The sequence below is a fragment of the Streptomyces sp. NPDC003635 genome (assembly GCF_053587635.1).
On record NZ_JBSFOK010000054.1, the window covers coordinates 1 to 54106 of the forward strand.

Genomic DNA, 54106 nt, shown 5'->3' on the forward strand with positions numbered 1-54106 from the left:
ATGGCGGGGGAGTCGACCCTCGCGGAGTGGGCGGGCAAGTCGGCGGAGGTGTTCAAGGAGGACTTCGCCGATGTCCCGAAGAACCTCAGGAAGCTGAAGAAGTCGTACGAGTTGTGCGGTGACGCTCTGGCCGATTACTGGCCGAAGCTGGAGCGTGCGCAGGCTCTCGCCGACCGTGCGTTGGCGAAGGGGCGTGAGGCGCAGTCGGACCTGTCCTCCGCCAAGTCCCGCTTGGCCAAAGCCGATTCGTGGGTGACGCGGGCCGGCAAGGAAGCCGACAAGTACAAGGACGACCCGACGGGGAGCAAGTCGGCTGAGAAGCCGGATGAGGCGAAGGTCCGGGCGGCGACGCGGGACGTCCAGAACGCCGAGTCCGCGCAGTCGAACGCCCGGGGCGATGTCGCGGACGCGCAAGGTGCGCTGGACGCGGCGAAGAAGATGGCCGAGGACGCGCGGAAGATGCGCGAGGAGGCCGCCCGGACAGCGAAGTCGAAGATCGACGAAGCCTCCGACGCGGGGATCCAGAACCGGTCGTGGTGGGAGGACGTCGGCGACTGGTTCGTCGACAACTGGGACACCATCGTCGCGGTCTGCAAGGTCGTCGTGGCGGTGCTCGGGATTGTCGCGATGATCATCGGTGGGCCGATCCTGGGTGTGATCGTGCTGGTGGCGGCGCTGGTCGTCCTCGCGGACACGCTCTACAAGTACTCACAGGGCCGGGCGTCCCTGTGGGACGTGGCGTTCGCCGCGCTGGACTGCATACCCGGCATGAAGGGCCTGACCACGCTCGGCGGCCTGGCCAAGGGCCTCAAGGCCTTCGGCAAGACCGGACTCAAGGGCATGGCCCTTGGGGTGAAGGGCCTCGGCAAGACCAGCCGCGCGTTCGGTCGGCAGATGAAACAGCTGTTCAAGCGGGGCGATCCGGTCGACATGGCTACCGGCGAGATGGTCATGTCCGCCACCGACGTCTCATTGGACGGCATGCTCCCGCTCCTCTTCGAACGGCACTACCGCACGGGCTCCCAAGGAGGAAGCCTCCTGGGGCATCGCTGGACGTGCACGCTCGACCAGCGGCTTGTGCTGGACGCGACCGGCGTGAGGTTCATGGTCGACGACGGCATGATTCTGGTCTATCCGGTGCCGGAAAGGGACGTACCCGTGCTGCCGGTGGACGGGCCGCAGTGGCCCATGAGCTGGGACGGCACACCCGACGGCGAGGTCACGGTGCACCGGCCCGGAACCGGTCGGACGCTCGCCTTCCGGCCGGTGCCGGGCCGCCGTTCCACCGAGCTCGCCCTGGTCGCCGTCAGGGACCGCAACCGCAACGAGATCACGGTCGCCTACGGGGCCGACGGCTTCCCGACGGGGATGCTCCACCACGGTGGCTATGAGATAGGTGTGACCTGCGAGAACGGCAGGATCAGCACCCTGGCCCTGCACAGTGCTCCGGAACGCCCCGTCCTCATGCGCTACGGCTACGGCGCGGACGGTGAACTCGCCGAGGTCATCAACTCCTCCGGTCTGCCACTCCGCTACTTCTACGACGAGCGTCGGCGCATGACCGGCTGGGAGGACCGCAACGGCGTCTGGTACCGCTTCGAGTACGACGAGGCCGGACGCTGCACGGCCGGGCGGGGCCGCGACGGACTCCTGGACTACACCTTCGAGTACGACGACGAAGCGCTGCGGACCACCGCCACGGACTCGCTCGGCAGCGCCACGGTCTACCAGTTCAACAACGCCCTCCAGCTGATCGCCGAGACCGATCCCCTGGGTCATGTCGTCCGGCAGGAATGGAACGAGCGGGACCAACTCATCGCGCGCACCGACCCCTTGGGTCGCACGAGCCGCCTGGAGTGGGACCCGGCCGGCAACCTCACCGCTGTGCACCTGCCGGACGGCTCGTCGTCGTCGGCCCGCTACAACGAACTCAACCTGCCTGTGGAGCTGACGGGGTACGACGGGAAGGTGACGCGGCAGGAGTGGGACGAGCGGGGCAACTGCACAGCCGTCACGACCCCCGACGGCGGCACCACGCGGTTCACCCGGGACGGCACCGGTGCCCTCGTCTCCCTCACCGACCCGCTGGGTTCCGTACAGCTCTTCACCAACAACGCGGCCGGACAGCCGCTCGCCGAGACGGACCCGCTCGGCGCCGTCTGGCACTACACCTACGACCCCTTCGGGCGGCACGCCACGGTCACCGATCCCATCGGCGCGACGACGGAGACGACCTGGACCGTAGAAGGGCACCAGGCGACCCGCCGAGACCCGGACGGCACAGGCGAAGCCTGGACGTACGACCCGGAGGGCAACTGCGTCTCCCACACGGACGCGCTCGGTCAGGTCACCCGGTTCACCTACGGCGGTTTCGATCTGCTCACCTCACGGACGACAGCCGACGGAGTCCGGTACGCCTTCTCGCACGACACCGAGCTGCGCCTCACCCAGGTCACCAACCCGCATGGCCTGACCTGGGACTACACCTATGACGAGGTCGGTCGTACGGTCGCGGAGACGGACTTCGAGGGCCGGACCGTGACCTACAGCTACGATGCCGCCGGACAGCTCACGGGCCGTACCAATCCCCTGGGACAGTCCACGGCCTTCCGGTACGACAGTGTCGGCAACCAGGTGGAGAAGACCGTCGACGGCCACGCCACCACGGTCTTCGCCCATGACGCGGTGGGCCGTCTGCTGAGCGCCACGGGCCACGACGCCACCCTCACCTACACCTATGACGCCGCGGGCCGCATCACGGGCGAGACGATCGACGGGCGTACGGTGACGACGACGTACGACGCGCTGAACCGCCCCACCCGCCGTACGACACCGAGCGGTATCACCACCGACTACGCCTACGACGTGGCGGGCAACCGCGCTGTACTCACCGCGGCCGGACGGGCCCTCGCCTCCACCCACGACGCGGTGGGCCGGGAGACCACCCGCCGGCTGGGCGCCACCGGGCTTGTCCTCACCCAGAGCTGGGACAGCGAGGACCGACTCGCCGCCCAGGCCCTCCTGGCACCGCACTCCGCAAGCCCGCTGAAGCAGCAGACGTACACCTACCGGGCCGACGGCTGCGTGACGGCACTGGACGACCGGCGCACGGGGCGCCGCACCTACGACGTCGACCCGGCGGGACGGATCACCGCGGTCCGGGCGGCGGACTGGAGCGAGTCCTACGCGTACGACGCGACCGGAAACCAGACCTGGGCCTCCTGGCCGGAACGGCACGCCGTTCCGGAGGGGCGCGGCGCGCGGACGTACGAAGGCAACCGGGTCTCACGCGCCGGTTCCGTGCACTACGAGTACGACGCCGCGGGCCGTGTGATCGTGCGTCGCAGGACCCGGCTCTCCCGCAAGGCGGAGGTCTGGCGGTACACCTGGGACGGCGAGGACCGCCTCACCGCGGTGACCACGCCCGACGGGACGGCCTGGCACTACCGCTACGATCCCCTCGGCCGCCGGGTGGCCAAGCAGCGGCTGGGAGCGGACAGCACGACGGTGGTCGAGGAGACCCGGTTCAGCTGGGACGGGCCGCACCTGGTCGAACAGACCACACGCACCGCTGACGGCCCGCAGGAGCACACCCTCACCTGGGACCGCGAGGGAACGACCCCGGTCACCCAGACAGAGCGCACCGTTCTGGCCGACGCCCCCCAGGACGTGATCGACGAACGCTTCTACGCCATCGTCACCGACTCCGTCGGCACCCCCACCGAACTCGTCGCCGAGGACGGCTCCTTCGCCTGGCGCGCGGACGCCACTCTCTGGGGCCTGCCAGGACCCGCGCCGGACGCGACCGCGCACACCCCGCTCCGCTTCCCCGGCCAGTACTACGACGAGGAGACAGGGCTCCACTACAACTACTTCCGCCACTACGACCCGGTCACGGCGGCCTACGTCAGCCCCGACCCGCTGGGTATGGACGCGGGTCCCAACCCTCGGCGCTACAGTCTCAACCCGCTCCTGTGGATCGACTACCTGGGCCTCCTCACCTGTCGCCAGAACGCCAGGCGGCTGAAGAGGAATATGAAGCGTGAGGGGCGAAGGGTGCCACGCGGCCATGCCGCCGCTCATCTCGTTCCGTCGGGCGGGACCATGGGTCACTGGGCCCCGGGAGCCCGCAGCCGTGCTCTGCTGGAAAGGTATGGAGTCGATGTCAACGACGCAGCCAACGGAATCCCGCTGGGTCATCCGAGCCCGCACAACTTCACCCACCGCGAGCCCTTCCTGCGCCGCGTCAACGAACACCTCGAGCAGGTCGTGCGCGACGGCGTCGACCAGGGCATGGGTGCTCGCGCCCTGCGGTCCCAGATCCGTCAGGAACTCCGCAACATCGGTCGACAGGTCGAAGGGGAGCTCGCCGGCGGCCAGCCGGGGCCCGGTGCGTACTGGACGGCGCCATGATGTCTGAGCCCTCCCACGAGCCCCTCGCCGTGTACCGGCTGATGCCGAGCATGAAGGAGTTCCGGACCCTTTCCCTGGAGGAGTTCGCTCACCGCAGGCTGATCCGCTGGCTGCGCACCGGGGCCACCGAGGATCTGCCGGAGTCGCTGCGCGCCGAATGGGTCGGCAATCCTCGGCTGCGCCGGACCGAGTTCCCCTGCGGATATCCCGGCGCACCGGTGTTCAGCCGCCGGGTCGCCGGTCTGCTGGGCGACGACATCAGGGCGGCGGGTCGTCAGCTCCCGGTGTACCCCGAAGACGCGGACCCCGACGCGGAACCGCCCTATCTGCTCCAGCTCGCCGAGCGGATCGTCGACTGCGTCGATCCACGCAGGTCCTCGAAGCCCAAGAAGGGCACGGGCCAAATGAAGATCACCGTCTTCCGCCCCGACGCCCTCCCGGCACACCTTCCCGCCTTCCGCGTGCCGGAGTTCCCGGGCGGCGTCCACTGGAACGGCTGGGCGGTGGGACGCCTGACCGCCATCCTCGGCGACGACCTGGAGGCCCGCCTGATCTGGTCGGAGGACAGGGCACGGACGCCTCATCCGGCGCCCTGGGGATTCTGAGGAGTCGAGGAGTCCCGCGAGGCAGGGACTGGGCGTGGCAGCCGCCATGATCCTCGGCAGTGCTCGCGCCGGGATGTGCAGGACCGCGGACCCAGGCCCATCGTGCGACGGGGATCAGCAGCCCTTTGTTTGACCTGCGTCACTCCCGGGGTATTCTCTCCGGCTCGATTGGCCAGGCCCCTGCCCCATATGGCAGACTGTCGGAGTTGCTCGGTCGAGTGTTGATGCTGCGCGCCTCCCGCCGGGAGGACCGAAAGCGAGTCCCACAGTACTCGTCGCCCTAACTGCCACACGGCAGCGCTGGGGCGGACGTACGGGAATCTTTCGGGAAGTGTCAGTGCGGCACCGGCCAGGCACCCGGTGGGCCTCCTAGCCCCCGGCTCGCGGTTCCGGAAGGGCCGTGCTCCCAAGCAGGGGATGTTCGAACAAGGGGCATCTGTGTCAGCGGGAGTGCGACACGCCCGACCGCGTGGGTCGGAGGGGCGGGAGTCAGGAACACCGGGTACCGGAGCGTTACGAGACAAAGGACTACTGAGTAGCCATGGCGGGACAGAAGATCCGCATCCGGCTCAAGGCCTACGACCACGAGGTCATCGACTCCTCGGCGAAGAAGATCGTCGAGACGGTGACCCGCACTGGTGCGTCGGTCGCGGGCCCGGTGCCGCTGCCCACTGAGAAGAACGTGTACTGCGTCATCAAGTCGCCGCACAAGTACAAGGACTCGCGCGAGCACTTCGAGATGCGCACGCACAAGCGCCTGATCGACATCCTCGACCCCACCCCCAAGACCGTTGACTCTCTGATGCGACTCGACCTCCCGGCCGGTGTCGACATCGAGATCAAGCTCTGAGGGTCGGTGATCTGAGAATGGCTAAGCAGATCAAGGGCATCCTGGGCGAGAAGCTCGGCATGACGCAGGTGTGGGACGAGAACAACCGTGTTGTTCCGGTCACCGTCGTCAAGGCCGGCCCCAACGTCGTCACCCAGGTCCGTACGAACGACATCGACGGCTACGAGTCGGTCCAGATCGCCTTCGGCGAGATCGACCCGCGCAAGGTGAACAAGCCCCTCAAGGGCCACTTCGCCAAGGCCGACGTCACCCCCCGCCGCCACCTCGTCGAGATCCGTACCGCTGACGCCAGCGAGTACACCCTCGGCCAGGAGATCACCGCCGAGGTGTTCGAGGCGGGCGTCAAGGTCGACGTCACCGGCAAGAGCAAGGGCAAGGGCTTCGCCGGTGTCATGAAGCGCCACAACTTCGGTGGCCTCGGCGCCGGTCACGGCACCCAGCGCAAGCACCGCTCTCCCGGTTCCATCGGTGGCTGCGCCACCCCGGGCCGTGTGTTCAAGGGCCTCCGCATGGCGGGTCGTATGGGCAACGAGCGGGTCACCACCCAGAACCTGACCGTCCACGCCGTTGACGCGGAGAAGGGTCTGCTGCTCATCAAGGGCGCGGTTCCCGGTCCGAACGGCGGCCTCGTCCTGGTCCGCACCGCGGCCAAGGGGGCCTGAGGTAACCGATGAGCACTGTTGACATCCTTTCGCCGGCGGGCGACAAGGCCGGTACCGTCGAGCTCCCCGCGGAGATCTTCGGCGTAGAGAAGATCAGCGTTCCGCTGCTTCACCAGGTCGTCGTCGCGCAGCTGGCCGCTGCCCGTCAGGGCACGCACAAGACCAAGACCCGTGGCGAAGTCCGTGGTGGTGGCAAGAAGCCTTACCGCCAGAAGGGCACCGGCCGCGCCCGTCAGGGTTCGACCCGCGCGCCGCAGTTCGCCGGTGGTGGCGTCGTGCACGGTCCCGTGCCGCGTGACTACTCGCAGCGGACCCCGAAGAAGATGAAGGCCGCGGCCCTGCGCCACGCCCTCACCGACCGGGCCCGCAACAACCGCATCCACGTCGTCTCCGGCGTGATCGAGGGCGAGACCCCCAGCACCAAGGCCGCCAAGAGCCTGTTCGGCAAGATCTCGGAGCGCAAGAACCTGCTCCTGATCGTCGAGCGCGCCGACGAGGCCGCGTGGCTGTCCGCCCGCAACCTGCCCCAGGTCCACATCCTGGAGCCGGGCCAGCTGAACACGTACGACGTTCTCGTCTCGGACGACGTGGTCTTCACCCAGGCCGCGTTCGAGTCCTTCGTGTCGGGCCCGAAGGCCAATGACACCGAAGGGAGCGAGGCCTGATGGCTATCCGTCACCCCGCTATTGCCTCCAAGGCCGCCAAGGCCGCCAAGGCCGCGCGCGTCGCCAAGGCGCGTCGCCACGCCGCGGAGGGCAAGAACACCGTCGAGACCCCGCTGAGCAAGTCGTTCACGGACCCCCGTGACATCCTGCTCAAGCCGGTCGTCTCCGAGAAGAGCTACGCGCTTCTCGACGAGGGCAAGTACACGTTCATCGTGGACCCGAGCGCCAACAAGACCCAGATCAAGCAGGCCGTCCAGGCGGTCTTCCAGGTCAAGGTCACCGGGGTCAACACGATCAACCGCCAGGGCAAGCGCAAGCGGACCCGCACCGGCTTCGGCAAGCGTGCCGACAGCAAGCGCGCGATCGTGACCCTTGCCGAGGGCGACCGTATCGACATCTTCGGCGGTCCGACCGCGTAAGCGGGTCGGATCGTCCGATATCGGACGAGGACTGAGAAATGGGAATCCGCAAGTACAAGCCGACTACGCCGGGCCGTCGTGGCTCCAGCGTCGCCGACTTCGTCGAGGTCACGCGGTCCACGCCGGAGAAGTCGCTGGTCCGCCCCCTGCACAGCAAGGGCGGCCGTAACAACGCCGGTCGTGTGACCGTTCGCCACCAGGGTGGCGGACACAAGCGCGCCTACCGCGTGATCGACTTCCGTCGTCACGACAAGGACGGCGTGCCGGCGAAGGTCGCGCACATCGAGTACGACCCCAACCGCACCGCGCGCATCGCGCTGCTGCACTACGCCGACGGCGAGAAGCGCTACATCCTCGCCCCGCGCAACCTGCAGCAGGGTGACCGCGTCGAGAACGGTCCCGGGGCCGACATCAAGCCGGGCAACAACCTGGCCCTCCGCAACATCCCGGTCGGTACCACGATCCACGCGATCGAGCTCCGTCCCGGTGGCGGTGCCAAGTTCGCCCGCTCCGCCGGTGCCTCCGTGCAGCTGCTCGCGAAGGAGGGCCAGATGGCTCACCTCCGCATGCCCTCCGGTGAGATCCGCCTGGTCGACGTGCGCTGCCGCGCCACGGTCGGCGAGGTCGGCAACGCCGAGCAGAGCAACATCAACTGGGGCAAGGCCGGCCGCAAGCGCTGGCTGGGCGTCCGCCCGACCGTCCGCGGTGTGGCGATGAACCCGGTTGACCACCCGCACGGTGGTGGTGAGGGCAAGACCTCCGGTGGTCGCCACCCGGTCTCCCCGTGGGGTCAGAAGGAGGGTCGTACTCGTTCGCCCAAGAAGGCGTCGAACAAGTACATCGTCCGCCGCCGCAAGACGAACAAGAAGCGCTAGGAGCGGGTTTAGATGCCGCGCAGTCTCAAGAAGGGGCCCTTCGTCGACGACCACCTGATCAAGAAGGTGGACGCCCAGAACGAAGCCGGCACCAAGAACGTCATCAAGACCTGGTCCCGTCGCTCGATGATCGTCCCGGCCATGCTCGGCCACACGATCGCGGTGCACAACGGCAAGACCCACATCCCGGTGTTCGTCACCGAGTCGATGGTCGGCCACAAGCTCGGCGAGTTCTCGCCGACGCGCACCTTCCGGGGTCACGTCAAGGACGACCGGAAGTCGAAGCGCCGCTAGTAGCGGATCGCATTCAGACACGTAAGTAACTGAGAGGGACAACCATGGAAGCCAGGGCCCAGGCGCGGTACATCCGCGTCACGCCCATGAAGGCCCGCCGCGTGGTGGACCTGATCCGTGGCATGGACGCCACGGAGGCTCAGGCTGTTCTGCGATTCGCTCCGCAGGCAGCCTCCGTGCCGGTCGGCAAGGTGCTCGACAGCGCCATTGCCAACGCCGCGCACAACTACGACCACACCGACGCCGACAGCCTCTACATCTCCGAGGCGTACGTCGACGAGGGCCCGACCCTGAAGCGGTTCCGGCCGCGCGCCCAGGGCCGTGCCTACCGGATCCGCAAGCGGACCAGCCACATCACCGTGGTCGTCAGCAGCAAGGAAGGAACCCGGTAATGGGCCAGAAGGTAAACCCGCACGGGTTCCGGCTCGGCGTCACGACCGACTTCAAGTCGCGTTGGTACGCCGACAAGCTGTACAAGGACTACGTCAAGGAAGACGTCGCCATCCGTCGGATGATGACGTCCGGCATGGAGCGCGCCGGCATCTCGAAGGTTGAGATCGAGCGCACCCGTGACCGCGTGCGGGTGGACATCCACACCGCTCGCCCGGGCATCGTCATCGGCCGCCGCGGCGCCGAGGCCGACCGCATCCGCGGTGACCTGGAGAAGCTGACCGGCAAGCAGGTCCAGCTGAACATCCTCGAGGTCAAGAACCCGGAGACCGACGCTCAGCTGGTGGCCCAGGCCGTCGCCGAGCAGCTCTCCTCCCGCGTCTCCTTCCGTCGGGCCATGCGCAAGAGCATGCAGTCCGCCATGAAGGCCGGCGCCAAGGGCATCAAGATCCAGTGCGGTGGCCGCCTCGGTGGCGCCGAGATGTCCCGCTCGGAGTTCTACCGCGAGGGCCGCGTGCCCCTGCACACGCTCCGCGCGAACGTGGACTACGGCTTCTTCGAGGCCAAGACGACCTTCGGCCGCATCGGTGTGAAGGTCTGGATCTACAAGGGCGATGTCAAGAACATCGCCGAGGTCCGCGCCGAGAACGCTGCGGCCCGTGCGGGTAACCGCCCGGCGCGCGGTGGCGGCTCCGACCGCCCGGCCCGTGGTGGCCGTGGTGGCGAGCGGCGCGGTCGCAAGCCGCAGCAGGCTGCCGGTTCCGAGGCCCCCAAGGCCGAGGCTCCCGCCGCCGCTCCGGCTGAGAGCACCGGAACGGAGGCCTGACCGACATGCTGATCCCCCGTAGGGTCAAGCACCGCAAGCAGCACCACCCGAAGCGCTCCGGCGCTGCCAAGGGCGGCACGCAGGTTGCGTTCGGCGAGTACGGCATCCAGGCGCTCACCCCGGCGTATGTGACGAACCGCCAGATCGAGGCCGCTCGTATCGCCATGACGCGTCACATCAAGCGTGGTGGCAAGGTCTGGATCAACATCTACCCGGACCGTCCCCTCACCAAGAAGCCTGCCGAGACCCGCATGGGTTCCGGTAAGGGTTCTCCGGAGTGGTGGATCGCCAACGTCAAGCCCGGACGCGTGATGTTCGAGCTGTCGTACCCCAACGAGAAGATCGCCCGTGAGGCGCTGACTCGTGCGGCCCACAAGCTGCCGATGAAGTGCCGGATCGTCAAGCGCGAGGCAGGTGAAGCGTGATGTCGGCCGGTACCAAGGCGTCCGAGCTGCGCGAGCTGGGCAACGAGGAGCTGCTGAACAAGCTCCGCGAGGCCAAGGAAGAGCTGTTCAACCTCCGCTTCCAGGCGGCCACGGGTCAGCTCGAAAACCACGGTCGGCTGAAGGCCGTCCGTAAGGACATCGCGCGGATCTACACCCTGATGCGCGAGCGTGAGCTGGGCATCGAAACGGTGGAGAACGCATGAGCGAGAGCAACGTGACTGAGAACGCAGAGGCCCGCGGCTTCCGCAAGACCCGTGAGGGTCTCGTCGTCAGCGACAAGATGGACAAGACCGTCGTCGTCGCCGTCGAGGACCGCGTGAAGCACGCGCTGTACGGCAAGGTCATCCGCCGTACGAACAAGCTCAAGGCGCACGACGAGCAGAACGCCGCGGGTGTCGGCGACCGTGTCCTCCTCATGGAGACCCGGCCGCTGTCCGCGACGAAGCGCTGGCGCGTCGTCGAGATCCTCGAGAAGGCCAAGTAATTTCCTGCGGGGGTCATCCCGCAGGTCAGTTCCGCCAGGCTCGGCAGGGGCTCTCCTCGTAACGAGGCGGCCCCTGCCGGGAACCGGCAGACAAACAGGAGATAGACGTGATCCAGCAGGAGTCGCGACTGCGCGTCGCCGACAACACTGGTGCGAAGGAAATCCTTTGCATCCGTGTGCTCGGTGGCTCCGGTCGCCGCTACGCGGGCATCGGTGACGTCATCGTCGCCACCGTCAAGGACGCGATCCCCGGTGGCAACGTGAAGAAGGGTGACGTCGTCAAGGCGGTCATCGTTCGCACCGTCAAGGAGCGCCGCCGTCCGGACGGCTCGTACATCCGCTTCGACGAGAACGCCGCCGTCATTCTGAAGAACGACGGCGACCCTCGCGGCACCCGCATCTTCGGCCCGGTCGGCCGTGAGCTGCGCGAGAAGAAGTTCATGAAGATCATCTCGCTCGCGCCGGAGGTGCTGTAAGCATGAAGATCAAGAAGGGCGACCTGGTCCAGGTCATCACCGGTAAGGACAAGGGCAAGCAGGGCAAGGTCATTGCCGCTTACCCGCGCGACGAGCGTGTCCTGGTCGAGGGTGTCAACCGGGTCAAGAAGCACACCAAGGCCGGTCCGACCGCTCGCGGTTCCCAGGCCGGCGGCATCGTGACCACCGAGGCCCCGATCCACGTGTCCAACGTTCAGCTGGTCGTGGAGAAGGACGGCAACAAGGTCGTCACGCGTGTCGGTTACCGCTTCGACGAAGAGGGCAACAAGATCCGCGTTGCCAAGCGGACGGGTGAGGACATCTGATGGCTACCACCACCACTCCGCGTCTGAAGACGAAGTACCGCGAGGAGATCGCGGGCAAGCTGCGTGACGAGTTCAAGTACGAGAACGTCATGCAGATCCCCGGCCTCGTCAAGATCGTGGTCAACATGGGTGTGGGCGACGCCGCCCGCGACTCCAAGCTGATCGAGGGCGCCATCCGCGACCTCACCACGATCACCGGCCAGAAGCCGCAGGTCACCAAGGCCCGCAAGTCCATCGCGCAGTTCAAGCTGCGTGAGGGTCAGCCGATCGGTGCCCACGTCACGCTCCGTGGCGACCGCATGTGGGAGTTCCTGGACCGCACCCTGTCGCTCGCGCTCCCGCGCATCCGCGACTTCCGTGGTCTGTCCCCCAAGCAGTTCGACGGCCGTGGCAACTACACCTTCGGTCTCACGGAGCAGGTCATGTTCCACGAGATCGACCAGGACAAGATCGACCGTACCCGGGGTATGGACATCACCGTGGTGACCACGGCGACCAACGACGCTGAGGGCCGCGCGCTCCTTCGTCACCTCGGCTTCCCGTTCAAGGAGGCGTGAGCGAGATGGCGAAGAAGGCTCTGATTGCCAAGGCTGCTCGCAAGCCCAAGTTCGGTGTGCGTGGCTACACCCGCTGCCAGCGCTGCGGCCGTCCGCACTCCGTGTACCGCAAGTTCGGCCTGTGCCGCGTGTGCCTTCGTGAGATGGCTCACCGTGGCGAGCTGCCGGGCGTGACCAAGAGCTCCTGGTAATCCCCGCTTTTTAGGGATTCCTGAAGCTCTCGGTAAGCATCTGGGTGGACAGGGGCCCACCCCCGCATGGCTTAGGCTTGTGGGGTTGGGCGCCTGTCACGCCCGTACGACTTACTACGCCGTAGGTCCACCGCGCCGCACCCGTCCCGTCTCGGATCGGGGAGAGGGATGGCGCACCAGGAAACCCCGGCGAGAGAGGCCGAAGGCCAATTCATGACCATGACTGATCCGATCGCAGACATGCTTACGCGTCTGCGGAACGCGAACTCGGCGTACCACGACACCGTGGCGATGCCGCACTCGAAGATCAAGTCGCACATCGCGGAGATCCTCCAGCAGGAGGGCTTCATCACGGGCTGGAAGGTCGAGGACGCCGAGGTCGGCAAGAACCTCGTCCTGGAGCTGAAGTTCGGCCCCAACCGTGAGCGCTCCATCGCGGGCATCAAGCGGATCTCCAAGCCCGGTCTCCGGGTTTACGCGAAGTCCACCAACCTGCCCAAGGTCCTCGGTGGCCTCGGCGTGGCGATCATCTCCACGTCGCACGGTCTTCTGACCGACAAGCAGGCCAGCAAGAAGGGCGTGGGTGGGGAAGTCCTCGCCTACGTCTGGTAGCGGAAGGGAACGGAGGAAACAGCTATGTCGCGTATTGGCAAGCTCCCCATCACGGTTCCCGCCGGCGTGGACGTCACCATCGACGGCCGTACGGTCTCGGTCAAGGGCCCCAAGGGCACGCTGACCCACACCGTCGCTGCGCCGATCGACATCGCCAAGGGTGAGGACGGCGTTCTCAACGTCACCCGCCCCAACGACGAGCGTCAGAACAAGGCCCTGCACGGCCTGTCCCGCACGCTGGTGGCGAACATGATCACCGGCGTGACCCAGGGTTACGTGAAGAAGCTCGAGATCAGCGGTGTCGGTTACCGCGTGACGGCCAAGGGCTCGAACCTCGAGTTCGCGCTCGGCTACAGCCACCCGATCACCGTCGAGGCGCCCGAGGGCATCACCTTCAAGGTGGAGACCCCGACCCGCTTCCAGGTCGAGGGCATCGACAAGCAGAAGGTCGGCGAGGTTGCGGCCAACATCCGCAAGCTGCGCAAGCCCGACCCGTACAAGGCCAAGGGCGTCAAGTACGAGGGCGAAGTCATCCGCCGCAAGGTCGGAAAGGCGGGTAAGTAAGCCATGGCATACGGACAGAAGATCCTGAAGGGCGACGCCTACAAGCGCGCCGCGATCAAGCGCCGTCACATCCGGATCCGCAAGCGGATCTCCGGTACGGCGGAGCGTCCCCGTCTGGTCGTTACCCGCTCGAACCGCCACATCGTGGCCCAGGTGATCGACGACATCAAGGGTCACACCCTGGCGTCGGCGTCCACCCTGGACACCTCGGTCCGCGGTGGCGAGGGCGACAAGTCCGCGCAGGCCAAGCAGGTCGGCGCCCTGGTCGCCGAGCGCGCCAAGGCCGCCGGTGTCGAGGCCGTCGTATTCGACCGTGGTGGCAACCAGTACGCCGGGCGCATCGCCGCCCTGGCGGACGCCGCCCGCGAAGCCGGCTTGAAGTTCTGAGCCGTTCGTAGCTAGCGGAAAAGAGAGAGGTAAATCCAATGGCTGGACCCCAGCGCCGCGGTGGCGGTGCCGGTGGCGGCGAGCGGCGGGACCGGAAGGGCCGTGACGGCGGCGCAGCTGCCGCCGAGAAGACCGCGTACGTTGAGCGCGTTGTCGCGATCAACCGCGTCGCCAAGGTTGTGAAGGGTGGTCGTCGCTTCAGCTTCACCGCGCTGGTCGTGGTGGGCGACGGTGACGGCACCGTGGGTGTCGGTTACGGCAAGGCCAAGGAGGTGCCGGCCGCCATCGCCAAGGGCGTTGAGGAGGCCAAGAAGCACTTCTTCAAGGTCCCCCGTATCCAGGGCACCATCCCGCACCCCATCCAGGGTGAGAAGGCTGCCGGCGTCGTGCTCCTGAAGCCCGCGTCGCCCGGTACCGGTGTTATCGCCGGTGGCCCGGTGCGTGCCGTGCTCGAGTGCGCCGGTATCCACGACGTGCTGTCGAAGTCGCTCGGCTCCGACAACGCGATCAACATCGTGCACGCGACCGTGGAGGCCCTGAAGGGTCTGCAGCGTCCCGAGGAGATCGCGGCCCGCCGTGGTCTGCCGCTCGAGGACGTCGCTCCCGCGGCTCTTCTCCGTGCGCGTGCCGGGGCGGGTGCGTAATCATGGCGCAGCTCAAGATTACGCAGGTCAAGTCCTACATCGGCAGCAAGCAGAACCACCGTGACACCCTGCGCTCCCTTGGTCTCAAGGGCATCAACACGCAGGTCGTCAAGGAGGACCGCCCCGAGTTCCGCGGCATGGTGCACACCGTCCGCCACCTCGTGACGGTCGAGGAGGTCGACTGATCATGGCGGAGCAGAACCCGCTCAAGATCCACAACCTCCGTCCCGCCCCCGGCGCCAAGACCGCCAAGACCCGTGTCGGTCGTGGTGAGGCGTCGAAGGGTAAGACGGCCGGTCGTGGTACCAAGGGCACGAAGGCCCGTTACCAGGTTCCGGAGCGCTTCGAGGGTGGCCAGATGCCCCTCCACATGCGTCTCCCGAAGCTGAAGGGCTTCAAGAACCCGTTCAAGACCGAGTACCAGGTCGTGAACCTCGACAAGCTGGCCGCGCTGTACCCCGAGGGTGGCGAGGTCACCGTCGAGGGCCTCGTGGCCAAGGGTGCCGTTCGCAAGAACAGCCTCGTCAAGGTCCTGGGCCAGGGCGAGATCTCCGTGGCGCTGCAGGTGACGGTCGACGCCGTCTCCGGCTCCGCCAAGGAGAAGATCACCGCCGCCGGCGGTACCGTCACCGAGCTCGTCTGAACACATCAGGCGTCTCGATGACTTGAGCGATCCCGACCGGGGATACCCCACAAATGGGGTATCCCCGGTTGGTCGTTCCTAGGGTGGCAGTCTCGCGGGTAAGGTGGCCTGCACTGCCAACTTTTAACGAGTGCCTCACAAGCGGCACTCGAAGCGGCAGTTGACCGTTACCTAATCGTCGAACCTCAAGACCGTCACCCTTGACGCAGTAGCGCGGGGGTCGCAGGAGGCACCGTGCTCACCGCGTTCGCCCGGGCGTTCAAGACGCCCGACCTGCGCAAGAAGCTGCTCTTCACGCTCGGGATCATCGTGGTGTACCGCGTCGGTACGCACGTCCCGATCCCTGGCGTCGATTACACGTCCGTCCAGCAGTGCGTGGACGAGGCGTCCGGCAACCAGGGCCTCTTCGGTCTGGTCAACATGTTCAGCGGCGGCGCGCTGCTCCAGATCACGGTCTTCGCGCTGGGCATCATGCCGTACATCACGGCGAGCATCATCCTCCAGTTGCTGACCGTGGTGATCCCGCGTCTGGAAGCCCTCAAGAAGGAGGGCCAGGCCGGTACGGCGAAGATCACGCAGTACACGCGTTATCTGACAGTGGCGCTCGCCATCCTGCAGGGCACCGGCCTCGTCGCCACCGCCCGCAGCGGCGCCCTCTTCTCCGGCTGCACGGTCGCCGGCCAGATCGTCCCGGACCGCTCGATCTTCGTGACCGTCACCATGGTCATCACCATGACCGCCGGTACGGCCACGGTCATGTGGCTCGGCGAGCTGATCACCGACCGCGGTGTCGGCAACGGCATGTCGATCCTGATGTTCATCTCGATCGCCGCGACGTTCCCGTCCGCTCTGTGGGCCATCAAGACGCAGGGCACCCTCGCCGACGGCTGGATCGAGTTCGGCACCGTCATGCTTGTCGGCCTGGTCATGGTCGGCCTGGTGGTCTTCGTCGAGCAGGCCCAGCGACGGGTCCCGGTGCAGTACGCGAAGCGCATGATCGGCCGCCGTTCCTACGGTGGAACGTCCACGTACATCCCGCTCAAGGTGAACCAGGCGGGTGTGATTCCCGTCATCTTCGCCTCGTCGCTGCTCTACATTCCGGCCCTGATCGCGCAGTTCTCGAACAGCACCTCGGGCTGGAAATCCTGGATCGAAGCGAATCTCGTCACAGGCGACCACCCGATTTACATCACTCTGTACTTCTTGCTCATTGTTTTCTTCGCGTTCTTCTACGTGGCGATCTCCTTCAACCCCGAGGAAGTCGCCGACAACATGAAGAAGTATGGTGGCTTCATCCCGGGCATCCGGGCTGGCCGACCGACCGCTGAGTACCTGTCGTACGTACTCAACCGGATCACCTGGCCGGGTTCGCTGTATCTGGGTCTGATCGCTCTCGTCCCGACGATTGCGTTGGCCGGTTTCGGCGCCAACCAGAACTTCCCGTTCGGTGGTACCAGCATCCTGATCATCGTGGGTGTCGGACTCGAGACCGTGAAGCAGATCGAGAGCCAGCTCCAGCAGCGCAATTACGAAGGGTTCCTCCGCTGATGCGAATCGTCCTCGTCGGGCCGCCGGGCGCCGGTAAGGGAACGCAAGCCACGCGCCTTGCCGAGAAGCTGAACATCCCGCACATCTCCACGGGCGACCTGTTCCGCGCCAACATCAGCCAGCAGACGGAGCTCGGGAAGCTCGCGAAGTCCTACATGGACGCGGGCAACCTGGTTCCGGACGAGGTCACCATCGCGATGGCCAAGGACCGCATGGAGCAGCCGGACGCCGAGGGCGGCTTCCTGCTCGACGGCTTCCCGCGCAACGTGTCGCAGGCCGAGGCGCTCGACGAGCTGCTGTCGACCGAGGGCATGCACCTCGACGCGGTGCTGGACCTCGAGGCCCCCGAGGAGGAGGTCGTCAAGCGGATCGCCGGTCGGCGCACCTGCCGCAACGACTCCGCGCACGTCTTCCACGTCACCTACAGCCCGCCGAAGAAGGAAGGCGTCTGCGACGTCTGCGGCGGCGAGCTGTACCTGCGGGGCGACGACTCCGAGGAGACGGTCCGCACCCGGCTGGAGGTCTACCACACGCAGACCGAGCCGATCATCGACTACTACAAGACGCAGGGCCTGGTCGTGACGATCGAGGCCATGGGCCCGGTGGACGAGGTCACCGGCCGTGCGCTGGCCGCCCTGAAGCGTGAGGGCGCCGAGAAGTAGGTCCTGGTACGTCGCCGCGGCCGCGGTCCCTTTTATGGGGGCCGCGGCCGCGCCGTATGGTTGACGTAGTCCCTCTTACCGGTCCGAGAAAGGCCCTCGTCCCCATGGTGCAGATCAAGAGCCCCGAGCAGATCGCCAAGATGCGTGAGGCGGGGCTGGTCGTCGCCGCCATTCACGCGGCCACGCGCGAGGCGGCGGTCCCGGGGGCCAGCACCAAGGATCTGGACGAGGTCGCGCGGAAGGTCATCGCCGAGCACGGGGCCAAGTCGAACTTTCTCGGCTACGGCGGCTTCCCGGCCACCATCTGCACGTCCGTGAACGAGGTCGTCGTCCACGGCATCCCCTCCGACGAGGTCGTCCTCAAGGACGGGGACATCATCTCCATCGACGCCGGTGCCATCGTGGACGGCTGGCACGGAGACGCCGCCTTCACCGCGTTCGTGGGGTCGGGTCACGCTCCGGAGCTGATCGAGCTCTCCCGGGTGACCGAGGAGTCGATGTGGGCCGGCATCGCGGCGATGAAGCAGGGCAACCGGCTCGTGGACGTCTCCAAGGCCATCGAGACCTACATCCGCCGCCAGCCCAAGGTCGGCGGCGGTCGCTACGGGATCATCGAGGACTACGGCGGCCACGGCATCGGCACCGAGATGCACATGGACCCGCACCTGCTGAACTACGTCGAGCGCCGACGCGGCAAGGGCCCGAAGCTGGTGCCCGGGTTCTGCCTGGCCATCGAGCCGATGGTCTCGCTGGGCACCCCCAAGACCGAGGTCCTCTCCGACGACTGGACGGTCATCACCACCGACGGCACCTGGTCCTCGCACTGGGAGCACTCCGTCGCGCTCACCGAACAGGGCCCGCTGGTCCTGACCGCCCCGGACTGCGGCAGGGCCAAGCTCGCCGAGTACGGGGTCACCGCGGCCCCGGACCCGCTTGCGTAAGGATCTCCCTTGTGGGGCAGACTTCCTCGATTCGTCTTTCCGGGTGCGCTGACGTAGACTGACTCGTCGGCTCTTGTGTACCCGCATGTCTGCATGCGCTCACACTGAGTCGATCAAGGTAGTCGATTCGAAGGGCGAAGCGTGGCCAAGAAGCAAGGTGCCATCGAGATCGAGGGCACTGTCGTCGAGTCTCTGCCGAACGCCATGTTCAAGGTCGAGCTCCAGAACGGCCACCAGGTCCTGGCACACATCAGCGGCAAGATGCGTATGCACTACATCCGCATCCTCCCTGACGACCGGGTCGTGGTGGAGCTGTCTCCGTACGACCTGACGCGTGGCCGGATCGTCTACCGGTACAAGTAGATCTTGCCCGCGCCCCGGGACTCCCGTGGCGATGGCACTGACCCGGAGAACCTCACCCAATGAAGGTCAAGCCGAGCGTCAAGAAGATCTGCGACAAGTGCAGGGTGATCCGCCGTCACGGCCGGGTCATGGTCATCTGCGAGAACCCGCGCCACAAGCAGCGCCAGGGCTGATCGCAGGCCAATCCCTCTGCACCGCTATCGCAGAGACTTCGCGCGACGCGAGCTGAATATGTTCATACGCAGGACCCAGACCGTGTGTCTGATACCCCCGGCTCGGAGGCCGGGGACCCGGTTCGTACCTGGTACGGCGGTCGGGAACCGGTTCTGCGGAAGACCTCCGAAGATCACCAGGAGCCATTGAATGGCACGCGTTTCCGGTGTTGACATCCCGCGCGACAAGCGCGTGGAGGTCGCCCTCACCTACGTGTTCGGCATCGGCCGGACCCTGTCGCAGGCCACGCTGGCCGCGACCGGCATCGACCCCAACACCCGCGTTCGCGACCTCTCCGAGGAGCAGCTCGTCGCGATTCGTGAGTACGTCGACAACAACATCAAGACCGAGGGTGACCTCCGTCGCGAGATCCAGGCCGACATCCGCCGCAAGGTCGAGATCGGCTGTTACCAGGGTCTCCGTCACCGTCGCGGTCTGCCCGTTCGCGGTCAGCGCACCAGCACGAACGCCCGCACCCGCAAGGGCCCGCGTCGCGCCATCGCCGGCAAGAAGAAGCCGGGCAAGAAGTAGTCCACAGCGGACTTCGCCGTCCAGCGGTCTTCGCTGTAGGACCGACCACCTCCCGTAGGAGTACAGATGCCCCCCAAGGGTCGTCAGGGCGCTGCCAAGAAGGTGCGCCGCAAGGAAAAGAAGAACGTCGCTCACGGCCACGCGCACATCAAGAGCACGTTCAACAACACGATCGTCTCCATCACGGACCCGTCCGGCAACGTGATCTCCTGGGCCTCCGCCGGCCACGTCGGCTTCAAGGGCTCCCGGAAGTCCACGCCGTTCGCCGCGCAGATGGCCGCCGAGTCGGCTGCCCGCCGCGCCCAGGAGCACGGCATGCGCAAGGTCGACGTGTTCGTCAAGGGCCCGGGTTCCGGTCGTGAGACCGCCATCCGTTCGCTCCAGGCGACGGGTCTCGAGGTGGGCTCCATCCAGGACGTCACCCCGACCCCCCACAACGGCTGCCGTCCGCCGAAGCGTCGTCGCGTCTGACGCACGCTGCTTCGAGCAGGCTTCGGGTTCGGGCGGTACGGCTCTGTTGGGCCGTATCGCCCGTACCCTTGTAGTACCCGTGCCTCTCATGGGCGCGGTCTCCGTCGGGCGTCAAATAGCGGGCGTCCACGAAAGAAGGATCTGATCCACACATGCTGATCGCTCAGCGTCCCTCGTTGACCGAAGAGGTCGTCGACGAGTTCCGCTCCCGGTTCGTGATCGAGCCGCTGGAGCCGGGCTTCGGTTACACCCTCGGCAACTCCCTCCGCCGTACCCTCCTCTCCTCGATCCCCGGCGCTGCTGTCACCAGCATCCGGATCGACGGCGTGCTGCACGAGTTCACCACCGTGCCGGGCGTCAAGGAGGACGTCACCGACCTGATCCTCAACATCAAGCAGCTGGTCGTCTCCTCGGAGCACGACGAGCCGGTCGTGATGTACCTGCGCAAGCAGGGCCCGGGTCTGGTCACCGCCGCCGACATCGCGCCCCCGGCCGGTGTCGAGGTGCACAACCCCGACCTCGTCCTCGCCACGCTCAACGGCAAGGGCAAGCTGGAGATGGAGCTCACGGTCGAGCGTGGCCGTGGTTACGTCTCCGCCGTGCAGAACAAGCAGGTGGGCCAGGAGATCGGCCGTATCCCGGTCGACTCGATCTACTCGCCGGTTCTCAAGGTCACGTACAAGGTCGAGGCCACGCGTGTCGAGCAGCGCACCGACTTCGACAAGCTGATCGTCGACGTCGAGACCAAGCAGGCGATGCGTCCGCGTGACGCCATGGCCTCCGCCGGTAAGACCCTGGTCGAGCTGTTCGGTCTCGCGCGGGAGCTGAACATCGACGCCGAGGGCATCGACATGGGTCCGTCGCCGACGGACGCCGCGCTGGCGGCCGACCTCGCGCTCCCGATCGAGGAGCTCGAGCTGACCGTCCGCTCCTACAACTGCCTCAAGCGTGAGGGCATCCACTCCGTGGGTGAGCTCGTCGCGCGCTCCGAGGCCGACCTCCTGGACATCCGCAACTTCGGTGCGAAGTCCATCGACGAGGTCAAGGCGAAGCTGGCCGGCATGGGCCTGGCCCTGAAGGACAGCCCGCCCGGATTCGACCCCACGGCCGCCGCGGATGCCTTTGGCGCCGACGACGACGCGGACGCGGGTTTCGTGGAGACCGAGCAGTACTGATCGGTCGTTGCCGGTGAGCATCCGCTCATCGGGTTCCTGACCCCGGTACCTGACACGGCCGGGGCAGACACACAGGAGAAAGAACATGCCGAAGCCCACCAAGGGTGCCCGTCTGGGCGGCAGCGCCGCGCACGAGAAGCTGCTCCTCGCGAACCTCGCGAAGTCGCTGTTCGAGCACGGCCGTATCACCACCACCGAGGCGAAGGCCCGCCGCCTGCGGCCGTACGCCGAGCGTCTGATCACCAAGGCGAAGAAGGGTGACCTTCACAACCGCCGTCAGGTGCTGCAGGTCATCACGGACAAGGGCATCGTCCACACGCTCTTCACCGAGATCGGCCCGCGCTACGAGAACCGTCCGGGTGGCTACACCCGCATCACCAAGATCGGTAACCGCCGTGGCGACAACGCGCCCATGGCTGTCATCGAGCTGGTCGAGGCGCTGACGGTGGCTCAGGAGGCGACCGGCGAGGCCGAGGCCGCGACGAAGCGCGCGGTCAAGGAAGACGCTCTCAAGAAGGACGAGGCCGTCGAGGCCAAGTCCGACGAGGCCGTCGAGGCCCCCGCCGAGGAGTCCAAGGACGCCTGAGGCTGAGCCTTGCTGAGAACGGGTCCACCCTTCGGGGTGGGCCCGTTCCGCATTGCCGAGAGGATCTCTGTGTGAACGACGACGTACAGAACGGGTTTGTGCGGGTTCGTCTTGATCTGTCGTACGACGGCACCCTGTTCTCCGGATGGGCCAAGCAGGCCGGGGGGCAGCGGACCGTGCAGGCCGAGGTCGAGGACGCGCTGCGGACCGTGACGCGGTCCAAGGAGTCGTACGACCTGACCGTGGCCGGTCGGACCGACGCCGGTGTGCATGCCCGGGGGCAGGTCGCGCATGTCGATCTGCCGGTCGAACTGTGGGAGGAGCACCGGGAGAAGCTGCTGAAGCGGCTTGCCGGGCGGCTGCCCAAGGACGTGCGGGTGTGGGCGCTCAGCGAGGCGCCGGAGGGGTTCAACGCGCGGTTCGCCGCGCTGTGGCGGCGTTACATCTACCGCGTCGGCGATCGGCCCGGGGGTGTGGATCCGCTGCTGCGCAGTCATGTGCTCTGGCACGACTGGGAGTTGGACGTGGACGTCATGGACGCCGCCGCCAAGTCCCTTGTCGGAGAGCATGACTTCGCCGCCTACGCCAAGAAGCGTGAGGGCGCGTCCACCGTCCGGGAGATCTTCGACTTCGATGTGCGCCGGACCGCCGACGGTGTCGTCGAGATCGAGGTCCGGGCCGACGCCTTCTGCCACAACCAAGTGCGGTCCATGGTGGGCGCGTTGCTCTTCGTCGGCGACGGCCACCGGGGCGTGGAGTGGCCGCGGAAGGTCCTCGACGCCCGGGTGCGGGACAGTGCCGTGCATGTCGTACGGCCGCACGGGCTGACCCTGGAAGAGGTCGCCTACCCGGCGCCGGACCAGTTGGCCGAGCGCCAGCGGCAGGCCCGGCGGGTGCGGGGGCAGGTGCACTGAAGGGGGGCCCTGAGTCTCAGGGCCCCCCTCCGGTCCGCGTCAGTCCTGCGTGCGGGTGCGCTTGCGCAGACGGGTCGCGGCCCAGCCGAGGCCGACCAGGGCCGCGGCCGCACCGGCCAGCGTGCCGATGCCCGCGGCGCCGGTCAGGGCCAGGCTGCCCGAGTCGCCCTGGGTGTCGGTGCCGTCCGTGCCGTTCGAACCGCCGGTCGTGGTGTCCGAACCGCCGGACGGACTCGGCGACGGGGACAGGGTCGCGTCCTCCTCGACCACCTCGAGACTGAAGCGGGTCGTGGCCTCGCCGACCGTCGCCACGACGCTGTACGTGCCCGGCTCCTGACCCGCGATCAGCTCCGGGGCCGAGGCCTCTCCGTAGGCGTCGGTGGACACGCTGACGCTGTCCTCGTCGCCGTCGAAGGCCGGGGCGCCCTCGGCCTCGCCCTCCACGGCGAACTCCACCCGGGTGTCCGCGGCCGGGTCACCGCCCTTGGTCACCTTGACGGTGAGCGGCTCGGCGAAGGCCTCGCCGGTCTTGGCCTGCTGCTCGTCGCCGCCGGTGATCTCCAGAACGTGGGACGTCTGGCCGACACGGGCGGTGAACCTGGTCGTGGCCGTACCGGACGTGGCCAGGACCGTGAAACCGCCCTCCTTGGTGTGGGTGACGAGGTCGGGGGTCCGGGCGCGGCCCTGGGCGTCCGTCCACACCTCGACGGTGGGCTTCTCCTCGTCCTGCCACTCCACCCCGAGGTCGTTCGGGTCCTCCAGGGTGAAGGTCACCTTCTGGTCGGGGAGCGGTTCGCCGTCCTTGTTCCGAGCCACGACGACCATGGGGTCGGCGTGGAAGTTCGGCGGGATCGTCTGGTCGTCGCCGGACTCCCGGGACAGCTCGGTCACCACGGGGGCGCCCTTGGGGTCCTTCCACTGGAAGACGACGCGGCCGTCGCCGCCGCGCTCGTTCCAGCCGCCCTGGCCGACGCCGGCGATGTCCGGCTGGAGCTCGTCGAGCGGATCGTGCACCCAGAACGGGTCGTCCTTCGCCGCCGGGTACGGCGTGGTGCTGCTCACCAGGCGTACGTCCGAGGTGCGCTCGGGGTCGACGTAGCTGGAACCGCCGCCGCCGCTGCCACCGTCGGTCTCCACCGCCCGGCCGCCGCCGCCACCGCCTCCCGCGTAGCCCGCGCCGCCACCGCCGGCCCGGGCGCCGCCGTCTCCGCCCGCGCCGCCCTGGGCCTGGTCGGCGCCGGGCTTGCCGCCCTCGCCACCGGCCCCGCCGCCCTGGCCGCCCTTGGCGCCCTTGCCACCGAAGTCCTCGGCCGCGTCGAAGCCCTCGGGAGCACCGCCGCTGCCCGCGGGGCCCAGGCCGCTGTTGCCGTATCCGCCGCCCCCGCCGCCGGCGGCGATGAACAGCGGCGAGCCGTCGGCCGCGCGGACCGCGGTGCTCGCGCCGCCGCTCCCACTGTGGTTGCCCTGACCGGCCTTGCCGCCCAGCGCGTCACCGAAGAGCTTGCCTCGCCCGGCGCGCCAGCCGCCGACGTTCACCGTCAGATGCTCACCGGGGGTGACCTCCAGTGAGCCCCCCACGTACGCGCCGTTCCCACCGGTGGCGAAGCCGTTGCCGTCGCCGCCCATGCCCCAGGCGCGGAAGTCCAACTCCGCGATGCCCGCGGGGACTTGGAAGTCCACGGCGGCGCCGGAGTGATCGAAGATCTTGCAGTGCGTGAAGCCTTCCGTGGGCTGGCACGGCGCCTTGGCGGCAGCCGCGGCCGGGAAGGAACCCCCCAGTCCCAGACCCCCCACGAGCAGTGCGGCCGCGCCGATCGCGCGCAGGCCGACAGAACCCCTCTTCATGTATTCCCCTGTCTCGTCCCACCCCTTGAAAAAACAGGTCAAGACCGAAAACATCAACCTCACCTGTTCTACGGTGAGTTTACTGTCACCGCAGTCACATGGCACACGTGAAATATCAACGTTTTTGACGAACGAGGATGCTTTGAGTAGAGGGAAACGGAATTCCGCTTCGATGGGGCGGCGTTCCGCGTTGCGGGCCATGGGGTTCGGCGGGCTGGTCACGGTCGGTGGGATCGGTGCCCTGGCCACGGCGGACGCGGCCCCGGCCGAGGGTCTCGCGGTGCCGCCGTACGCGCCGACCGGGCGGCGGCCGCGCTACCGGCGGGCGACCTGGAGCCAGCAGTTCCAGTCGGGGCACGGCTGGACCGCGGGCGGGGCGGGCACCGCCTCGTCGAACCCGGCCGACACGGCGGTCTTCACCCGCGGCACGTCCTCGGTCCGGGTGACCACGGCGGGCAGCGGCGTCCAGTCGTACGTCCGCAAGACCGGCATGACCGCGATGAACCTCAGCGGGAAGATGATCCGGCTCATCTTCCGGGTCACCGACACCGCCCACCTCGGCCGCGTCGTCTTCTACCTCGGCGCCAACGGGCTGAAGGACGCCTTCAGCTGGCGGGTGCACAACCACTCGGCGACCGGCGCCAACTACGTGCAGTCGGGGGAGTGGGTCACGGTCCATCTGCAGTGGGCCGACGTCACCGGCGCGTCCGGGGCGTACACGCTCTCCGCGCAGGGCGAGCCGTCCACCAAGACCGGCTTCACCGACATGTCCTTCGCGGTGTACGACGACGCGGCGGCCCCGGTGACGTACCACCTCCAGGCGGTCGAGCTGGTGCCCGACACCGCGGACGTCTTCCCCAAGGGCGTGGTGTCGGTGACCTTCGACGACTCGCACAAGTCGGTACACGACCTGGCGCGCCCGGTCATGGACCCCTTCGGCATACCCGGCACGCTGTACAACATCGCCGACGCGATCGGCACCGGTTCCTTCGTGAGCCTCGCGCAGATGCGCTCGCTGCAGGACTCCTCGGGCTGGGAGATGGCCGGGCACGCCTACGCCAACGCCACGCACACGGCGAGTTATCCCAAACTCACCGCCCAGCAGGTCGACCAGGATTTCGCGCGGCTGAGGGAATGGCTCGTGGGTAATGGATTCACCAGCGAGCACTTCGCCTATCCGCACGGCGCATTTCAGAAGACCACCGACGGAGTTCCCGTCGACGAGCTCGCCACCCGCCACTTCACGACGGCCCGCTCGATCATTTCAGAGACCATCGAGAGCTATGCGCCGGCCATGCCCTACCGGCTGAAGGCACTGACCGGGATCACCGACGCATCGGGCATCGGCGGTACCGCGCTCAGCAAGGTGACCGGCGCGGGCGGGGCACTCGACCGGTGCGCCCGCAGCGGCAGCTGGCTGATCCTCTGCCTCCACAAGGTCGTCGCCGGTACGCCGACGGCGAGCACCGAGATCAGCCAGGCCGGTCTCCGCACGCTGATGACGGAGATCCAGAAGCGCGGCATCGAGGTGCTCACCGTCCAGGAGGCGATGGCGTACTACAGCTGACGGTCTAGCGACGGTCGCCGAACCAGCCGTCGTCCTCGGGAGCCCAGTGCTGCTGGTGCTGTTGAGGCTGCGGCTGGTGCGGCTGCTGCTGTTGCTGGTGCTGCTGCGGGTACTGCTGCTGGGGGTACGGGCCCTGGGGCTGCTGCGGGATGTGCGGGATGTACGGCTGCTGGCCCTGGCCCTGCGGCTGGTGGGTCTGGGGAGCCTGGTGGCCCTGATGGCCCTGCCACTGGTCGTACGTCTGCGCGTGCTGCTGCTGGTAGGGGTCCTGCACCTGGCCGTTGTACGTCGGCTGCTGCTGGTGCTGCTGGTGCTGCTGAGGCTGTTGGTGGTACTGCGGGACGCCGTAGCCCTGCGGGGGGACGGGCTGCTGCTGCGCCGGATAGCCCTGCTGGGGGAGAGGCTGCGGGTCCGTCACGCCGTTCCACGCCACCTGCTGCTGGGGCGCGTTGCGGCCCATGTCCCGCAGCTCGCCCTGGGTGTGGGTGGTGTAGTTCTGCGGCACGCCGCCCGGGTTGCGCGGGGAGGCGTGCGGGGACGTACGGGCGAGGGCGATGCCCTCGAGCCGCATCATCTCGATGGTGGAGGAGACCTGCTGGGAGGAGTACTCGTCCTCTTCCTCGTACACCGCCGAGACGTCCTGCTCGTGGTCGCCGGCGACCGAGACCTCGACACCGCCCTGCCGGGTGCCCCAGCTGCCCTTGTGCAGGGTGAGCAGGGCGTAGAAGCGCAGCGGGGTCAGCAGGACGAGCTGGATGACGCCGTACAGCGGCGCCAGCAGGAACATGCCGAACCGCTTGATGAAGCCCATGCCACGGCGCGGGAAGTCGAGGTACCGGACGTTGCGCAGGTACCCCATGAGGACCATGAAGAGCAGGTAGTCGCCGATGTGGTTGACGAACCGTTCCGGCTGCATGATCGGCAGGATGACCATGGAGTAGAACATCGCCGAGCCGAAGATCAGCCACAGCGCGAGTTCCATGCAGGTCAGCCAGAAGGCGGGCCGGAACTTCTTCTGGTTCTTGAAGGCCCACAGGGACTCGCGGAAGAAGGACTTGTTCCAGCGCACCTGCTGGCGCAGGAAGTGCGGCAGCTTCTCGGGGACGGCGGTGTAGCCGACGGCCGTCTCCTGGAAGACGACCTGGCCCTCCATGAGGCAGTAGTTGGTCATGCGCCGGTCGTCGCCGAAGACGGCCGGCTTGCCCAGGAACTGCTGGTTGAGGAAGTCCGGCAGGTACTTGCGCACCAGCGAGCCGCGGTAGACCGACAGCGCGCCGCAGCAGCACAGCACCGACTTCAGCCGGGAGTACGCGGCCCGCTCGAACAGGAACGAGTTGCCGTACCGCAGGTCCTGGAGCCGGGTGAAGATGTTGCTGTCGTGGTTGAGCGCCAGCACCATGCCCGTGGAGGCCATGATCTTCGGGTCCGCCATGGGCAGCAGCAGCTCACGGACCGTGTCCCGGGACAGGATCGTGTCGGAGTCCACGCACAGGAACAGATCGGTGTACGGCGCCGCCTCGAAGCCGAGGGCGAGGGCCTCGCGCTTGCCCTTGTTCTCGGGCTGGACGCTGACCGTGTACTTGACGCCCTTGGCCTCGAACTCGCGGCGCAGCTTCTTCGCCGCCTTGATGCCGGAGGAGTCGGCGCTGCAGTCGTCGATGATGTGGATCTCGTTGGGGAGCCGGCTCTGCGCGAGCAGGCTGCGCATGCCCTGCTCGAACATCACCGGGTCCTCGTTGTAGATCGGGATGACCGCGGTGACCCAGGAGTTGTCCAGGAGCAGCAGCTCCTCGCGGTCCGCCTTCGCGGGCCGGTAGAAGAGCGCGCCGAACATCTTCAGGGCGAGCAGCCCGAGCGCCCCGAACGAGTACAGGTGGAGCGAGTCCGGGTCGAGCTTGGTGACGATGACGGCGGCGATGGCGAGGAAGAAGAAGTACGAGACCTTCAGATGCCGTCGCCGCTTGTGCCTGCGGCGGCCGTCGGAGTCGACGGCCGAGGGTATGTAGGTGTCGGTCACAGCTTGACCACCTGGGGATGGTCGGCCGACTTCCCGCGGGTGTCGAAGAGCAGGCGGGAGCGGTCGGCCAGTTCGTCCAGGTCGAGTTCGCTGTGCTGTTGGAGAAGGATGGTCAGGTCGGCCTCGGCCGCGCCGGCGAGGTAGTCCTCGACGCGGGGCACCTCGGTGCCCTCGACGGTCCAGTTCGCCACGCGGGGGTCGTAGTAGGCGAGGTCGGCGCCGCGCTCGAGCAGCAGCTCGGCCACGTCCACCGCGGGGCTCTCCCGCTGGTCGGAGATGTCGGGCTTGTAGGTGACGCCGAGCAGGAGCACGCGCGAGCCGCGTATCGGCTTGCCCTGCTCGTTGAGCAGATCGGCGGCGCGTGAGACGACATGGGCGGGCATCCGCTGGTTGATCTCCTGGGCCAGTTCCACGAACCGGAACGGTATCCCGAGCGAACGCACCTTGTAAGAGAGGTAGTTGGGGTCGATCGGGATGCAGTGACCGCCCACACCGGGGCCCGGGTAGAAGGGCGCGAAGCCGAAGGGCTTGCTGGAGGCGCAGCGGATGGAGTCCCAGAGGTCGACGCCGATCTCACGGCAGAACATCGCCATCTCGTTGACGAGCGCGATGTTCACGTGCCGGTAGGTGTTCTCCAGCAGTTTGGCCATCTCGGCCTCGCGGGTGCCCTTGGCCTCCACCACGCTGCCGACGAAGCGCTCGTAGAGCGTGCGGGCCGCCTTGGTGCAATCCGGGGTGGTGCCGCCGACGACCTTGGGTGTGTTCTCCAGGCCGTAGGTCGGGTTCCCCGGGTCGATGCGCTCGGGGGAGAAGGCGAGGTAGAAGTCGACGCCCGCGGTCAGGCCGCCGGCCTCCAGACGCGGGCGGACGACCTCTTCCGTGGTGCCCGGGTACGTCGTGGACTCCAGGACGACGAGGGTGCCCGGCTTCAGATGGGCGGCGATGTCCTCGACCGCGGAGTCGACCGCGCCGAGGTTGGGTGCGCCGTGTTCGTTGAGCGGGGTCGGCACACAGATCACGACGGCCGCCGCGTCCGCGATGACCTCGGGCGTGGTGACCGCCCGGAAGCCCTGGTCGAGCATGGCGCGCACATCGGCGTCGCTGATGTCGTCGACGTGCGAGGAACCCGAGGTCAGCCCCTGGACCACCGACGGGCTGCGGTCGAGGCCGACGACCTTGAGACCGGAAGCGCTTGCCGCCCGGGCAAGCGGCAACCCGACGTAGCCGAGCCCGATGATCACGAGATCGACAGTGGAGTTTCGGTTCACGGCAATTCTTCCCACCCCGGCGCCACCCAAGCCCCCAGCCCAGGCGCACAGTCACATCGAAGACACAGAGCGAGAAGGCTAACAGTGTCCATACACATGTTCACATGTCGATCACAGTCACGATTGTCACTCCAAGCCCGTACAACCCTTCCTCATGGTCATGAGTCGGGCCCTTAGTCGTCGGATTCCGCTTAAAAACGACCCCTGGCGCGGGACACGGCGACGGGTACCCTCTTGCCGATTCCATCCGCCGGGCGCAGGCCCCGCGCCCCCGAAGGAGATCTCCGTGGCGTCCCGACGTCAACCCCGCCGCCGCAGCGGCATAGCCCGCGCCTTCAAGGTGCTGCTCGTGGTCGCCGTCCTCGCCGGAGGGGTCCTGGCCGCCAAGCCGGTCTGGAACCACTTCAACCCGGAGGAGCCCGAGCTCACCGTCCGGTACCGGACCGAGACCTCGGCGGAGGCCGACGCCGTCCGGCCGTGGCTTGAGGTCTTCAACACCTCCGAGCAGCCGGTGCCGTTGAGCGAGGTCGCGCTGCGCTACTACTTCACGGCGGACGGGGACGCGTCGTACGGCTTCAACTGCGTGGAGGCGGCCGTCGGTTGCTCGAATCTGACGGGCACCGTGGTCGCGATGGACACGCCCGGCGAGGACGCCGACCACTACCTGGAGCTCGGGTTCACCGAGAAGGCGGGGGTGCTGGAGCCCGGCGCGAACAGCCGGGGTCTGGAGATCCAGCTCTACCGCACCGACCACAAGCCGGTGCAGCAGGACGGTGACTGGTCCTACGACGCCTCGAAGGAGACGTACCAGGACTCCGAGCGGGTCCCCGCCTACAAGCGCGGCGCCCTGGTGTGGGGCGAGGAGCCCGGCGGAGAGGGCGCGAAGGCCTCGGCGAAGCCCGTGTCCAGGGCCGTGCCCGAGCTGCCCGAGGGCGGTTTCTTCGACGACTTCAACTACCGGGGCCCGAAGGACACCGCGCTGTTCAAGCACGGCTGGCTGGTGCGGACCAGCGAGGGCGGCCCCGGCATCGAGGACACCTGGACGGCGAAGGGCGTCTCCTTCCCCGGCGACGACGAGGCGCTCGGCGGACAGGTGCTGAACCTGCGCGCCGCCACCGACGGCACGGCGGCCGGCACCGAACAGTCGGCCCTCGGCACCAAGGAGGCGAAGTTCCGGGTCGGCACCTACGCGGCGCGCGTCCACTTCACCGACAAGCCGACGAGCGGCGAGAACGGCGACCACGTCAACCAGACGTTCTTCACCATCGGCGGCTCGGGCAGCAAGTACGCCGAACTCGACAACGAGTACATGCCCAACGGCGGCTGGGGTGCGCCCGGTCCGAAGCTGGACACCACCACCTGGCGGAACGCCGACGAGGGCGACCGGGTCACCCGCAAGACCGAGCAGAGCCTGGCCGGCTGGCACACCATGGTGATCACGGTCGAGAAGGACGCCGTCACCTACAGCCTCGACGGCAGGACGCTCTACCGCAGCGGCGCGGAGTACGCCCCGCGCGCAGACATGGCGATCAACTTCAACACCTGGTTCGTGGACCTGCCGTTCACCGGCGACCGGGCCTGGGACATGAAGGTCGACTGGGTCTACCACCAGGCCGGCGAGAAGCTCACCGCCCAGGAGGCCGAGGCGGCCGCCAAGAAGTTCCAGGGCGAGGGCGTCGGCTTCTTCGACACCCTGCCTTCCTCCTGAGCGACCGGCGCGGCCCCGGCCCGGCGGGCGTCAGCCCGCCTGGGCCGCCGCCGACGCCTGGGCCTCGCCCCGGCGCCGGAGCTGCCGGGTGGTGAACTCCTGCAGGTCGTCGCCGGCCGCGAAGACCGCAGCGTCCTTGGTCGTGACGTCCTTGCCGTTGAGGAAGCCGGCGACGGTGAAGTACGCGTACCGGCCGTAGGAGATGCGCGTGGAGCGGCAGACGGCGGCGTTGCAGAAGGACTCCACGCCCTTGCCGGTCAGCGCCTTGATGATGCTCCTGTCGTCGGTCTGGGTGCGCGCCTTCGCCGCCTCGGCCTCGGTGTCGAAGACGGCCACGCCGACCGTGACCGCGATGCCGTCCTTGACGTAGGTGACCCGCATCAGACGGGTGCAGTCGTTGTTCTCGAGGATCTTCGGCAGGGTCTTGAGGGCGGCCGCCGCGCAGTCCTCGGTGTCGGCCGTCGGACCCTTCTTGTACAGGGTCTCGCCCATGGTCAGCTGCGTACCCGGGAAAAGGGTCTCGGGGCTGAGCGGGGCGGTGTCCTTCTTCGCGCTCGCGATGAAGTCGTCCGGGTCCAGCGGGGGCGGCGCGCTCGTCGGTTCGAAGGACGGGGCCGGTCCGGTGGACCCGCTCGGTATGCCCGCGGTCGCGGGCAGCTGGGCGGCCGGCTTGTTGGGGTCCTCGTCGCCGCCGTTGGCCGACACCACGGCCACGGCGACCGCGGCGGCCACACCGACGGTGGCCAGCGCGCCACCGCCGATGAACAGCAGCCGGCGCCGCTTGTTACGGGACTCGGACGCCTCGGCGAGCGCGGCCCAGTCCGGGGTCTGGCTGTCGCCGCCGCTGGTCCACGGCTGCTGGGAATGCGGTTTCCAGGGATCCCACTGGGACTGGGGTCCCCCCTGCTGCCCGAAGCTCATGGGGCGCATCTTAGACGGGTACCGGGGTGTGCCGTTCCGCCTCAAGAGGCCCTGGGGCGCCTAGCGTTGCGCCGGTGAGCGAGCGCAAAAGCGACATCTCCGGGTGGTTGGTGCGACCCGCGTCCTGGCATCTGTGGGTGATGCTCACCGCCGTGCTCGGGGCCACGGCGGCCCGCACGGCCCGCGTGACCTCGGACGGCGGCATGGACAACGCCATCGTGGTGCGGGCCGCGCGCGGCTGGCTGGCCGGCGGCTCCCCCTACGACGATCCGCACTTCCTCTATCTCCCGGGCGCCGTCCTCGCCGCCGCCCCCCAGGCCCTGCTCTCCCCGGCCGCGCTCCGCGTCCTGGTGCCGCTGACGGTGACCGTCTGCCTGGCCGCCGGCTGGGCCTGCGCCCTGCGGCTGCACGGGGTGCCGCTGCGCAGCCGCTTCGCCGCCCTCGGTCTGACGGGTCTCGCCGCCGGCTTCGCCCCCTTCGCCCACCTGGTCCTGCTGGCGAACTGGACGGCGACGGCGGCCCTCGCCCTGCCGCTGGGACTGCTGCTGATGCGCCGGGGCCGCTGGACGGCGGCGGCCGTGGTGATCGGTACGGCGATCGCGCTGAAGCCGGTCCTGGTCCCGCTGGCGTTGCTGTTCGCCTTCGCCGCACGGTGGCGGGCCCTGGCCGTGCTGGCCGCCGTCCCCGTCACCGCCTCGGTGGCCTCGGCCCTGTTCCTCCCCGACCCGACGGGCTTCGTCACGCGCACCCTGCCCTTCCTGCTGAAGGGCGACGACGATTTCGTACGGCTCTACGAGGCATCCCCGGCCGCGGTGCTGCCCCGGCTCGGGGTGCCGGAGGGGGTGGCCGGGGCGCTCGCCCTGCTGGCGGCGGGCGCCGGGGTCCTGTGCGCCTACCGGCGCTGGCGGCTCGCCGACCCCGGCCCGCGGCGGCTGACGGAGACGGCGGCGACCCTGATGCTCTCGGCGTTCCTCGTGTCCAGACCGTCGTACGACCACTATCTGGTGATCGTCGTGCCGCTGCTGCTCGCCTCGCTGCCGTCCGCGGGCTCGGTGGCCCGCTCGCCCTGGTTCTGGCTGGCGCTGGTGCCGCAGATCCCCGGGGTGACGTGGCCGTACCTGGAACCGGTGCAGCGGCGGGCCTTCAAGGACGCGCTCACGCTGTGTGCGCTGGCGTTCACGGTGATGCGGCAGGGGTGGGCGGGGGAGCGTCGGGTGCCCGTAAAATCGGCTCCCGCGACGGCCGTGACCTCGTTTTGACCCGTCCGGGGCAGCGCGGGTACTCTTGCGGTTTGTTATGCGTATTGGCTTGCTCGTTCTCACGCGAGAAGCCACTACGAAGGTTCCCTGGAGCAGTTACCAGTGGGCGGCATACGGGCAGCGTCCCCGGCACTGTCGTCCCCAGCTGCACGATCGCTTCAGTGATGCCATGTGTCAGCACCCATCCACTGAAGAAGAAGGCTGCGAAGTGCGTACGTACAGCCCCAAGCCCGGTGATGTGACTCGCCAGTGGCACGTTATTGACGCTCAGGACGTCGTCCTCGGCCGTCTCGCCACCACTGCCGCGACCCTCCTCCGAGGCAAGCACAAGCCGATCTACGCCCCCCACGTCGACGCTGGTGACTTCGTCATCATCATCAACGCGGACAAGGTGCACCTGTCCGGCAACAAGCGGACCCAGAAGATGGCGTACCGCCACTCCGGTTACCCGGGTGGTCTGCGCTCGGTCCGTTACGACGAGCTGCTCGACAAGAACCCCGAGAAGGCCATCGAGAAGGCCGTCAAGGGCATGCTCCCCAAGAACTCCCTGGGCCGTCAGATGCTCTCGAAGCTGAAGGTCTACAAGGGTGACCAGCACCCGCACGGCGCGCAGCAGCCGCAGCCGTACGAGATCACCCAGGTCGCGCAGTAAGTCCGGCCACCCCCTAAGACTGAACAGAATCTGAGGAGAATCGTGGCCGAGACCACTGCCGAGCAGCCGCTCGAAGAGCTTGACATCGACAGCTACACCACCGAGTCCGAGGTTCCGGTGGAGGGTGAGTACACCTCCGAGTCCCTCGCCTCGCGCTTCGGTGAGCCCCAGCCCGCCGCGGGCCTGGGTCGCCGCAAGAACGCCATCGCCCGCGTCCGGATCGTCCCGGGCACCGGCAAGTGGAAGATCAACGGTCGCACCCTCGAGGACTACTTCCCGAACAAGGTGCACCAGCAGGAAGTCAACGAGCCCTTCAAGGTGCTCGAGCTCGAGGGCCGCTACGACGTCATCGCCCGCATCGCGGGTGGCGGTGTCTCCGGTCAGGCCGGTGCGCTCCGTCTCGGTGTCGCCCGTGCGCTGAACGAGGCCGACGTCGACAACAACCGCGGCCCGCTCAAGAAGGCCGGCTTCCTCCGTCGCGACGACCGTGCGGTCGAGCGCAAGAAGGCCGGTCTCAAGAAGGCCCGCAAGGCTCCGCAGTACAGCAAGCGTTAAGCTTCGCTGCCTGCAGCGCGTACTCGCGGTTCAGCAGTACGTCCGAACGCCCCGGCGGCACGCCACTGTGCCGTCGGGGCGTTCGTTTATCACAGTCTTGGGCGTATAACGGCACAAGGCGCTCAAAGGCTGATGTGATCGGATGATCGTGGGCGCGACCATCCGAAAGTGACGCTTCATCAGGAGGACAAGTGGGACGACTCTTCGGCACGGACGGCGTGCGCGGTGTCGCCAACGCGGATCTGACCGCCGAGATGGCGCTCGGTCTGTCGGTCGCGGCGGCCCACGTGCTCGCCGAGGCGGGCACCTTCGAGGGCCACCGGCCGAAAGCGGTGGTCGGACGGGACCCGCGCGCGTCCGGGGAGTTCCTGGAGGCCGCCGTCGTCGCCGGTCTGGCGAGCGCCGGCGTCGACGTGCTGCGCGTCGGTGTGCTGCCGACGCCCGCCGTGGCCCATCTCACCGGCGCGCTCGGCGCCGACCTCGGCGTGATGCTCTCCGCGAGCCACAACGCCATGCCGGACAACGGCATCAAGTTCTTCGCCCGCGGGGGGCACAAGCTCGCCGACGAGCTCGAGGACCGCATCGAGTCCGTCTACGAGTCGCACCGGCACGGTGAGCCGTGGGAGCGGCCCACCGGCGCGGGCGTCGGCCGGGTGAGCGACTACGACGAGGGCTTCGACCAGTACGTCGCCCATCTGATCGCCGTGCTGCCGAACCGGCTCGACGGGCTGAAGATCGTCCTCGACGAGGCGCACGGCGCTGCCGCGCGGGTCTCGCCGGAGGCCTTCGCCCGGGCCGGCGCCGAGGTGATCACCATCGGGGCCGCGCCGGACGGGCTCAACATCAACGACGGCTGCGGCTCCACCCACCTGGACCTGCTGAAGGCCGCCGTCCTCGAGCACGGCGCCGCGCTCGGCATCGCGCACGACGGCGACGCGGACCGCTGCCTCGCCGTGGACCACACCGGCGACGAGGTGGACGGCGACCAGATCCTGGCCGTGCTCGCGCTGGCGATGCGGGAGCGTTCCGCACTGCGCTCCGGCACCGTCGTCGCGACCGTGATGTCCAACCTCGGCTTCAAGCTGGCGCTGGAGCGGGAGGGTCTTCAGCTCGTCCAGACCGCCGTCGGCGACCGGTACGTGCTGGAGGAGATGAAGGAGCACGGGTACGCGCTGGGCGGTGAGCAGTCCGGGCACGTGATCATCCTCGATCACGCGACCACCGGCGACGGCACGCTCACCGGCCTCCTGCTCGCGGCCCGGGTCGCGGAGACCGGGCGGTCGCTGCGGGAGCTGGCCGCCGTGATGGAGCGGCTGCCCCAGGTGCTGATCAATGTTCCCGACGTCGACAAGTCCCGGGTGAAGACCTCGGGTGAGCTCGCCGCCGCCGTCGCCGAGGCCGAGGCCGAGCTCGGGTCCACCGGCCGGGTGCTGCTGCGGCCCTCCGGGACCGAGCCGCTGGTCCGGGTGATGGTCGAGGCAGCGGACATCGACCAGGCCCGTTCCGTGGCCGGCCGTCTCGCCGACGTGGTGAAGTCGGCGCTCGGCTAGCCTCCCTGGGCGGCTTTCTCCGCCCCACGCGTCTGCCTGGCCCAGAACCATTTCTGGGCCAGCAGCGTCAGGACGCCCGCCAGGGCGATCCCCAGGAGGTTCAGCAGGAGCTGTTCCGTCGACCCCCGGGTCTGCTGGGTGTCGCCGAAGCTCAGGGCCACCGCCGCGTTGGCGGCCGCCGGGACCGTGGTGACCGAGATGGCCACGCCCACCAGGGCGCCGGACTTCGACGAGGTCAGGGAGAGGGTGCCGGCCATGCCGGCCAGGACCGCGACGATGAACGAGAACCAGTCGGGGGCGTAGACGAAGCCCGTCTGCGGCCGGTCGGCGTCGAGCTGCTCCCTGCTGAACAGGTCGATGGAGTCCATGAAGAGGCTGAAGAGGACCGTCACCGCCATGGCCACCGCGAAGCCCACCAGCAGCGCGGTCAGCGACCGCCACGCGAGCCGTGGCTTGCGCTGCACCACCGCCGTGCAGAACCCGGCCAGCGGGCCGAACTCCGGGCCCACCGCCATCGCGCCGACGATCAGGATCGCGTTGTCGAGCACCACACCGCAGGCCGCGATCATCGTGGCGAGGGTGATGAACGCGAGGTAGGTGAAGGAGAGTGTGGACTCCTCGTGCGTGGCCTCCGTGAGGTGGTCCCACAGCACCGCGTCCGCGCCCTCGCCGGGGGCGTCCGCCTCCGCCTTGTCCGCGCGCTTGGACAGGGAGAGGTCGATGTTCTCCACGGCGATGGATCCGCAGTCCTCGATGCCGAGCCGCTGCAGGCCGCTGAGCAGCTCGTCGCCCGCCTCCCGCGCCACGTCGCACAGCACGACGTCCCCGCTGGGGTTGCGGGCCGCGCCCGGCAGCACCACCAGGTGGGTGGTGCCGACGGTGGCCTCGAGCAGGCGGACCACCTCGTCGGTCCGGTCGGCCGGGGTGATCAGACGCAGGTGCAGCATGGCGGCAGCGTAGCGGTCACAGTTTCCGCAGACTCAGGCGCTGCACCTTGTGATCCGGGCCCTTGCGCAGGATCAGGGTGGCCCGACCCCGGGTCGGGGCCACGTTCTCCACGAGATTGGGCTTGTTGATGGTCCGCCAGGTCGTCCGGGCGTAGTCCAGCGCCTCCTCCTCGGAGACCTGGGTGTACTTGCGGAAGTACGAGGACGGGTTCTGGAAGGCGGTCGCGCGCAGCTTCTTGAAGCGGTTGAGGTACCAGGTCTCGATGTCCTCGGTGCGGGCGTCGACGTAGACACTGAAGTCGAAGTAGTCGGCGAGACCGACCCGGGTGCGGCCGTCCTTGCCGGGGAGCGCGGGCTGCAGGACGTTCAGGCCCTCGACGATCAGGATGTCGGGGCGGCGGACCGTGAGCTTCTGACCGGGGACGATGTCGTAGATCAGGTGGGAGTAGACGGGGGCGGTGACCTCGTCCTTGCCCGCCTTGATGTCGGCGACGAAACGGGTCAGGGCGCGGCGGTCGTACGACTCCGGGAAGCCCTTGCGCGACATCAGGCCCCGGGCCTGCAGCTCCCGCGTCGGCAGCAGGAAGCCGTCCGTGGTGACCAGCTCCACGCGCGGGTGCTCGGGCCAGCGCGAGAGCAGGGCCTGCAGGAGGCGGGCGACCGTGGACTTGCCGACGGCGACCGAGCCGGCCACTCCTATGACGAAGGGGGTGCCGGACTGGGAGCCCTGTTCGCCGAGGAAGGTGTTGAGCGCGCTGCGCAGGCCGTCGGTGGCGCCGACGTAGAGGTTGAGCAGGCGGGACAGCGGGAGGTAGATGTCGCGCACCTCGTCGAGGTCGATGACGTCGCCGAGACCCCGCAGTTTCTCGACCTCCTCGGCGCTGAGCGGCAGCGGCGTCTTGTCGCGCAGCGCGCTCCACTCGGCTCGGGTGAGGTCGACGTAGGGCGTCGCCTCCGCCTTGTGCCGGTGGGCGGTCCGGGGCATCGGAGAGATCACAGTTCATTGTTGCGGGCGGATGAACGGACGGTGGGGTGGGATCCGTCACCCGTGTTCCGATTTCGGGCGAACCGGGACGAAGAGGGGAATGTCAGTGGCGTGCGTCACAGTTGTGGAAGAGGTGGGCCCGAGCCAGGGTCCATCGAACCGCGAGGGGTGACCCATGACGTATGCGATTGAGGCGGAAGGACTGGTCAAGCGGTTCAAGGAGACCGAGGCGCTGGCCGGGGTCGACCTGGGGGCCCGCCAGGGCTCGGTGCTCGGGCTGCTGGGCCCCAACGGCGCCGGGAAGACGACCGCCGTACGGATCTTCGCGACGCTGCTCCAGCCGGACGGGGGCCGCGCCCGGGTGGCGGGGCACGACGTCGTGCGGGAGGCCGGGATCGTGCGCGCGCTGGTCGGGCTGACCGGGCAGTACGCCGCCGTGGACGAGAACCTGACCGGTACGGAGAACCTGCTGCTCATCGGCCGCCTGCTCGGTCTGCCGCGCCGGGAGGCGAAGGCGAGGGCCCGCGAGCTGCTGGAGCGGTTCCAGCTGGCGGAGGCGGCCGGACGGGCCGTGAAGACGTACTCGGGCGGTATGCGACGGCGCCTGGACCTCGCCGCGAGCCTGGTGGGACGGCCGAGCATCCTCTTTCTCGACGAGCCCACGACCGGCCTCGACCCGCGCAGCCGAGGGGAGCTCTGGGATCTGCTGAGGGGCCTGGTCGCGGACGGCGCGACCGCCTTGCTGACCACGCAGTACCTGAACGAGGCCGACGTCCTCGCCGACGACATCGTGGTGATCGACAAGGGCCGGGTGATCGCCGAGGGCACCCCTGACCAGCTGAAGTCGCAGGTCGGCGGACAGGTGCTGCAGGTGCGGCCGCTGCTCGCCGAGGAGCTGGGGCGGGTGCACCGGCTGGTGGCTCGGGCGGCCGGAGCCCAGACCCAGATCGAGGGCGAGACGGTCACGGCCCCCGTGAAGGACCCCGAGCTGATGCCGGCCGTCGTGCGCACCCTGGACCGGGAGGGCATAGCGGTGGGCGAGCTGGCGCTGCGCCGCTCCTCGCTCGACGAGGTCTTCCTCGCCCTGACCGGCCATCGCGCCGAGCCCTCGAAGGGCTCCGAGGAGGAGGAGCCGGTCCGGGACGAGAGCGAGCTGGAGAGGGCGGTGAACTGATCATGGCCGCTACGACCGTCACCGCCCCGATCACCGGCTCGGGCCGGGTCCGGCCCCTCGCGGGGCTCCAGCAGACCTTCACCATGGCCTGGCGAAGCCTGGTCGCGGTCAAGCACAACCCGCTCGAACTGGTCGACTACAGCATCACGCCGATCATGTTCGTCTTCCTGTTCACCTACGTCCTGGGCGGACAGATGGCCGGATCGCCCGAGGCGTATCTGAAGTACGCGCTGCCCGGGATCATCGTGCAGAACACCCTGTTCATGACGATGTACACGGCGATGGCGCTCAACACCGACCTCACCAAGGGCGTCTTCGACCGGCTGCGCAGCCTGCCGATAGCCCGCTCGGCGCCGCTGATCGGCCGGATCACCGCGGACCTCGCCAAGCACCTGTGGGCGCTGCTGCTGATGATCGGCCTCGGCCTGCTGCTGGGCTTCCGGGTCACGGGCGGCTTCGACGGCTTCCTGCTCGGCACCCTGCTGGTGATCGTGTTCGCGGCGGCCGTGTCCTGGAGCGCGGTGCTGATCGGGATGCTGGCCGGGGACGCGGAGAAGGTACAGGCGTTCGCCTTCACCCTGATCTTCCCGATCACCTTCACCAGCAGCGCGTTCGTCATGGTGGACACGATGCCGGGCTGGCTCCAGGCATGGAGCGACGTCAATCCGGTGACCCATCTCTCCGACGCCTTCCGCGGGTTGCTGCTCGGCGGGCCGGTGGCGGAGCCGGTGCTGTGGTCGCTGCTGTGGGCGGCCGGGATAGCGCTGGTGTTCTATCCGCTGGCGATGCGGGCGTACCGGGCCAAGACCTGACGCCCGAAAGAGGGTTGATAATTTCCGAAATCGGGCACGCTGTGGCCGGTTTGGCGGCTGATTCGATCGTAGGCTGCCGCTCATGTGCGGAATCGTGGGATACGTGGGGTCGCAGTCGGCGCTCGATGTCGTGATGGCCGGGCTGAAGCGACTGGAGTACCGGGGTTACGACTCGGCGGGCGTGGCCGTACTCGCGGACGGCGGGCTCGCCGCCGCGAAGCGGGCCGGAAAGCTCGTCAACCTGGAGAAGGAACTGGTCGACCGGCCACTGCCGAGCGGATCCACCGGCATCGGGCACACTCGTTGGGCGACCCATGGCGGGCCCACCGACGCCAACGCGCATCCGCATCTCGACAACGCCGGACGCGTGGCCGTCGTCCACAACGGCATCATCGAGAACTTCGCGCCGCTGCGGGCCGAACTGGCCGAGCGCGGCCACGACCTGGCCTCCGAGACCGACACCGAGGTCGTCGCGCATCTGCTCGCGGAGGAGTTCTCCTCCTGCGCCGACCTCGCCGAGGCGATGCGGCTGGTGTGCCGCCGCCTGGAGGGCGCGTTCACGCTGGTCGCGGTGCACGCCGACGAACCGGACGTGGTGGTGGGCGCCCGCCGGAACTCGCCGCTCGTGGTCGGCGTGGGCGAGGGCGAGGCGTTCCTGGCCTCGGACGTGGCCGCGTTCATCGCCCACACCCGCTCGGCGATCGAGCTGGGCCAGGACCAGGTCGTGGAACTGCGCCGCGACGGAGTGACGGTGACCGGCTTCGACGGCAGCCCGGCGGAGGTCCGCTCGTACCACGTCGACTGGGACGCCTCGGCGGCCGAGAAGGGCGGCTACGACTACTTCATGCTCAAGGAGATCGCCGAGCAGCCCAAGGCGGTGGCCGACACCCTGCTCGGCCGCATCGACACCTCCGGGGCCCTTACGCTGGACGAGGTGCGGATCTCCGCCTCCGAGCTGAGGGAGGTCGACAAGGTCGTCATCGTCGCCTGCGGTACGGCCTTCCACGCGGGCCTGATCGCCAAGTACGCCATCGAGCACTGGACGCGGATCCCCTGCGAGGTGGAGCTGGCGAGCGAGTTCCGCTACCGGGACCCGATCCTCGACGCGCGGTCCCTGGTGATCGCGATCTCCCAGTCCGGCGAGACCATGGACACGCTGATGGCGCTGCGGCACGCCCGGGAGCAGGGCTCCAAGGTGCTGGCCATCTGCAACACCAACGGCTCGACGATCCCGCGCGAGTCGGACGCGGTGCTGTACACGCACGCGGGGCCCGAGGTGGCGGTCGCCTCGACGAAGGCCTTCCTGACGCAGTTGGTGGCCTGTTACCTGGTGGCGCTGTACCTGGGCCAGGTGCGCGGCACCAAGTGGGGTGACGAGATCCGCGCGGTCATCCGGGACCTGGCGCAGATCTCCGGTGAGGTGCGGCGGGTACTGGGGACGATGGAGCCGGTGCGGGCGCTGGCCCGCTCACTCGCCGACAAGAAGACGGTGCTGTTCCTGGGCCGGCACGTGGGTTATCCGGTGGCGCTGGAAGGCGCGTTGAAGCTCAAGGAGCTCGCCTACATGCACGCCGAGGGCTTCGCGGCGGGCGAGTTGAAGCACGGGCCGATCGCGCTGATCGAGGACGATCTGCCGGTGGTCGTGGTGGTGCCCTCGCCGCGCGGGCGGTCCGTCCTGCACGACAAGATCGTCTCCAACATCCAGGAGATCCGCGCCCGGGGCGCCCGGACGATCGTGATCGCGGAGGAGGGAGACGAGGCGGTGGTGCCCTACGCGGACCATCTGATCCGGGTCCCGGCCACCCCGACGCTGCTGCAACCCCTGGTGACGACCGTGCCGTTGCAGGTGTTCGCGTGCGAGCTGGCGACGGCCCGGGGCAACGAGGTGGACCAGCCGCGGAACCTGGCGAAGTCCGTGACCGTGGAGTGAGCGGCCGTCGCGTCCCGACGACAGGCGCCGGCGCCGGCGTTCACCACGTCAGCGTGAGCGAGCCGCCCACCGGCAGGGCGTGCCAGCGTTCGGCGTAGTCGTCGAAGCGGGCCACGATCCGGTCGACCACCGGCGGGAGTTCCCGCGCCGCCACATGCGCCGGCAGCTCCGGCGCGTGGCCCCGCCGTACCTCCCACACCGGTACGGCGATGCCCGCCAGCTCCTCCGACCTGGCCATGTCGGCCCGCGCCTCGTCGGAGGGCTTGGCCCGCTTCGTCCTGCGGCGCCGGGCGGCCTTGGCGCGCTCGGCGGGGTCCGCCGGCCAGAACAGGCCGTTGTCACCCGCGGCCAGGCGGCCGTAGACCCCCAGCCCGATGCCCGCCTCCACCTCGACGAGGAAGTGCACCAGGTCGTGCGGGAGGTAGGGATGCCCGCCGGGGCCGTTGCGAGGGGCGAGGGCGGGGCCCGTCTCGCGGTGCACGGCGATGTCGTAACTCGTTCCCGGACCCTTGGTGAAGACCACACGCATGCTCAGCACGGTAGGCGGCCGTCACCACCGGTCGCACCCGCATTTCCGTGCCGCGCGCCCGCTCAGTCCCGGACGTCCCGCCACGCGCCGACGATCCCGTCCGCCACGTCCTGCGCCCCCACCGGGGCCCCGTCCGCCGCGTACCGTCCGGCGAGCCCGTGCAGATAGGCGCCCACGCTTCCGGCGTCCCGCGCCGACAGCCCGGCGGCCAGCAGCGATCCGGTCAGGCCCGACAGCACGTCACCGCTGCCCGCCGTGGCCAGCCAGGAGGTGCCGGTCGCGTTGACCCGTACCGCCGACGCCCCGCCGGGGTCCGCCACCAGCGTCGTCGAGCCCTTCAGCAGCACCGTCGCCCGGTACCGGCCCGCCAGCTCCCGTACCGCCGTCAGCCGGGACCCCTCGACCTCCTCGCGCGCCACCCCGAGCAGCGCCGCCGCCTCGCCGGCGTGCGGGGTCATCAGGGTCGGTGCGGTACGGGCCCGTACGACGTCCCGGTCCGCGAGGCGCAGCCCGTCCGCGTCGATGAGCACCGGTACGTCCGCCTCCAGGACCTCCGCCACCGTCGCCGCGTCGTCCCCGGCGCCCGGACCCACGACCCAGGCCTGGACCCGGCCCGCCTTCGCCGGTCCCTTGTCCGACACCAGCGTCTCGGGGAAGCGGGCGATCACCGCGTCCCCGGCCGGGCCGACGTACCGCACGGCTCCCGCGCCGCCCCGCAGCGCGCCCGCGACCGCCAGCACCGCGGCCCCCGGGTAGCGCGCGGAACCCGCGGCGATGCCGACCACACCCCGCCGGTACTTGTCGCTCTCGGCGCCCGGCACCGGCAGCAGCCGCGCCACGTCCGCGTGCTGCAACGCCTCCAACTCGGCCTCGTCCGGCAGTTCCAGGCCGAGGTCGACGAGGCGGACGCTGCCGGCGTACTCCCGTGCCGGATCGACCAGCAGCCCCGGCTTGTGCGTGCCGAAGGTGACGGTGAGGTCGGCCCGGATCGCGGTGCCCCGCACCTGGCCGGTGTCCACGTCGACGCCGCTCGGCAGGTCCACGGCGACCACGGCGGCCCGGGACCGCGCCACCGCCTCGGCGAGCGCCACCGCGTCCGGCCGCAGCCCGCCCCTGCCGCCGATCCCGACGATGCCGTCCACGACCAGGTCGGCCCGCTCGACGAGCGCGACGGCCGCGCCTTCGGCCGTCGTACCGCCCGCCTTGCGCAGTGCCGCGAGGCCGCCCGCGTGCGCCTTCTGCGGCGCCAGCAGTACGGCGGACACTCCCGCGCCCCTGCGGGCCAGCCGGGCGCCGGCGTACAGGGCGTCACCGCCGTTGTCGCCGCTGCCGACCAGCAGCACGACCCGGCTGCCGTACACCCGCCCGAGGAGATCCGCGCAGGCCGCGGCGAGCCCCGCCGCCGCCCGCTGCATCAACGCCCCCTCCGGCAGCCGCGCCATGAGCTCCCGCTCAGCCGTCCTGACCGTCTCCACGCTGTACGCAGTACGCATGGGCCCGAGTCTCTCGTGCCCCCGAGCCGGACGCGACCAGGACGACCGACGGCACCGAGCTTTCCGCGCCCTCCACGACCGGGGCCACCGAACCCCTCACCCCTCCGCCACCACCACCGCCGAAGCCACGCCCGCGTCGTGACTCAGGGACACATGCCAGTTCCGTACGCCGAGTTCGGCCGCTCGGGCCGCCACCGTGCCCGTCACTCTCAGGCGCGGCCGGCCGCTGTCCTCGACGAAGACCTCCGCGTCCGTCCACAGCAGGCCCGCCGGGGCGCCCAGGGCCTTGGCCAGTGCCTCCTTCGCCGCGAACCGGGCCGCCAGCGAGGCCACACCGCGCCGCTCCCCGCTGGGCAGCAGCAACTCGCTGTCCAGGAAGAGGCGTCGGGCCATCCCGGGCGTGCGCTCCAGCGATGCCGCGAACCGGTCGATCTCCGCCACGTCGATACCGACCCCGATGATGCTCATGCCGAGCACCCTATGGCCGGTGCGTCGAGGGCTGCGTACGTCCGAGTGACCCCGCCGCGTGCCATGTTCTCCGTGATCCGTCGCCGCGTTTGGCTGATCGCATGATCTGCTCGCGTATCGCATCTCGGGGTGCCGCGGTCCTGCTCGCCGCGGCCTTTGTGCTGCCGGTGGGGAGCGCCTCGGCCGTTCCGGCGCCGCCCGTTCCCGAGGGGAGCCTCGTACCGGGCGTGGCGCCGAAGTCGTGGGTCCTCGACACCCCCGACCAGGCTCTGCCGCCCACCGTGTACACCCCCGGCGCGCGGGAGGACGCCGTGGAGCCGAGGGGCGCGGACGAGGGGGCGTACGACCTGGTCGAGTACGTGCCGCTCGCGGACGCCGTCGCGCGCGTGGCGTGCAGCAAGCAGACCGGGCCCTACCAGCGGCAGGTGGAGCGGTGGCTGCGGCTCGAGGTGGACGGCAAGCAGTCCGCGGCCGACTGCCGGGCGATCCGGGCGTTCCAGGTCAAGCACGGGATCAAGCCGGCCATCGGGTTCGCCGGACCGGTGACCTGGGCCACCATGCAGCTCGTCGGCGCGCGCAGGAACCCGAACGCCGCCGGGAAGTGCCCGGTGCGGTCGTACCCCGTCGCCTGCGTCGATCTCGGCCGGCAGCTGACCTGGGTGCAGAAGGGCAGGAAGGTCGTCTACGGGCCCGTCCCCATGCGCAGCGGACGGGCCGGATACGGGACCCGCGCCGGCTGGCACAAGATCTACTGGCGGCACAAGAACCACGTGTCGACCCTGTACCACCAGCCCATGCCCTACTCCCAGTTCTTCAGCGGCGGCCAGGCCTTCCACGCCGTCTACGGCACGATCTACACCACGGTCGGCTCCATGGGCTGCGTCAACCTGCGCCTCGGGGACGCGAAGAAGCTGTGGGGGGTGCTGAAGAAGGGGGACCGCGTGTACGTGTGGGGCCGCAGGCCCGGGAACTAGCACTCGACCGGGGTGTCGGACCCCTCTGAGACACTGGGGGCGCCATGACTGAAACAGCTGCTCTGCGGAGCTCGCCGCTGCGGGCCCGCGCCGAGATCGATCTGGCCGCCGTGCGGGCCAACGTGCGGGCTCTGCGCGCCTGCGCGCCGGACGCGGCCCTGATGGCCGTCGTGAAGTCCGACGGGTACGGCCACGGCGCGCTGCCGTGCGCCCGCGCGGCCGTCGAGGGGGGCGCGAGCTGGCTGGGCACCGCCACACCCGAGGAGGCGCTGGCGCTGCGGGCGGACGGGCGGCTGCCGCACGACGTCCGGATCATGTGCTGGCTGTGGACCCCGGGCGGGCCCTGGCGCGAGGCGATCGAGGCCCGGATCGACGTGTCGGTGAGCGGGATGTGGGCCCTGCGGGAGGTCACCGCCGCCGCCCGCGAGGCGGGTCTCCCCGCGCGCGTGCAGCTCAAGGCCGACACCGGGCTCGGCCGCGGCGGCTGCCAGCCGGGCGACGACTGGGCCGAACTCGTCCGGGAGGCCCTCGTCGCGGAGCGGGAGGGCCTCGTCCGGGTGACCGGACTCTGGTCCCACTTCGCCTGCGCCGACGAACCCGGGCATCCCTCCATCGACGCCCAGCTCGCCCTGTTCCGGGAGATGGTCGCCCACGCCGAGGACCAAGGCGTACGCCCAGAGGTGCGGCACATCGCCAACTCACCGGCCACGCTGACCCGGCCGGACAGCCACTTCGACCTGGTGCGGGCCGGGATCGCCGTCTACGGCATCTCGCCCAGCCCCGAGCTGGGCGCCCCCGCCGACTTCGGGCTGCGCCCGGCGATGACGCTGTCGGCCTCCATGGCCCTGGTCAAGCAGGTGCCCGGCGGCCACGGCGTCAGCTACGGCCACCGCTACACCACCGCCGGGGAGACCACCCTTGGACTCATCCCCGTCGGGTATGCGGACGGTATCCCGCGGCACGCCTCCTCCGCCGGTCCGGTACTGGTCGGCGGCAAGTGGCGGACGGTCGCGGGGCGGGTGGCGATGGACCAGTTCGTGGTGGACCTCGGCGGCGACGAACCCGAGCCCGGTGAGCGGGCCGTGCTCTTCGGGCCCGGTGACGGCGGTGAACCCACCGCCGAGGACTGGGCGCAGGCCGCCGGCACCATCGCGTACGAAATCGTCACCCGGATCGGAACCCGCGTTCCCCGCGTCTATGTGAACGAGGGCCGGGCTGACGTCCGGCACTAGCCCGGCGAAGAGGACACCAGTCCGGCGAAGAGGAGCGGTACGTGAGCGAGAGCAGTGCGGAGGCCGTCGCGGCCGTCGCCTCCGCCGGCAACTGGCGCCGCGCGACCGGTATCGCGGGCGCCGCGATAGGCGTGGTCGCCGCCGGCGCCGCGGCCGGGGTCGCCATAGAGCGGCTCACCGTCGGCCGGGGGATGCGGCAGAAGGCCCGGCTCGCGCTCGACTCGGCGGGCCCCTACGGCGCGCTGCGCGGCATGCCCGGCAAGGCGGTCTCCGACGACGGCACCGAGCTCTACTACGAGGTCGACGACGTCGAGCCCGAGGGCGGCTCGGCCCCGCGCCGGCGCCGCCTCTTCGGCCGCAAGGCCCCGGCTCCGGTCACCGTCGTCTTCAGCCACGGCTACTGCCTCAGCCAGGACTCCTGGCACTTCCAGCGGGCGGCACTCCGGGGTGTCGTACGGACCGTGCACTGGGACCAGCGCAGCCACGGCCGCTCGGCGCGCGGAGTGGCGCAGACCCGGGACGGGGTGCCGGTCGACATCGAGCAGCTCGGCCGGGACCTGAAGGCAGTCGTCGACGCGGCCGTGCCCGAGGGGCCGATCGTGTTCGTCGGGCACTCCATGGGCGGGATGACCGTCATGGCCCTGGCCGACCAGTACCCCGAGCTGATCCGGGACCGGGTCGTCGCCGTCGCTCTCGTGGGTACGTCCTCGGGCAAACTCGGCGAGGTCAACTTCGGCCTGCCCGTCGCGGGTGTCAACGCGGTGCGACGCGTGCTGCCGGGCGTGCTGAAGGCGCTCGGGCAGCGGGCCGAGCTGGTGGAGAAGGGGCGCCGGGCCACCGCCGACCTGTTCGCCGGGATCATCAAGCGCTACTCCTTCGCCTCCCGGGACGTCGATCCCGCGGTGGCACGGTTCGCCGAGCGGATGATCGAGGCCACGCCGATCGACGTGGTCGCCGAGTACTACCCGGCCTTCGCCGACCACGACAAGACCGCGGCACTCCTGCATTTCACGGAGCTGCCGGTGCTGGTGTTGGCCGGGGTCAAGGACCTGGTCACCCCGAGCGAGCACAGCGAGGCGATCGCCGATCTGCTGCCCGACGCCGAACTGGTGCTCGTGCCGGACGCGGGACATCTGGTGATGCTGGAACACCCGGAAGTGGTCACCGACCGTCTCGCTGACCTCCTCACCCGCGCGGGGGCGGTGCCCGCGGGCGCTACCGTGGGTGGCTATGGAAGCAGCACCGCACAACCAGGCTGAGACCGAGCTGACCGTCACCTCCCCCGAGCAGATGCGCGAGCTCGGCCGCCGTCTCGCCAAGCTGCTGCGCGCCGGTGACCTCGTGATGCTCAACGGGGAGCTCGGCGCGGGCAAGACGACACTGACCCGGGGGCTCGGCGAGGGGCTCGGGGTCCGGGGCGCCGTCACCTCGCCGACCTTCGTGATCGCCCGCGTCCACCCGTCCCTCGCCGACGGCCCGCCGCTGGTCCACGTCGACGCCTACCGCCTCGGCGGCGGGCTCGACGAGATGGAGGACCTGGACCTCGACGTCTCGCTGCCGGATTCGGTGATCGTCGTGGAGTGGGGCGAGGGCAAGGTCGAGGAGCTGACAGACGACCGGCTCCAGATCGTCATCCACCGGGCCGTCGGCGACACCACGGACGAGGTGCGGCACGTGACGGTGACCGGACTCGGGGAGCGCTGGGCGGAGACGGGGCTGGCGGCCCTCACCGCGTAGCGGCCCACCGGGGGCCCGAGACCTCCATGAACATTCCGACAAGACGTCGGCAAGATATTGCGTTCGCCGTCCCGGGCGTGGTCACATGGTACCCAGCCCGTAGTTAGGTGTACCTAACTACGCCCGCCCCCGGCTCCCAGGAGGCGAACCATGCCGGTCACGGAACGGGACGCGACGCAGCCGCGTCCGCCGTCCGGAGTGTCCATGCGCGACCTGCTGGCCTCGTGCGCCGCGGCCAGCGCCGTGTCGACACCACCGCGCGCCCCGGAACCGCGTGCGCCGCGGGCCCCCGTGCAGGAACGCAGAGCGGCGTAGCCCTCAGCGGATCACGACGACCCGCTGTCCGATCGTCGCGAAGTCCCACATCGCGTCGCCGTCCGCCCGGGACTCGCGGATCCCGCCGGTGCGGGAGGGCGCGTCGGCGGACGGGACCGAGTCGTCCACGGCCGCGCTGAAGCCGATGACCACGCCCCGCACGCTGGTGAACCGGACCACGTGCTCGATCGGGACGCCGTCCGTTCCGGTGACCTTGTTCGAGCGGGACGTGACCGCGTAGGTGCCCGGCGCAGGGTCGACCGTGCCGGGGGTGACCTCGAAGGTGCGCTTCACCTTGTCGCCCGCCGCGACCAGCCACACCCGGTCGTCGTCCACCGAGTACACGACCCGTTCACCCTTGCCGGACCCCGAAGGCAGGGCGGAGGGGTGCTTCTTGTCGCGCGGCGCCTTGGCGGCGGCCGCCGCGGGCGCGCTGTTCGTGTCCGGTTCGCCGAGCGCGGCCGGGACGGTGACCCTGGCCTGGTAGCCGAGGAATCCGACGGTCAGGAGGGCCGCCGTGGTGAGCCCGGCCACGATTCCGGAGCTGCTGCCTGCCACCGTCGCCCACCTCTTCGTCGTACGTCGTGCTTCCCGGCGACCGTAGCAGCGTGCGCCGGGGCGGCCGTGCCCCGGCGCGAGGAGCCGTAGGCTGTTTGCGTGCTCTTGCTCGCTCTGGATACCGCCACCCCCGCCGTCACCGTCGCGCTGCACGACGGAACGGACGTCATCGCCTCCTCCAGCCAGGTGGACGCCCGCCGTCACGGCGAGCTGCTGCTGCCGGCCGTCGACCGGGTGCTCGCCGAGGCGGGGCTGAAGCTCGACGCCGTCACCGGGATCGTCGTGGGGACCGGGCCCGGCCCCTACACCGGGCTGCGCGTCGGTCTGATGACCGCCGACACCTTCGGGCTCGCGCTCGGCGTCCCCGTGCACGGTGTGTGCACCCTCGACGGCCTCGCCTACGCGACCGACCTCGACAAGGGCCCCTTCGTCGTGGCGACCGACGCCCGGCGCAAGGAGGTCTACTGGGCGACGTACGCCGACTCCCGCACCCGTCTGACCGACCCGGCGGTCGACCGGCCCGCCGACATCGCCGAGCGCGTCGCGGGGATGCCGGCCGTGGGGGCGGGGGCGCTGCTGTACCCCGACACCTTCCCGGCCGCCCACGAGCCCGAGCACGTCTCCGCCGCGGCCCTCGCCGGCCTGGCCGCCGAGCGGCTCGCCGCGGGTGCGGAACTGCCGGCTCCGCGGCCGCTGTACCTGCGCCGGCCGGACGCCCAGGTCCCCAAGAACTACAAGGTGGTCACCCCCAAGTGACAGCGGTGCTGCGCGAGATGCGCTGGTGGGACATCGACCGGGTGCTGGTGCTGGAGAAGGACCTCTTCCCCGAGGACGCCTGGTCCCGGGGGATGTTCTGGTCCGAGCTGGCCCACGCGCGCGGCCCGGAGGCGACCCGGCGGTACGTCGTAGCCGAGGACGGTGACCGCATCGTCGGCTACGCGGGACTCGCGGCCTCCGGGGACCTCGCCGACATCCAGACCATCGCCGCCGCCCGTGACCACTGGGGCACGGGCCTCGGCGGGCTGCTGCTGACCGAGCTGCTGCGGGCGGCCACGACCTTCGAGTGCGCCGAAGTGATGCTGGAGTGCCGGGTCGACAACGTCCGCGCCCAGAAGCTCTACGAGCGCTACGGCTTCGAGGCCATCGGCTTCCGGCGCGGCTACTACCAGCCGGGCAATGTGGACGCCCTCGTGATGCGCCTGACAGACCCATCAACCTCCGTACAAGGAACCGAGATCCATGGCTGACGAACCCCTGGTCCTGGGGATCGAGACCTCCTGCGACGAGACCGGCGTCGGCATCGTGCGCGGGACGACCCTGCTGGCCGACGCCATCGCGTCCAGCGTCGACGAGCACGCCCGCTTCGGCGGGGTGGTGCCGGAGGTCGCCTCCCGGGCACATCTGGAGGCGATGGTGCCGACCATCGACCGCGCGCTGAAGGAGGCCGGGGTCACGGCCCGGGACCTGGACGGCATCGCCGTGACCGCGGGGCCCGGCCTCGCCGGCGCCCTGCTCGTCGGCGTCTCGGCGGCGAAGGCGTACGCCTACGCGCTCGGCAAGCCGCTCTACGGCGTGAACCACCTCGCCTCGCACATCTGCGTGGACCAGCTGGAGCACGGCCCCCTGCCCGAGCCGACGATGGCCCTGCTGGTCTCCGGCGGGCACTCCTCCCTGCTGCTGTCGAGCGACATCACCTCCGACGTCCGTCCCATGGGCGCCACCATCGACGACGCGGCCGGCGAGGCCTTCGACAAGATCGCCCGGGTGCTGAACCTGGGCTTCCCGGGCGGCCCGGTCATCGACCGGTACGCCAAGGAGGGCGACCCGCAGGCGATCCCGTTCCCGCGCGGGCTCACCGGGCCGCGCGATCCGGCCTACGACTTCTCCTTCTCCGGTCTGAAGACGGCCGTGGCCCGCTGGATCGAGGCCAGGCGGGCGGCGGGGGAGGAGGTGCCGGTGCGCGATGTGGCGGCCTCCTTCCAGGAGGCGGTCGTGGACGTGCTGACCCGCAAGGCCGTGCGGGCCTGCAAGGACGAGGGTGTCGACCACCTGATGATCGGCGGCGGGGTGGCCGCCAACTCCCGGCTGCGGGAACTGGCCCGGCACCGCTGCGAGGCCGCCGGTATCCAACTGCGGGTGCCGCGTCCGAAGCTGTGCACGGACAACGGCGCGATGGTCGCCGCGCTGGGCGCGGAGATGGTCGCCCGGAACCGGGCCGCGTCCAGCTGGGACCTGTCGGCCGACTCCTCGCTGCCGGTGACCGACCCGCACGTCCCCGGGCACGACCACGTGCACGAGGTCAGCAAGGAGAACCTCTACCCGTGACGGTCGCGCTGATGTGGGAGGCGCGGGCGGTGCCCGGGCGGGGCGAGGAGCTGCTGGCCTGGGTCGCCGAGCAGCGGCTCGCCTCGCGGCCGCTGCGCCGGGAGACCTTCCGGGCCGCGCAGGACCGGGTGCTGGTGATCACCTGGTGGGACGCCGACCTGGACGCCGTACTGCCGGAACTGCCCGACCCGGACGGTCAGTTGGTCACCCGGGCGGTCCACCGCTGGCGGTTCGAGTCGGTGGTGGACAGCGGCCGGGGCCTGTCCGGGTCGTGACCGCGCCAGAGGGTCCTGCCTCGCGGCGCTCCCAGTCGGCGGCCGGACCGGCCTGGCCCAGCCAGGCCGCCGTCGGCCAGAGCGGGAGCAGGGCGGCCACGGGAGCCCGGGCGACGGCGGTGCCCAGGGGCACGGCCGTCTCGAAGTCCGGCAGTCGGCCGATCATGTGCCGGCCACGCCCCCCAGGGCTCAGGACACCACCGCCTCGCACACGAGCCGTCGATCCGGGCCGAGCGTCCGTACCGGCCCGGTGAGGGTCAGTCGTGCCGTGTGCAGCACCTCCGCGCTGGACGTTCCCAACCGCAGTTCCAGCAGGCCGGGTTCGACCACCTTGGCATTTGAACGGTCTGTGAAGGCCGACAGGTCCGGGTGGAAGCGGAAGCTCACCCGCCGGGCCTCGCCGGGGGCCAGTGCCAGCCGCTGGTAGCCGATCAGCCGGACGTCCGGGCGGGTCACCGAGGCCACGGGATCGTGCAGGTACAGCTGCACGACCTCCGCGCCCGCGCGGTCACCGGTGTTGCGGACGGTCACGGCCATCTCGTACGAGCCGTCCGTGCCGATCTCCGCGTCCGCCGCGTCGGACTCCCAGGCGAAGCTGGTGTACGAGCGGCCGTGGCCGAAGGCGTAGAGCGGGGTCGGGTCGAGGTTGCTGACCTCGCCCGCGAGGCCCAGCGGCGGCTGGAGATACGTCCACGGCTGGCCGCCGGGCGCCCGCGGGACGCTCACCGGCAGGCGCCCCGACGGGTTCACCCGGCCCGACAGCACTCCCGCGACCGCCGGACCGCCCTCCTCGCCCGGGAAGAAGGCCTGCACGACCGCGCCGAGGCGGCCGTGCCAGCGGCCGAGCGCGTAGGGGCGGCCGGTGAGCAGCACCAGCACCACCGGGACGCCGGTCGCCACCAGCGCGTCCAGCAACTCGCCCTGCACGCCCGGCAGTTCCAGGTCCGCGACATCACAGCCCTCGCCGGAGGTGCCCCGTCCGAACAGGCCCGCCCGGTCGCCCAGCACCGCCAGGCACACGTCCGCCTCGGACGCCCGGGCCACCGCCTCCTCGAAGCCCCCGGTGTCGGGGTCCGAGACCCCGCAGCCCTCGGCGGACGTGACCTTCGCGTCGGGGAGTTCGGTGCGCAGCGCCTCCAGCAGCGACGGGATCTCGATGCCCATCGGGACGTCCGGGTGGTGGGTGAGGACATGGGACGGGAAGGAGTAGCAGCCCAGCATCGCCAGGGCGTCCGCGGCGCGCGGGCCCACGACCGCGATCCGGGTGTCCGGGGCCAGCGGCAGCACCTCGTCCGGGTTGTCCAGCAGCACCACCGACTCCTCCGCGAGGCGCCGGGCCAGGGCGCGGCCCTCGGTGGAGTCCAGGTCGACGCGCTCGGCCGGCTCCGGGTCCCAGTCCTCGTCCAGCAGGCCCAGTTCGCACTTCTGGAGCAGCACCCGGCGCGCCGCCCGGTCCACCAGCTCCTCCGGGACCTCGCCCGCGCGGACCGCGTCCACGAGGGGCTTGCCGTAGCACTTCAGGGTGGGCAGTTCCACGTCGATGCCGGCCCGGAGCGCGGCGTGCGCCGCCTCGGCGTCGGTGTCCGCCACGCGGTGCAGGGACTGGAGGAACCCGATGCCGAAGTAGTCCGCGACGACCGTGCCGGTGAACCCCCACTGCTCGCGCAGGAGTTCGGTGAGCAGCCCGGGGTCGGCCGAGGCGGGCACGCCGTCCGTCTCGGTGTACGCGGCCATCACACTGCGCGCCCCGCCCTCGCGCAGCGCCATCTCGAACGGCGGCAGGGTCACATCGGCGAACTCGCGCACGCCCGCGCGCACGGGAGCGAGATTGCGGGCGCCCGCCGAGGAGGCGTACCCGGCGAAGTGCTTGAGCGTGGCGATCACCCCGGCGGCCTCCAGACCCCGCACATAGGCGGTGCCGATGGTGCCGGTCAGATACGGGTCCTCGCCGATGGTCTCCTCCACCCGCCCCCAGCGCGGATCGCGTACGACGTCCAGGACGGGCGCGAGCCCCTGGTGGACGCCGACCGAGCGCAGGTCCTGGCCGATCCGGCGGGCCATCTCCGCCACCAGCGGCGGGTCGAAGCTCGCCCCCCAGGCCAGCGGTACCGGATAGGCGGTGGCCCGCCAGGCGGTGAAGCCGGCCAGACACTCCTCGTGCGCGAGGGCGGGGATGCCGAAGCCATTCCCGCTCGTCTCCCCCGCACGCGCGCACATAGGCGAGAGTGACCGCCAGGCTGGGGAGTTGACGTCCCGCAGCGGCCGAGGAGAGCGTCG

The 54106-nt window shown here is 69.6% G+C and carries 61 protein-coding genes; 50 read left to right on the top strand and 11 right to left on the bottom strand.

Going from position 1 to position 54106, the window contains the following annotated elements:
* The 33 genes from ACWDRW_RS34350 to truA form a co-directional block, all read left to right on the top strand.
* Positions 1-4413, top strand: a 4413-nt coding sequence (locus tag ACWDRW_RS34350) for a DUF6531 domain-containing protein (RefSeq protein ID WP_451730559.1), incomplete at its 5' end; no start/stop codon positions are given.
* The gene (locus tag ACWDRW_RS34355) at positions 4410-5018 is read left to right on the top strand and encodes a hypothetical protein (RefSeq protein WP_451730562.1); all 609 of its coding nucleotides are present in this window, start codon (positions 4410-4412) and stop codon (positions 5016-5018) included. The genes ACWDRW_RS34350 and ACWDRW_RS34355, both read left to right, overlap by 4 nt.
* 541 nt (positions 5019-5559) lie before the next feature.
* Positions 5560-5868, top strand: coding sequence for a 30S ribosomal protein S10 (rpsJ, locus tag ACWDRW_RS34360; protein ID WP_003948644.1), 309 nt, complete (start codon positions 5560-5562; stop codon positions 5866-5868).
* A 17-nt stretch (positions 5869-5885) separates the two neighbouring features.
* Entirely contained in the window at positions 5886-6530 is a 645-nt protein-coding gene (gene rplC / locus ACWDRW_RS34365; protein WP_387508150.1) for a 50S ribosomal protein L3, read from the top strand.
* An 8-nt stretch (positions 6531-6538) separates the two neighbouring features.
* Positions 6539-7195, top strand: coding sequence for a 50S ribosomal protein L4 (gene rplD, locus ACWDRW_RS34370; protein WP_451730565.1), 657 nt, complete (start codon positions 6539-6541; stop codon positions 7193-7195).
* Complete coding sequence (gene rplW, locus ACWDRW_RS34375; protein WP_451730568.1) at positions 7195-7614, top strand: 50S ribosomal protein L23; 420 nt, start codon at positions 7195-7197, stop codon at positions 7612-7614. Before rplD ends, rplW begins: the two co-directional genes overlap by 1 nt.
* Positions 7615-7652: 38 nt before the next feature.
* Positions 7653-8489, top strand: coding sequence for a 50S ribosomal protein L2 (gene rplB / locus ACWDRW_RS34380; protein WP_059192905.1), 837 nt, complete (start codon positions 7653-7655; stop codon positions 8487-8489).
* 12 nt (positions 8490-8501) lie between these two features.
* On the top strand, positions 8502-8783 hold the full coding sequence (gene rpsS / locus ACWDRW_RS34385; RefSeq protein ID WP_010036728.1) for a 30S ribosomal protein S19: 282 nt from the start codon (positions 8502-8504) through the stop codon (positions 8781-8783).
* A gap of 44 nt (positions 8784-8827) precedes the next feature.
* On the top strand, positions 8828-9175 hold the full coding sequence (gene rplV, locus ACWDRW_RS34390; protein ID WP_019329637.1) for a 50S ribosomal protein L22: 348 nt from the start codon (positions 8828-8830) through the stop codon (positions 9173-9175).
* A complete protein-coding gene (gene rpsC, locus ACWDRW_RS34395) occupies positions 9175-9999 on the top strand; it encodes a 30S ribosomal protein S3 (RefSeq protein ID WP_152771823.1) in 825 nt (274 codons plus the stop codon). The genes rplV and rpsC overlap by 1 nt, the downstream gene beginning before the upstream one ends.
* 5 nt (positions 10000-10004) lie before the next feature.
* Complete coding sequence (gene rplP / locus ACWDRW_RS34400) at positions 10005-10424, top strand: 50S ribosomal protein L16 (protein ID WP_009327094.1); 420 nt, start codon at positions 10005-10007, stop codon at positions 10422-10424.
* Positions 10424-10648: a 50S ribosomal protein L29 gene (rpmC, locus tag ACWDRW_RS34405; protein ID WP_059079052.1), complete on the top strand. Its 225-nt coding sequence runs from the start codon at positions 10424-10426 to the stop codon at positions 10646-10648. The genes rplP and rpmC overlap by 1 nt, the downstream gene beginning before the upstream one ends.
* On the top strand, positions 10645-10929 hold the full coding sequence (gene rpsQ / locus ACWDRW_RS34410; RefSeq protein ID WP_385843353.1) for a 30S ribosomal protein S17: 285 nt from the start codon (positions 10645-10647) through the stop codon (positions 10927-10929). The genes rpmC and rpsQ overlap by 4 nt, the downstream gene beginning before the upstream one ends.
* 107 nt (positions 10930-11036) lie before the next feature.
* A complete protein-coding gene (rplN, locus tag ACWDRW_RS34415; RefSeq protein ID WP_003998823.1) occupies positions 11037-11405 on the top strand; it encodes a 50S ribosomal protein L14 in 369 nt (122 codons plus the stop codon).
* A 2-nt stretch (positions 11406-11407) separates the two neighbouring features.
* Positions 11408-11731 carry a 50S ribosomal protein L24 gene (gene rplX / locus ACWDRW_RS34420; protein WP_269661072.1) on the top strand — a complete coding sequence of 108 codons (324 nt, stop codon included), beginning with the start codon at positions 11408-11410 and terminating at the stop codon, positions 11729-11731.
* A complete protein-coding gene (gene rplE, locus ACWDRW_RS34425) occupies positions 11731-12288 on the top strand; it encodes a 50S ribosomal protein L5 (RefSeq protein WP_189958138.1) in 558 nt (185 codons plus the stop codon). The genes rplX and rplE overlap by 1 nt, the downstream gene beginning before the upstream one ends.
* A gap of 5 nt (positions 12289-12293) precedes the next feature.
* The gene (locus ACWDRW_RS34430; protein ID WP_003948630.1) at positions 12294-12479 is read left to right on the top strand and encodes a type Z 30S ribosomal protein S14; all 186 of its coding nucleotides are present in this window, start codon (positions 12294-12296) and stop codon (positions 12477-12479) included.
* Between the two features lie 213 nt (positions 12480-12692).
* Complete coding sequence (rpsH, locus tag ACWDRW_RS34435; RefSeq protein WP_451730573.1) at positions 12693-13091, top strand: 30S ribosomal protein S8; 399 nt, start codon at positions 12693-12695, stop codon at positions 13089-13091.
* Between the two features lie 24 nt (positions 13092-13115).
* Positions 13116-13655 (top strand): 50S ribosomal protein L6, encoded by a 540-nt coding sequence (gene rplF / locus ACWDRW_RS34440; RefSeq protein ID WP_451730576.1) that lies wholly within the window; start codon positions 13116-13118, stop codon positions 13653-13655.
* A gap of 3 nt (positions 13656-13658) precedes the next feature.
* Positions 13659-14042 (top strand): 50S ribosomal protein L18, encoded by a 384-nt coding sequence (gene rplR / locus ACWDRW_RS34445; RefSeq protein ID WP_055632352.1) that lies wholly within the window; start codon positions 13659-13661, stop codon positions 14040-14042.
* 38 nt (positions 14043-14080) lie between these two features.
* A complete protein-coding gene (gene rpsE, locus ACWDRW_RS34450; RefSeq protein WP_009190144.1) occupies positions 14081-14686 on the top strand; it encodes a 30S ribosomal protein S5 in 606 nt (201 codons plus the stop codon).
* A 2-nt stretch (positions 14687-14688) separates the two neighbouring features.
* Positions 14689-14871, top strand: coding sequence for a 50S ribosomal protein L30 (gene rpmD, locus ACWDRW_RS34455; RefSeq protein WP_003974250.1), 183 nt, complete (start codon positions 14689-14691; stop codon positions 14869-14871).
* Between the two features lie 2 nt (positions 14872-14873).
* Positions 14874-15329: a 50S ribosomal protein L15 gene (gene rplO / locus ACWDRW_RS34460; RefSeq protein ID WP_014674382.1), complete on the top strand. Its 456-nt coding sequence runs from the start codon at positions 14874-14876 to the stop codon at positions 15327-15329.
* 234 nt (positions 15330-15563) lie between these two features.
* On the top strand, positions 15564-16877 hold the full coding sequence (gene secY, locus ACWDRW_RS34465; RefSeq protein WP_451730580.1) for a preprotein translocase subunit SecY: 1314 nt from the start codon (positions 15564-15566) through the stop codon (positions 16875-16877).
* Positions 16877-17539: an adenylate kinase gene (locus ACWDRW_RS34470; protein WP_451730583.1), complete on the top strand. Its 663-nt coding sequence runs from the start codon at positions 16877-16879 to the stop codon at positions 17537-17539. Before secY ends, ACWDRW_RS34470 begins: the two co-directional genes overlap by 1 nt.
* 104 nt (positions 17540-17643) lie before the next feature.
* Positions 17644-18480: a type I methionyl aminopeptidase gene (map, locus tag ACWDRW_RS34475; protein WP_451730586.1), complete on the top strand. Its 837-nt coding sequence runs from the start codon at positions 17644-17646 to the stop codon at positions 18478-18480.
* A 141-nt stretch (positions 18481-18621) separates the two neighbouring features.
* Complete coding sequence (infA, locus tag ACWDRW_RS34480; RefSeq protein WP_003948620.1) at positions 18622-18843, top strand: translation initiation factor IF-1; 222 nt, start codon at positions 18622-18624, stop codon at positions 18841-18843.
* Positions 18844-18902: 59 nt separating this feature from the next.
* On the top strand, positions 18903-19016 hold the full coding sequence (gene rpmJ, locus ACWDRW_RS34485; RefSeq protein WP_003998809.1) for a 50S ribosomal protein L36: 114 nt from the start codon (positions 18903-18905) through the stop codon (positions 19014-19016).
* 190 nt (positions 19017-19206) lie between these two features.
* Positions 19207-19587 carry a 30S ribosomal protein S13 gene (rpsM, locus tag ACWDRW_RS34490; protein WP_451730588.1) on the top strand — a complete coding sequence of 127 codons (381 nt, stop codon included), beginning with the start codon at positions 19207-19209 and terminating at the stop codon, positions 19585-19587.
* Between the two features lie 66 nt (positions 19588-19653).
* Complete coding sequence (rpsK, locus tag ACWDRW_RS34495) at positions 19654-20058, top strand: 30S ribosomal protein S11 (RefSeq protein ID WP_003956432.1); 405 nt, start codon at positions 19654-19656, stop codon at positions 20056-20058.
* 152 nt (positions 20059-20210) lie between these two features.
* Complete coding sequence (locus ACWDRW_RS34500; RefSeq protein WP_003966937.1) at positions 20211-21233, top strand: DNA-directed RNA polymerase subunit alpha; 1023 nt, start codon at positions 20211-20213, stop codon at positions 21231-21233.
* Between the two features lie 85 nt (positions 21234-21318).
* Positions 21319-21819 carry a 50S ribosomal protein L17 gene (rplQ, locus tag ACWDRW_RS34505; protein WP_451730591.1) on the top strand — a complete coding sequence of 167 codons (501 nt, stop codon included), beginning with the start codon at positions 21319-21321 and terminating at the stop codon, positions 21817-21819.
* Between the two features lie 71 nt (positions 21820-21890).
* Positions 21891-22733, top strand: coding sequence for a tRNA pseudouridine(38-40) synthase TruA (truA, locus tag ACWDRW_RS34510; protein WP_451730594.1), 843 nt, complete (start codon positions 21891-21893; stop codon positions 22731-22733).
* 39 nt (positions 22734-22772) lie between these two features.
* Here the strand turns inward: truA and ACWDRW_RS34515 are convergent, their stop codons facing one another.
* A complete protein-coding gene (locus ACWDRW_RS34515) occupies positions 22773-24578 on the bottom strand; it encodes a glycine-rich protein (protein ID WP_451730597.1) in 1806 nt (601 codons plus the stop codon).
* 172 nt (positions 24579-24750) lie between these two features.
* Here ACWDRW_RS34515 and ACWDRW_RS34520 point away from each other — a divergent pair, with 172 nt between their 5' ends.
* Positions 24751-26145, top strand: a complete 1395-nt coding sequence (locus tag ACWDRW_RS34520) for a polysaccharide deacetylase family protein (protein WP_451730599.1) — start codon at positions 24751-24753, stop codon at positions 26143-26145.
* 4 nt (positions 26146-26149) lie between these two features.
* Here ACWDRW_RS34520 and ACWDRW_RS34525 read toward each other — a convergent pair whose 3' ends face one another.
* Together ACWDRW_RS34525 and ACWDRW_RS34530 are read right to left on the bottom strand one after the other, a co-directional pair.
* The gene (locus tag ACWDRW_RS34525) at positions 26150-28162 is read right to left on the bottom strand and encodes a glycosyltransferase (protein WP_451730602.1); all 2013 of its coding nucleotides are present in this window, start codon (positions 28160-28162) and stop codon (positions 26150-26152) included.
* Positions 28159-29430 carry a nucleotide sugar dehydrogenase gene (locus ACWDRW_RS34530; RefSeq protein ID WP_451730604.1) on the bottom strand — a complete coding sequence of 424 codons (1272 nt, stop codon included), beginning with the start codon at positions 29428-29430 and terminating at the stop codon, positions 28159-28161. The genes ACWDRW_RS34525 and ACWDRW_RS34530 overlap by 4 nt, the downstream gene beginning before the upstream one ends.
* A 286-nt stretch (positions 29431-29716) precedes the next feature.
* Here ACWDRW_RS34530 and ACWDRW_RS34535 point away from each other — a divergent pair, with 286 nt between their 5' ends.
* The gene (locus ACWDRW_RS34535) at positions 29717-31138 is read left to right on the top strand and encodes a cellulose binding domain-containing protein (protein WP_451730607.1); all 1422 of its coding nucleotides are present in this window, start codon (positions 29717-29719) and stop codon (positions 31136-31138) included.
* A gap of 30 nt (positions 31139-31168) precedes the next feature.
* Here the strand turns inward: ACWDRW_RS34535 and ACWDRW_RS34540 are convergent, their stop codons facing one another.
* Positions 31169-32059, bottom strand: coding sequence for a hypothetical protein (locus ACWDRW_RS34540; RefSeq protein ID WP_451730610.1), 891 nt, complete (start codon positions 32057-32059; stop codon positions 31169-31171).
* Positions 32060-32169: 110 nt separating this feature from the next.
* On the opposite strand from ACWDRW_RS34540, the gene ACWDRW_RS34545 reads away from it, so the two are divergent.
* The 4 genes from ACWDRW_RS34545 to glmM all read left to right on the top strand — a co-directional run bounded on the left by ACWDRW_RS34545 (position 32170) and on the right by glmM (position 36075).
* Entirely contained in the window at positions 32170-33318 is a 1149-nt protein-coding gene (locus ACWDRW_RS34545; RefSeq protein ID WP_451730664.1) for a glycosyltransferase family 87 protein, read from the top strand.
* Positions 33319-33526: 208 nt separating this feature from the next.
* The gene (gene rplM / locus ACWDRW_RS34550) at positions 33527-33970 is read left to right on the top strand and encodes a 50S ribosomal protein L13 (protein WP_003998796.1); all 444 of its coding nucleotides are present in this window, start codon (positions 33527-33529) and stop codon (positions 33968-33970) included.
* Between the two features lie 42 nt (positions 33971-34012).
* Entirely contained in the window at positions 34013-34525 is a 513-nt protein-coding gene (rpsI, locus tag ACWDRW_RS34555; RefSeq protein ID WP_003998795.1) for a 30S ribosomal protein S9, read from the top strand.
* 191 nt (positions 34526-34716) lie between these two features.
* Entirely contained in the window at positions 34717-36075 is a 1359-nt protein-coding gene (glmM, locus tag ACWDRW_RS34560; protein WP_451730613.1) for a phosphoglucosamine mutase, read from the top strand.
* Here glmM and ACWDRW_RS34565 read toward each other — a convergent pair.
* Together ACWDRW_RS34565 and coaA are read right to left on the bottom strand one after the other, a co-directional pair.
* On the bottom strand, positions 36072-37022 hold the full coding sequence (locus tag ACWDRW_RS34565; protein WP_451730616.1) for a DUF389 domain-containing protein: 951 nt from the start codon (positions 37020-37022) through the stop codon (positions 36072-36074). The two genes, glmM and ACWDRW_RS34565, sit on opposite strands and share 4 nt — an antisense overlap.
* Before the next feature lie 16 nt (positions 37023-37038).
* The gene (gene coaA, locus ACWDRW_RS34570; RefSeq protein ID WP_451730619.1) at positions 37039-38007 is read right to left on the bottom strand and encodes a type I pantothenate kinase; all 969 of its coding nucleotides are present in this window, start codon (positions 38005-38007) and stop codon (positions 37039-37041) included.
* A gap of 175 nt (positions 38008-38182) precedes the next feature.
* On the opposite strand from coaA, the gene ACWDRW_RS34575 reads away from it, so the two are divergent.
* From ACWDRW_RS34575 to glmS, 3 genes are all read left to right on the top strand, one after another.
* Positions 38183-39181, top strand: coding sequence for an ATP-binding cassette domain-containing protein (locus ACWDRW_RS34575; RefSeq protein ID WP_451730622.1), 999 nt, complete (start codon positions 38183-38185; stop codon positions 39179-39181).
* Positions 39182-39183: 2 nt separating this feature from the next.
* On the top strand, positions 39184-39993 hold the full coding sequence (locus tag ACWDRW_RS34580) for an ABC transporter permease (protein ID WP_451730625.1): 810 nt from the start codon (positions 39184-39186) through the stop codon (positions 39991-39993).
* An 82-nt stretch (positions 39994-40075) separates the two neighbouring features.
* Entirely contained in the window at positions 40076-41923 is a 1848-nt protein-coding gene (gene glmS / locus ACWDRW_RS34585; RefSeq protein ID WP_451730627.1) for a glutamine--fructose-6-phosphate transaminase (isomerizing), read from the top strand.
* Positions 41924-41963: 40 nt separating this feature from the next.
* Here glmS and ACWDRW_RS34590 read toward each other — a convergent pair whose 3' ends face one another.
* The 3 genes from ACWDRW_RS34590 to ACWDRW_RS34600 all read right to left on the bottom strand — a co-directional run bounded on the left by ACWDRW_RS34590 (position 41964) and on the right by ACWDRW_RS34600 (position 44413).
* A complete protein-coding gene (locus tag ACWDRW_RS34590; protein WP_451730630.1) occupies positions 41964-42452 on the bottom strand; it encodes a hypothetical protein in 489 nt (162 codons plus the stop codon).
* Positions 42453-42514: 62 nt separating this feature from the next.
* Entirely contained in the window at positions 42515-43945 is a 1431-nt protein-coding gene (locus tag ACWDRW_RS34595) for an NAD(P)H-hydrate dehydratase (protein WP_451730633.1), read from the bottom strand.
* A gap of 96 nt (positions 43946-44041) precedes the next feature.
* Positions 44042-44413, bottom strand: coding sequence for a holo-ACP synthase (locus ACWDRW_RS34600; protein WP_451730636.1), 372 nt, complete (start codon positions 44411-44413; stop codon positions 44042-44044).
* 101 nt (positions 44414-44514) lie between these two features.
* Here ACWDRW_RS34600 and ACWDRW_RS34605 point away from each other — a divergent pair, with 101 nt between their 5' ends.
* The 4 genes from ACWDRW_RS34605 to tsaE are packed head-to-tail and all read left to right on the top strand — an operon-like array spanning position 44515 to position 48356.
* A complete protein-coding gene (locus ACWDRW_RS34605; protein ID WP_451730638.1) occupies positions 44515-45387 on the top strand; it encodes a L,D-transpeptidase family protein in 873 nt (290 codons plus the stop codon).
* A gap of 44 nt (positions 45388-45431) precedes the next feature.
* Positions 45432-46619, top strand: coding sequence for an alanine racemase (alr, locus tag ACWDRW_RS34610; protein WP_451730641.1), 1188 nt, complete (start codon positions 45432-45434; stop codon positions 46617-46619).
* Between the two features lie 41 nt (positions 46620-46660).
* Positions 46661-47878: an alpha/beta fold hydrolase gene (locus ACWDRW_RS34615; protein ID WP_451730644.1), complete on the top strand. Its 1218-nt coding sequence runs from the start codon at positions 46661-46663 to the stop codon at positions 47876-47878.
* The gene (gene tsaE, locus ACWDRW_RS34620; RefSeq protein ID WP_451730647.1) at positions 47850-48356 is read left to right on the top strand and encodes a tRNA (adenosine(37)-N6)-threonylcarbamoyltransferase complex ATPase subunit type 1 TsaE; all 507 of its coding nucleotides are present in this window, start codon (positions 47850-47852) and stop codon (positions 48354-48356) included. The genes ACWDRW_RS34615 and tsaE overlap by 29 nt, the downstream gene beginning before the upstream one ends.
* A gap of 318 nt (positions 48357-48674) precedes the next feature.
* Here tsaE and ACWDRW_RS34625 read toward each other — a convergent pair whose 3' ends face one another.
* The gene (locus tag ACWDRW_RS34625) at positions 48675-49229 is read right to left on the bottom strand and encodes a hypothetical protein (protein WP_451730650.1); all 555 of its coding nucleotides are present in this window, start codon (positions 49227-49229) and stop codon (positions 48675-48677) included.
* A gap of 99 nt (positions 49230-49328) precedes the next feature.
* Between ACWDRW_RS34625 and tsaB the strand changes: the two genes are divergently transcribed.
* The 4 genes from tsaB to ACWDRW_RS34645 are packed head-to-tail and all read left to right on the top strand — an operon-like array spanning position 49329 to position 51829.
* Positions 49329-49985, top strand: coding sequence for a tRNA (adenosine(37)-N6)-threonylcarbamoyltransferase complex dimerization subunit type 1 TsaB (tsaB, locus tag ACWDRW_RS34630; RefSeq protein WP_451730653.1), 657 nt, complete (start codon positions 49329-49331; stop codon positions 49983-49985).
* A gap of 17 nt (positions 49986-50002) precedes the next feature.
* A complete protein-coding gene (gene rimI, locus ACWDRW_RS34635; RefSeq protein ID WP_451730667.1) occupies positions 50003-50476 on the top strand; it encodes a ribosomal protein S18-alanine N-acetyltransferase in 474 nt (157 codons plus the stop codon).
* Entirely contained in the window at positions 50469-51554 is a 1086-nt protein-coding gene (tsaD, locus tag ACWDRW_RS34640) for a tRNA (adenosine(37)-N6)-threonylcarbamoyltransferase complex transferase subunit TsaD (RefSeq protein ID WP_451730656.1), read from the top strand. Before rimI ends, tsaD begins: the two co-directional genes overlap by 8 nt.
* Complete coding sequence (locus ACWDRW_RS34645; RefSeq protein ID WP_451730659.1) at positions 51551-51829, top strand: hypothetical protein; 279 nt, start codon at positions 51551-51553, stop codon at positions 51827-51829. The genes tsaD and ACWDRW_RS34645 overlap by 4 nt, the downstream gene beginning before the upstream one ends.
* A 189-nt stretch (positions 51830-52018) precedes the next feature.
* Here the strand turns inward: ACWDRW_RS34645 and ACWDRW_RS34650 are convergent.
* The coding region (locus tag ACWDRW_RS34650) for a beta-xylosidase/alpha-l-arabinosidase (RefSeq protein ID WP_451730661.1) at positions 52019-54106 on the bottom strand (2088 nt) is incomplete at its 5' end.

Excerpts from the sequence above, each read along its gene's own strand:
- ACWDRW_RS34540 (WP_451730610.1), bottom strand. The coding sequence starts at position 32,059 with ATGAGCTTCGGGCAGCAGGGGGGACCCCAGTCCCAGTGGGATCCCTGG.
- ACWDRW_RS34575 (WP_451730622.1), top strand. The coding sequence starts at position 38,183 with ATGACGTATGCGATTGAGGCGGAAGGACTGGTCAAGCGGTTCAAGGAG.
- rplR (WP_055632352.1), top strand. The coding sequence starts at position 13,659 with ATGGCATACGGACAGAAGATCCTGAAGGGCGACGCCTACAAGCGCGCC.
- rpmJ (WP_003998809.1), top strand. The coding sequence starts at position 18,903 with ATGAAGGTCAAGCCGAGCGTCAAGAAGATCTGCGACAAGTGCAGGGTG.
- rplF (WP_451730576.1), top strand. The coding sequence starts at position 13,116 with ATGTCGCGTATTGGCAAGCTCCCCATCACGGTTCCCGCCGGCGTGGAC.
- tsaD (WP_451730656.1), top strand. The coding sequence starts at position 50,469 with ATGGCTGACGAACCCCTGGTCCTGGGGATCGAGACCTCCTGCGACGAG.
- rplC (WP_387508150.1), top strand. The coding sequence starts at position 5,886 with ATGGCTAAGCAGATCAAGGGCATCCTGGGCGAGAAGCTCGGCATGACG.
- rplW (WP_451730568.1), top strand. The coding sequence starts at position 7,195 with ATGGCTATCCGTCACCCCGCTATTGCCTCCAAGGCCGCCAAGGCCGCC.
- alr (WP_451730641.1), top strand. The coding sequence starts at position 45,432 with ATGACTGAAACAGCTGCTCTGCGGAGCTCGCCGCTGCGGGCCCGCGCC.
- rplO (WP_014674382.1), top strand. The coding sequence starts at position 14,874 with ATGGCGGAGCAGAACCCGCTCAAGATCCACAACCTCCGTCCCGCCCCC.
- ACWDRW_RS34355 (WP_451730562.1), top strand. The coding sequence starts at position 4,410 with ATGATGTCTGAGCCCTCCCACGAGCCCCTCGCCGTGTACCGGCTGATG.
- ACWDRW_RS34515 (WP_451730597.1), bottom strand. The coding sequence starts at position 24,578 with ATGAAGAGGGGTTCTGTCGGCCTGCGCGCGATCGGCGCGGCCGCACTG.
- tsaE (WP_451730647.1), top strand. The coding sequence starts at position 47,850 with ATGGAAGCAGCACCGCACAACCAGGCTGAGACCGAGCTGACCGTCACC.
- ACWDRW_RS34430 (WP_003948630.1), top strand. The coding sequence starts at position 12,294 with ATGGCGAAGAAGGCTCTGATTGCCAAGGCTGCTCGCAAGCCCAAGTTC.
- ACWDRW_RS34595 (WP_451730633.1), bottom strand. The coding sequence starts at position 43,945 with ATGCGTACTGCGTACAGCGTGGAGACGGTCAGGACGGCTGAGCGGGAG.
- ACWDRW_RS34470 (WP_451730583.1), top strand. The coding sequence starts at position 16,877 with ATGCGAATCGTCCTCGTCGGGCCGCCGGGCGCCGGTAAGGGAACGCAA.
- rplB (WP_059192905.1), top strand. The coding sequence starts at position 7,653 with ATGGGAATCCGCAAGTACAAGCCGACTACGCCGGGCCGTCGTGGCTCC.
- glmS (WP_451730627.1), top strand. The coding sequence starts at position 40,076 with ATGTGCGGAATCGTGGGATACGTGGGGTCGCAGTCGGCGCTCGATGTC.
- ACWDRW_RS34580 (WP_451730625.1), top strand. The coding sequence starts at position 39,184 with ATGGCCGCTACGACCGTCACCGCCCCGATCACCGGCTCGGGCCGGGTC.
- ACWDRW_RS34565 (WP_451730616.1), bottom strand. The coding sequence starts at position 37,022 with ATGCTGCACCTGCGTCTGATCACCCCGGCCGACCGGACCGACGAGGTG.
- rpmD (WP_003974250.1), top strand. The coding sequence starts at position 14,689 with ATGGCGCAGCTCAAGATTACGCAGGTCAAGTCCTACATCGGCAGCAAG.
- ACWDRW_RS34605 (WP_451730638.1), top strand. The coding sequence starts at position 44,515 with ATGATCTGCTCGCGTATCGCATCTCGGGGTGCCGCGGTCCTGCTCGCC.
- rpsK (WP_003956432.1), top strand. The coding sequence starts at position 19,654 with ATGCCCCCCAAGGGTCGTCAGGGCGCTGCCAAGAAGGTGCGCCGCAAG.
- rplV (WP_019329637.1), top strand. The coding sequence starts at position 8,828 with ATGGAAGCCAGGGCCCAGGCGCGGTACATCCGCGTCACGCCCATGAAG.
- rpsH (WP_451730573.1), top strand. The coding sequence starts at position 12,693 with ATGACCATGACTGATCCGATCGCAGACATGCTTACGCGTCTGCGGAAC.
- ACWDRW_RS34520 (WP_451730599.1), top strand. The coding sequence starts at position 24,751 with ATGGGGCGGCGTTCCGCGTTGCGGGCCATGGGGTTCGGCGGGCTGGTC.
- ACWDRW_RS34500 (WP_003966937.1), top strand. The coding sequence starts at position 20,211 with ATGCTGATCGCTCAGCGTCCCTCGTTGACCGAAGAGGTCGTCGACGAG.
- rplE (WP_189958138.1), top strand. The coding sequence starts at position 11,731 with ATGGCTACCACCACCACTCCGCGTCTGAAGACGAAGTACCGCGAGGAG.
- ACWDRW_RS34590 (WP_451730630.1), bottom strand. The coding sequence starts at position 42,452 with ATGCGTGTGGTCTTCACCAAGGGTCCGGGAACGAGTTACGACATCGCC.
- rpsE (WP_009190144.1), top strand. The coding sequence starts at position 14,081 with ATGGCTGGACCCCAGCGCCGCGGTGGCGGTGCCGGTGGCGGCGAGCGG.
- rplD (WP_451730565.1), top strand. The coding sequence starts at position 6,539 with ATGAGCACTGTTGACATCCTTTCGCCGGCGGGCGACAAGGCCGGTACC.
- rplQ (WP_451730591.1), top strand. The coding sequence starts at position 21,319 with ATGCCGAAGCCCACCAAGGGTGCCCGTCTGGGCGGCAGCGCCGCGCAC.
- rpsM (WP_451730588.1), top strand. The coding sequence starts at position 19,207 with ATGGCACGCGTTTCCGGTGTTGACATCCCGCGCGACAAGCGCGTGGAG.
- ACWDRW_RS34600 (WP_451730636.1), bottom strand. The coding sequence starts at position 44,413 with ATGAGCATCATCGGGGTCGGTATCGACGTGGCGGAGATCGACCGGTTC.
- rplX (WP_269661072.1), top strand. The coding sequence starts at position 11,408 with ATGAAGATCAAGAAGGGCGACCTGGTCCAGGTCATCACCGGTAAGGAC.
- rpsS (WP_010036728.1), top strand. The coding sequence starts at position 8,502 with ATGCCGCGCAGTCTCAAGAAGGGGCCCTTCGTCGACGACCACCTGATC.
- rpmC (WP_059079052.1), top strand. The coding sequence starts at position 10,424 with ATGTCGGCCGGTACCAAGGCGTCCGAGCTGCGCGAGCTGGGCAACGAG.
- rpsQ (WP_385843353.1), top strand. The coding sequence starts at position 10,645 with ATGAGCGAGAGCAACGTGACTGAGAACGCAGAGGCCCGCGGCTTCCGC.
- rimI (WP_451730667.1), top strand. The coding sequence starts at position 50,003 with ATGCGCTGGTGGGACATCGACCGGGTGCTGGTGCTGGAGAAGGACCTC.
- rpsC (WP_152771823.1), top strand. The coding sequence starts at position 9,175 with ATGGGCCAGAAGGTAAACCCGCACGGGTTCCGGCTCGGCGTCACGACC.
- rpsJ (WP_003948644.1), top strand. The coding sequence starts at position 5,560 with ATGGCGGGACAGAAGATCCGCATCCGGCTCAAGGCCTACGACCACGAG.
- coaA (WP_451730619.1), bottom strand. The coding sequence starts at position 38,007 with ATGCCCCGGACCGCCCACCGGCACAAGGCGGAGGCGACGCCCTACGTC.
- map (WP_451730586.1), top strand. The coding sequence starts at position 17,644 with ATGGTGCAGATCAAGAGCCCCGAGCAGATCGCCAAGATGCGTGAGGCG.
- rplP (WP_009327094.1), top strand. The coding sequence starts at position 10,005 with ATGCTGATCCCCCGTAGGGTCAAGCACCGCAAGCAGCACCACCCGAAG.